The following is a 57,671-nucleotide window of genomic DNA, read 5'->3' as shown; positions in this document are numbered from 1 at the left end:
CCGGTTGTCGTCGAGCGCGGCGGCGGAGGCGGTGGGGTCGGCGGAGGTGAGGAACCCGCCGCGGCAGAGCGACGAGACGCGCAACCCTGACTCCCGTACGAGCTTCGCACTCTCGGCGAGGCCGTGCTCGGCGATCTGCTGCCGCCACAACCCGATCGCCGGTATCCCGGACCGTACGCATCCCGTGACCGCTTCCGTGACCCCCCAGTGGCGGGTCGTCCACTGGTTCAGGGAGAGCCGGGCCAGCCGCGGATCCCCCGGTCGCGGGGTCTCGATGGACGCCGGGCGCCCGGACGGCACGTCCACCGCGAACCCGCCGCTCATATCGCCACCCCGCCGACACGGGCAGAGCCCACGAACCCGCCGCCCATACCACCCCCACCGAAACCGGCAGAGCCCACGAACCCGCCGCTCATGCCGCCACCCCCGCCGTGGCCAGGAGGGCGCGCATGCGGGATTCGGCGAGGGCGGGGTCGGGGAAGAGACCGGCCTGGTCCGCCAGGCGGAAGACCTCGGCGAGGTGCACGATCGAACGGGACGACTGCGCTCCGGCGACCATGGCGAACGCGTCCTGGTGCCCGGCGAGCCATGCCAGGAACACGATGCCGGTCTTGTAGTTGTACGTAGGAGCCTCGAATATCTTGCGCGACAGCGGCACGGTCGGCTCCAGCAGGGTCCTGTAGCGAGCCACCTCGCCGGCGTCGAGTGCCTGCAAGGCGGCGGAGGCGACCGGGGCGATGGCGTCGAAGATGCCGAGCAACGCGTCGCTGCCCGATTCGATGAGCGGCGTGTAGTTGAAGTCGTCTCCGGTGTAGAGCCGCACTCCGGGCGGGAGCGCGGCGCGCAAACCGGCCTCGTGGTCGGCGTCGAGCAGAGACACCTTGACCCCGTCGACCCGGGCGGCGTTGTCGTTGATCAGGGTGAGCAGCGATTCGGTGGCCACCGAGATGTCGTCTGACCCCCAGTAGCCCGCCAGCGACGGGTCGAACATCTCGCCCAGCCAGTGCAGGATCACCGGCCGCTCCGCCTCCCGCAGCAGCGGCCGGTACACCGCGTGGTAGTCCTCCGGCGTACGGGCGATGGCCGCGAGCCGGCGGCTGGCCATGAGGATCACCCCGGCCCCGGCCGACTGGACCAGCTCCATCTGCTCGCTGTAGGCGCGCAGCACGTCGTCCCGCGTGGCGGCGTGCGGCGCGTGGTCGGTGCCGGCTCCGCAGGCGACCAGCTCGGCCGGATCGCCGAAGCCCGCCGCCTCGGCCGCCGTACGCCGGATCAGCTCCTGGGTCGCGGCCCAGTCGAGGCCCATGTTGCGCTGGGCGGTGTCCATGGCGTCGGCCACGCGGAAGCCGTACGACCACAGGTGGCGGCGGAACCGGAGCGTGGCCTCCCAGTCGACGGCCGCCGCCGCGCCCGGCGTGTTGTCCCCGAGCGGGTCGGCGACGACGTGCGCGGCCGCGTAGGCGACGCGGGACCGGGGCGGTCCGGGCGGGCGGGGCCAGTCGGCGGGGGCCCGCAGCTCGTACGCCGAGAGCTTCCCCTCGGCCGTGGGCAGAGTGATCACAGGCCGAGCTCCGGCAGTTCAACGCGGCGGCCCTCGGCCGAGGAGCGCAGCCCGGACTCGGCGAGCTGGACGCCCCGTGCGCCGGCGAGGAAGTCGTAGGGGAAGGAGGTGTCCTCCACGACGGCGCGCACGAACATCTCCCATTGCACCTTGAAGCCGTTGTCGAACTCCTCGTTGTCGGGGACCTCCTGCCAGTCGTCCCTGAACGAGTGGGTGACGGGAAGGTCGGGGTTCCAGACGGGCTTCGGCGTGGTCGCCCGGTGCTGGATGCGGCAGCCGCGCAGCCCGGCCACCGCGCTCCCGTGCGTCCCGTCGACCTGGAACTCCACCAGCTCGTCCCGGTTGACGCGGACGCACCAGGAGGAGTTGATCTGGGCCACCGCGCCGCCGGAGAGCTCGAAGATGCCGTAGGCCGCGTCGTCGGCCGTGGCCTCGTACGTGCCGCCGTCCTCGTCGACGCGCTCCGGGATGTGGGTGACCACCCGGGCGGTGACGGCCTCGACGCGGCCGAAGAGGTTCTCCAGCACGTACGACCAGTGGCAGAACATGTCGAGCGCGATGCCGCCGCCGTCCTCGGTGCGGTAGTTCCACGACGGCCGCTGCGCCGGCTGCCAGTCGCCTTCGAAGACCCAGTAGCCGAACTCGCCGCGTATGGACAGGATGCGGCCGAAGAAGCCGCCCTCCACCAAGCGCCTGAGCTTGAGCAGGCCCGGCAGGAACAGCTTGTCCTGCACGACGCCGTTCCTGACGCCGGCCTGGGCCGCCAGCCGCGCGAGCTGGACGGCCTCCTCCAGCGTCTCCGCGGTCGGCTTCTCGGTGTAGACGTGCTTGCCGGCCTCGATCGCCTGGGTGATGGCCTTGACCCGCGCCGGGGTGACCTGCGCGTCGAAGTAGATCTGGTTGCCGGAGTCGCTCAGGGCGCCCGCGAGGTCGGTGGTCCAGTGCTTGAGATTGTGCCGCTCGCAGATGTCGCGCAGCTTGGACTCGCTGCGGCCGACCAGGACCGGCTCCAGCAGGATCCGCCCGCCATCGGACAGGGCGACGCCGCCCTCTTCGTTGATGGCCAGGATCGAGCGGACCAGGTGCTGGCGGTAGCCCATGCGACCGGTGACACCGTTCAACACAACGCCTAGGGACCGTGTCGTCACCCAGGGCCTCCTTCTTGCTTCTCGGACAGGCGGGTAAGCGCTTTCTTCCCCCGCCGGCCTCGATGTGACCTGCGACCAGCGGGGTGAACTCCGTGCTGTGGACTTCGAGCCGGCCAGGGCCGTGGACGCGCCGGCTAGTCGGCCGGCGAGCCGGCGCCGAGCAGTTCCCTGATGCGGGTGGTGGCCCTGGCGAACTCGGGCCGCGCCATCGTCGCGGCGTAGTCGCGCTCGTCCGGGAGGTCCACCTCGATGAGCTCCGCGACCGTCCCCGGCCGGGCGGTCATCACCACGACCCGATTGGCGAGGTAGACCGATTCGGCGATGGAGTGGGTGACGAGAAGCACCGTTGTGCCGGTCTCCCGCCAGATGCGGTGCAGTTCGACGTTCATCTGCTCGCGCGTGAGGGCGTCCAGCGCGCCGAAGGGCTCGTCCATCAGCAGCACCGGCGGCGTGTGCAACAGCGCGCGGCAGAGCGCGACGCGCTGCTGCATGCCGCCCGACAGCTCGTGGGGAAGCGCGTCCTCGAAGCCGGTGAGGCCGGTCAGCTCGATCAGCTCGTCCGCCCTGCGGCGGGCCTGGGCGGACGGCATCCCGCGCATCTCCGCCTGCAGCAGGATGTTGCGCCGCGCCGACCTCCATTCGAGCAGCGCCGCGCGCTGGAACACGTACCCGATGTCGGGCCGGGGCCCGGTGACCAGGTCGCCGTGCAGGCGTACGGCTCCGGTGGACGGCCTGAGCAGGCCCGAGACCAGCTTGAGCAGGGTCGACTTGCCACAGCCCGACGGGCCGACGATGGAGACGAACTCGCCGGGCGCGACGTCCAGCGAGACCTCCCTCAGCGCGATCACCTCTCGCTTCCTGGCCTGGAACCGCACCGCGACGTCGCTGATCTCGACCACCGCCGCCGTCTCGCGCGTGCCGGTCCTGGTGGACGCCGGGGCCGTCGCGGTGTCCGCCACGGCCGCCTCCTCTCCGGCGTCCGCTGGGGGACGCCCGGTGTGCGGGTTGCCGGTCATGGGGTCATCCCTTCGGGGCGACACTCTGGTCCCAGTAGGTCGCCGGCGGCTCGGCCTTGGGGATCACACCGGTGCGGACGAACGTGTCGATCGTCGCCTTCCAGTCGGCCTCGGCGTTGATCCCCGGCACCTGACCCTTGGTCGCGTCCGTGTGCAGGAGAGTCAGCGTGGTCTTGAGCTGGTCGAGCAGCACGGTCTTGTCCGGAAGCTGCTCGGAGGCGCCCTGCATGGCGTCCACCGCCACGTCGGGCTGCTTCTCCGCGGCGGCCCATGCCTCGCTCGTCGCCGCGACCATGCGCTTCACCAGGTCGGCCTTGCTCTCCAGCGTCTTGGTGGAGGTCAGCAGGCCGTTGCTGAAGAAGTTCAGCCCGAACTCGGAGAAGCGCAGGTAGGACACCGGCTTGCCGGACTTGCTCTGCATCGTCGGCCCCTGGTCGGAGGCGTACCCGAGCAGGGCGTCGGCCTGGCCCGACATCACCGCCGCGATCTTGCCCGCGGGGTCGGTGTTCTGCAGGACGACATCGCCATCGCTCATCCCGTTCTGCTTGAGGAAGGCGGGGAAGGTCTTGGACAGCGCGTCACCGGCCGTGGCGGCGATCTTCAGGCCCTTGAGGTCGGCGGGCTTGGTGATGTTCTTGGACGTGAAGAACTGCACGGAAGCGGGCGTGGTCTGCAGGTAGACGCCGAGACTCTTGACCGGGACGCCCTGGCCGACCGCGGCCAGCAGCGCCGGGGTGTCGGCCCAGCCGAAGTCGGTCTGGCCCCCGCCGGTCGCCTGGATGGTCTTCACCGAGCCCTGGCCGGCCTGGATCGTCAGGTCGATGCCGTGCTTGGTGAAGATGCCCTGCTTCTTCCCGAGATAGAAGGGCGCGTGCTCGCCGTACGGATACCAGTTGAGGGTGAGGGTCACCGGTTCGGGCCCGCCGGGGGACGCGGCGGAGTCGCTGGGGGAACCGCCCCCGCACGCCGCGGTGAGCGCGACCAGCGGGAGGAGTGCGGCGGCGAGAGTACGGAGTCTCATGGCATTCCTTCTTCAGAGAGTGGTGGTGACGGCTTCGCCACGCCTGCTGGCATGCCAGGGCAGCATGAGGCGCTCACCGACCTCCACCAGGGTGAACAGGACCACCCCGATCAGTGACATCAGCAGGAGCCCGGCGAAGAGCATGGGGGTGTCGAGGTTGCCGTTGGCCTGCAAAATCACGTAGCCGAGACCCTCGTTGGCGCCGACGAACTCCCCGACCACGGCTCCGGTGACCGCCAGGGTGACGGCGACCTTCAGGCCGGAGAACAGGTGGGGCAGCGCTGTGGGGAAACGGATCTTGACGAACGTCTTGAGCGGGCTCGCGTTCATCGTCGCGGCGAGTTCGAGCATCTCAGGGTCGACCGACTTCAGGCCGGTCACCATGGAGATGACGACGGGGAAGAAGGCGATCAGCACCGCGACGACGACCTTGGGGGCGAGGCCGAAGCCGAGCCACACCACGAACAGCGGAGCGATCGCGATCTTGGGGATGACCTGGGCGAAGAGCAGGATGGGGTACAAGGTCTTCTCGACCGAGGCCGAGTAGACCATGATGACCGCCGCCAGCACGCCGACGATCACGGCGATCACGAAGCCCAGGATGGTCTCGTAGGTGGTGACCCAGGTGTGCTGCCACATGTAGGGCCACTTGTCGGCGAGCACTCCCAGCGTCATGCCGGGTGAAGGCACCAGGTACGCCTGCACGAGGTTGGTGGCCGTGATGGCCCACCACGCGGCGAAGCAGGCGGCGAGAAGTGCCACGGGCCGCCACGATCGCTCCACGGCGCGCAGCACCCGTTCCGGGCCGCGGCCGCTGTCGAGGCTCACGATGACCCCTCCCTCTCCTCTCGCCACGTCACCACGACGATGATCGTGAAGCGCTTTCTCGTAGATCGGAAAGCGCTATCGGAAAGCGCTTTCTGGGCGTACCATAAATTCCGTCTCGCAGGATGGTCAAGGGGGTTGATAACAACGTGCCCGAACAGCCGCAGGTGACCCTCGACGATGTCGCCCAGGCCGCGGGGGTCTCGCCGGCGACGGCGTCCCGGGTCCTCAACGGCGCGACCCAGGTCCGGGCCGATCTTCGAGATCGGGTCCTGGAGGCCGCCGGGAGGCTCGCCTACACGCCGAACCCCCACGCCCGTGCACTGGCCCGTGCCTCCAGCCCCGCCGTGGGCGTGATCTGCCACGACATCGGCGACCCGTACTTCGCCGGCATCGCCAGGGGCGTCATGCGCACCGCCGCGGAGGAGGGCCTTCAGGTCATCCTGGGCAGTACCTTCCGCGAGCGCGAGCGCGAGGTCGCCTACGTCTCCATGATGCGCGGCCAGCGCGTCCGGGCGATCCTGCTCATCGGCTCGGGGTTCGAGGACCGCCCCTGGCAGAAGGCGATGCAGGGCGAGCTCGCCCCGTACATCGCCGCCGGAGGCAGGGTGGCGGCGGTGAGCCGGCACCAGGGCCTGCGCGTGGACACCGTCCTTCCGGAGAACCGGGAAGGCGCCGCCGCCCTCGCCGGCGCCCTGCTCGCTCTCGGGCATCGCGACTTCGCCGTCCTCACCGGGCCCGCCTCGCTGACCACGGTGGTCGACCGCCTCGGCGGGTTCAAGAACGCGCTCGCCGAGGCCGGTGTCACCCTGGCCCCCGACCAGATCGTGGAAGGCGCCTTCACCCGCGACGGGGGCTACGAGGCCGCCACCGAACTGCTCCGCCGAGGGCTCCGGGCCACCTGCGTCTTCGCCCTGACCGACGTCATGGCGGTCGGCGCGCTGACGGCGCTGCGCGAGCACGGGCTGGCCGTGCCGGCCGACGTGTCCCTCGCGGGCTTCGACGACATCCCCATCGTCGTCGACCTGACCCCGCCGCTGACGACCTTCCGGCTGCCGCTGGAGGATCTCGGCAGGCGCGTCATGGCCATGGCGCTCCAACCGGCCAGGGCTCGCAGCCGCACCGATCGTGTCCTGGGCGAGGTCGTCCTGCGCGAGAGCACCGCGCCTCCCGCCCGGCCGGCCGGGTGGAGCCCCGCACCACCCGCTGAAAGGATCTCCCAGTGACCCTGGCCGCGCTCTCCATCGACCAGGTCGAAACGTTCGCCGTCGCCCTTCCGACGCTGCGCTCCTTCGGCGTGTCCGGCGGCTCGGTGGCCGTCGCCGGACGTCCGAGCATCCGCGTCCTGGTCAAGGTGAGCGCCGACGGCGTCCACGGGTGGGGTGAGGCCACGCCGATCCCCGCCTGGACGTACGAGACCACCGAGTCCATCGTGACGACCATCGACCGGTACCTGGCGCCTGCGGTCGTCGGCCGTCCCGCATGGGATCTCGACGGGGTGACCACGGCGTTCGACCGGGCCATCAACCGCGGTTTCTCCATCGGCGCGCCGCTCGCCAAGTCCGCCGTCGACATCGCCCTGCACGATCTGCTGGGCAGGGCCGCCGGGGTGCCTCTCGGCGTGCTGTGGGGGCAGCGTCGCGCGGAGGAGGTCCAGCTCGCCTGGATCGTGTCCGGGCAGACCGCCGAGGAGGTCGCCGACTGCGTGGCCGAGGGCAGGCAGGCGGGCTACCGGGCGTTCAAGGTCAAGATCGGGCTGCACTCCGAGGAGACCGACCTCGGGGTCGTGGCCGCCGTCCGTGCCGAGGCCCCGGAGGCGCCCCTGTGGGTCGACGCCAACCAGGCCTACACCTGCGACACCGCCCTGCGGCTGGCGGGAAGGTTGCTGGAGCTCGGGGTCACCGCGTTCGAGCAGCCGCTGCCCGCCAACGACGTCGCGGGCCTGCGGCGGCTGCGCGATGCCTCTCCCCTGCCTGTCGCGCTCGACGAGAGCCTGCGGCACCCGACCGATCTGGCGACCTTCGTGAAGCTCGGTGCGGTGGACGTGGCGATCGCCAAGGTGCAGCGCAGCGGCGGGCTCACGCTCTCACGTCGGCTGTGCCAGCTCGCGGAGGACTCCGGTGTCAGGCTGATGGGCTCCGGCCTCACCGACGGCGACCTCGGCCTCGCCGCCTCCCTCCACCTGTTCTCCGCGTACGGCATCACCGGGCCGGTCGACCTCAACGGGAGGCAGTTCATCGAGTCGGCCTACGCCACCGGCGCCACCGTCAAGGTCGCCGACGGGGTCGCCCACGTCCCCACCGGTCCGGGGCTCGGCGTGGAGGTCGACGAGGCCGTGGTCCGGCGCCTGGCGGTCGACGTCCTCACGGCGCGAAGCTGACCCAGGGCCCCCAGCGCCATCTGGTTTGCGGCCGCCTGGATCAACGGTATGGTTGTGGAACACCGACGCGGGGTGGAGCAGCTCGGTAGCTCGCTGGGCTCATAACCCAGAGGTCGCAGGTTCAAATCCTGCCCCCGCTACAAAGAAGGCCCTGGTCACCGGCTCCCGGAGACCAGGGCCTTGTTCGTTGGCGCCCATCGGCCCCGGCTCTCGCAGACCCGCTCACAGACGTGAGGGCCGGGGTGGGACCGGCACGCGGGACAGGTCCTCCGCGACCACGATCTCTCCGGTGAAGTGCCTGCGGGCCTGGGCACCGAAGGTCTCGGGGGCGGAGTAGCGCTGGGAGAAGTGGGTCAGGACGAGCCGGCGTACCCCGCACTCCTGGGCCACGCGGCCCGCCTCACCGGCGGTCAGGTGCCCGAAGTCGTGCGCCAGGCCCGCGTCCTCGTCCAGGAACGTCGACTCGATCACCAGCAGGTCAGCGCCGTCGGCCAGCGTGAACACGCCTTCGCAGAGGCGGGTGTCCATGACGAAGGCGAACCGCTGTCCCCGCCGATGCTCGCTGACCTGGTCCAGCGTGACCGTGCGCCCAGCGACCCGGATGGCGCCCTCGCGCTGGAGCTCGCCGACGCGCGGGCCCCTGACGCCATGGGCGGCGAGCCGGTCGGGCAGCATCCTGCGCCCGTCCGGCTCCACCAGCCGGTACCCGTAGGTCTGGATCGGATGATCCAGCGGATGCGCCTCGATCCGGCCGAAGCCACCCTCCGCGATCACTCCGGCCGCGTGCACCGGCTCGGGCACCAGCGTGGCCGTCTCGTGGAACGCGCTCGCGTGCCGCAGCCGCGCGAAGTACTCGGCGCCGGAGGCCGGGAAGTGGGCGTGCACCGGGTGGGGCACCCGGTCGAGGGACATTCGCTGGATCACCCCCGGCAGGCCGAGGCAGTGGTCGCCGTGGAAGTGGCTGATCAGGATCCGGTCCACGTCGGTGGCGGCGACCCCCGCCAGGATCATCTGCCGCTGGGTGCCCTCACCAGGGTCGAACAGCAGCCCCGCGCCGTCCCAGCGCAGGAGGTATCCGTTGTGGTTACGGCGCCGGGTGGGCGTCTGGCTGCCGGTACCCAGGACGACGAGCTCTCGCGCTGACACCCGCGCCACGATAGGCCAGGAGCCCCAGGCGACAAGGACTCCGAGGGGAAACCGGCCGAAAGTCGCTGGCGCGGTGTCATGAACGTTCACCGGGTCGGCCGCCGCAGACGGCGCCGGCATCGCCGTACCGCATCTCGCCGACCCGGCGCCGGATACAGACCACCACGGAGGCGGGAAGAGCGGCGACCCCGCGCCGGATACAGACCACCACGGAGGCGGGAAGAGCGCCGACCCGGCGCCGGATACAGACCACCACGGAGGCGGGAAGAGCGCCGACCCGGCGCCGGATACAAACCACCACGGAGGCGGAAAGAGCGGCGACCCCGCGAAGGGGAGTGGACACCGCGCTACAGGTGCTCGGTGAGGAAGGTGGTGGTCTCGGTGACGGCCTGGGTGACGTAGGGCTCGGTGTCGTACAGGTCGATGTGCAGTTTCGCGTCGAGCCAGACGAGCTTCCTGGGCTCGTCGAGGCGCTTGTACGCCTCCTCCGCGCCCTCCGGCGAGCAGAAGCGGTCGACGAGGCCGTGCACGATGAGGCCGGGCTTGGGCGACAGGAAGTCGGCTCCCATCATGTTGTCCATGGTGATCAGCTCGCGGATGGACGCCCGGGTGATCTCGTTGACCCACGACGGCGCGGCCGACCGGTCGGTGCCGTAGTAGGCGAACGGCTCGTCCCCGGGCATCGCGGCCTCGCCCGAGAGGGCCACCGCCGGGAGGTACTCCACCTCGCCGCCCTGGTCCTGCCGTTCGAGCACCTCGGAGAAGGACGCCAGCGCCTCCTGGTACCCCTGGTCGGACATGCCGGCGCGCATCGCGTACGGGTTGTTGTACGCGCCCGCGATCCCCACGAAGACCTTCACCCTGGGGTCGAAGGCGGCGAAGCGGAGCGCGTATCCCCCGCCGAGGCAGATGCCGACGGCGCCGACGCGCTCGCCGTCCACCGACGGCAGGCCGCGCAGGTACGACACGGCGGCACGAAGGTCCTGGAGTTTGCCCTGCGGGTCCTCGTGCCGCCGGGGCAGGCCGCCGGACTCGCCGAAGTTGCGGTGGTCGAACGCGAGCGTGACGTACCCCGCCTCGGCGAGCCGCGCCGCGTACAGGCCGGTGACCTGCTCTTTCACCCCGGTGAACGGTCCGGTGAACACCAGCGCCGGGTGAGGGCCCTCGCCCTCTGGCACCCTGAGGTCGCCGACGAGCGTGACGTCGCCGGCGGTGAACTCCACTCGATCAGCCATGCCGCAAGTCAACCGCATCGGCCGCCGGCCTGTTCCCCTCCGGCCCAGGAAGAGGACTCCCCGGCCGGAGGACGGGCACGGCAAGGACTACTGCTCGAACCACCGGCTCAGCCACTCGACCACGGCCCCCACGAAGACCAGCTTGTTGACCGTCCTCACGGTCTCGTGGCCCTCGTCGTCGAACAGCAGGTACCGGCACGGGATGCCCCGCGCCGTGGCCGCCGCGACGACCTGCTCGGCCTCGTACACCGGCACGTTGGTGTCCTGCGCCCCGTGGACGACCAGCAGGGGCGCGGTCAGCCGGTCGAAGGAGTGGAGGGGCGACAGCGCGTGCAGCAGTTCGCGGTCGGCCACCGGATCGCCGTACTCGGAGACGGCCGCGGCCGCGATCCACGGCTCGGTGCGAGCGTAGAAGGTGGCGAAGTCGGCCATCCCGCACACGTCGACCCCGGCGCGGAACAGCTCGGGGTAGGTCACCAGGGCGGCGAGGGTGAGGTAGCCCCCGTAGGAGCGGCCCATGCAGGCGACCTTGCCCGGGTCGGCGACCCCCGTCCGCACGACGTGCTCCACGCAGTCGGCCACGTCGTCGATGGCGTGGAAGCGCAGGGCGTGGTTGTCGGCGTCCTGGAAGGCGCGCCCGAACCCGGAGGACCCGCGGACGTTCGGCGCGAGCACGCTGATGCCCGCCGCCACGAGCCGCTGGAAGAGCGGGTTGAACGTGGGCCGTTCCTGGCTCTCGGGGCCGCCGTGCAGGTAGATGACGCAGGGGCCCCTGGACGGCCCCGCGCGGTACAGCCAGCCGGTCAGCTCCAGGCCGTCCCGGGCGGGGAAGCGGATCAGCTCGGCGTCGATGCCCTCGAGGAGAGGGGCGTCACCGATCACCCGGCGGTAGGTGCCGGTGGGGAGGTCGCAGAGCAGGACGTAGGAGGGCGTGTCCGGCCCTTCCGCGGTCATGACGGCCAGCGTGCCGTCGAGGGACAGCCGCACGGAGCCGACCACGTCCGCCGGCGGCGGCGGAAGCGGCCGGGTGACCCCCTCGATCAGGTCGGCCACTTCCAGCTCGGAGCGTCCGGCGACGTTCCAGACCAGCACGGCGACCGTGCCGTCCACGCTGACGGCGAACCGGTCGAGCTCGGCGTCCTGGCGCTCGGCGACGACCCGGGGAACCCCGCCCACCGGCATCGCGAGCAGCGCCATGCGGTCTCGGCCGGCGTTGGAGCGGATGTAGGCCACCTCGCCGTCGGGGGACAGCGTGCCGACGTCGGTCGTGGGCGGCAACAGCGGCCGCTCCTTGCCGAAGGGCAGGTCGGCGACCGACATCTCGCGCATGCCGCGGGGCCCATGGCGCAGCAGCACCCGGCTGTGGTCGCGGCTCACCGCGCTCGGCCACATCAGCGGGCCGACGGCGATGGTGTCGCGGTGCCCGAGACCGGCGTCGATGAGCACCGCCTCCGTCGAACCGGAGGGGGCCAGCTCGGCGACCAGCAGCGTCGACCCCTGGCCGGTCCACCGTACGAAGACGGCCGAGCCGCGCGCGGGGATGTCGGCCGGCCCGGCGAGCAGGCGGCGGTCGCCGCCGTCGGGCCGCACCGCCCACACCTGGGTGTGCTCTCCCCCGCCCGGGGAGATCAGGACGGCCAGCCACTCGCCGTCGGGCGACCACAGCACGTCGCCGACCGGTTCGGGGCCGGTGTCGACCACCCACGGCTCCGGGAGGCGGGCGGAAGGCGGCGCGAAGCCGCCCTGCAACATCGCGTCGGGCCCCACTCCGGCCTGATCGGGCAGCGGCTGGATCCAGGCGCGCGGCGAGCCGTCTCGGTCGCTGACGAACGCGACGGCCTTGTTGTCGGGTGACAGTGCGGGGAACCGGCAGGTCCACGAAGCGTCGACGGTCAGACTCCTTGGGCTTGCAACCACAACTCCAGGAGACCAAGTTGCCACAAAGCGTTGGCTCCCAGGGTCGTTCTGTGGTCATCCGGCGCGTCGAGCAGTTTGTCCACCATGGCCGGGCGGAACAGGCCACGCGATCGCGCGGCCGGGTCGGTGAGGGCGTCACGGACCATCTCCAGGAACGGCCCGTGGATGTGCCGGATCGCGGGGACGGGGAAGTATCCCTTGGGACGGTCGATGACCTCGTCCGGCACCAGCCCGCGGGCGGCGGCCTTGAGCACTCCCTTGCCGCCTGAGGCCAGCTTGAGCTCCGGCGGGCACATCGCGGCCAGCTCGACCAGCTCGTGGTCCAGGAACGGCGTGCGCGCCTCCAGCCCGAAGGCCATCGTCATGTTGTCGACCCGCTTGACCGGGTCGTCGACGAGCATGACGTTGGTGTCCAGGCGCAGCACGGCGTCGAGCGCGGTGTCGGCGCCGGGCATGGCGAGGTGGTCCCGGACGAACGCCGTGCTGACGTCGTCCTCGATCAGGTAGTCGGGTCCGAGGACCTCGGCCAGGTCCTGGTGGGTGCGGTCGAAGAAGACCTTCGCGTACGCGTCGGCGGCCTGCGCGAGCGGCACGTCCTCCAGGGGCGGGTACCAGTCGTAGCCCGCGAAGACCTCGTCGGCGCCCTGGCCGGACTGCACGACCTTGACGTGCCGGGACACCTCCTCCGACAGCAGGTGGAAGGCGACGCAGTCGTGGCTGACCATGGGCTCGCTCATGGCGGCGACGGCGTTGTGGAGGGAGGGCAGGAGCCGCCGGTCGTCGACGAGGATGCGGTGGTGGTCGGTGCCGAACCGCCGGGCGACCAGGTCGGAGTAGGAGAACTCGTCCCCCGACTCACCGCCCGCGGCGTGGAATCCGACGCTGAACGTCGCGAGGTCGCGCTGCCCCTCCTCGGCGAGCAGGGCGACGATCAGGCTGGAGTCGAGCCCGCCGGACAGCAGCACGCCCACCGGTACGTCCGCGACCCTGCGCCGCCGTACGGCCACCCGCAGCGCGTCCTGGACGGCCTGACGCCACTCGGCGGGGCCCATCTCGCCCATGCCCGCCTGGAGCACGTCCAGCTGGACCGCGCCGGATCCCGGCACACCGGGCTCCCGGGGGCGCGTGAAGGCGGGGTTCCAGTAGTGCTCGTCGTGCGACGTGCCGTCGGGCTCGATCGTCCGTACCGTGGCCGGCGGCAGCTTCTCCACGCCGGCCAGGATCGTCCGGGGCGAGGGCACCACCGAGTGGAACGTCATGTAGTGGTGCAGCGCGACCCGGTCGATGTCCGTACGCACCCCGCCGCCCGCGAGCAGCGCGGGCAGCGTCGAGGCGAACCGGAGCCGCGCCGCGTCCCGGGTGAGGTACAGCGGCTTGATGCCGAGCCGGTCCCGGCCCAGCACGAGCCGCCCGGTGTCCCGCTCCGCGATGGCGAAGGCGAACATCCCCTTGAAGTGGTCCACGCACCGGTGTCCCCAGTGGCGGTACGCCTTCAGCAGCACCTCGGTGTCGGAGGTGGAGAAGAACCGGTAGCCCTCCGCCAGCAGCACCTCGCGCAGTTCCCGGTAGTTGTAGAGGCAGCCGTTGAACACCCCGGCAAGGCCCGCCTCCGCGTCCACCATGGGCTGCGCGCCGCGGTCGGACAGGTCGATGATCCTCAGCCGCCGGTGGCCGAGCCCCACCGGGCCGAGCGCCCACAGGCCGGTGCCGTCCGGGCCGCGCGCGGCCATCGCCGCCGACATGCGCTCGATGGCGCCCACGTCCGCCGTACGGCCGTCGAAACGGATCTCCCCGCTGAGGCCGCACATCAGGCGTCCACCCGCATCAGCCAGGTGTCCTTGGCCCCGCCGCCCTGGGACGAGTTGACGATCATGCTGCCGGGCGGGGCGACCCGGGTCAGCGCCGCGGGCGGGACGAGCAGCTGCTTGCCCATGAGGACGAACGCTCGCAGGTCGACGACATTCGGGCGCATCCGCTCGCCGTCGAGGGTGGGATGCGTGGACAGGGAGACGGTCTCCTGGCCGACCCAGCGCTCCGGCTCGGCCATGATCTGCTCGCGGACCGCGTCGAGCTCCCGCGCCGAGGCGTCCCTGCCGATGGTCACCCCCTGCCCTCCGAAGCCGTCCACCGGTTTGACCACCAGCTCGTCGAGGCGGTCGAGCACGTGCTGCCGGTCCTCGGGGTCACGGCAGAGGTAGGTGGTGACGTTGGCAAGCAGGGGACGCTCTCCCAGGTAGTAGTCGATGAGGCGGGGCACGTAGCGGTACAAGGTCTTGTCGTCGGCGACGCCGTTGCCGGGCGCGTTGGCCAGGGTCAGCGTTCCGTGCTCGACGGCGTTGAGGAGGTCGGCCCCGATCGGGCCTGCCAGCAGGTCGTCCTCGTCGATCCTTCGGTACAGCACGTCGACGCGCCGCCCCGCGGCGTACACGACGCCGTCGCGGACCGTGATGTCGGCGGCCTCGGCGAGGATCACGCCCATCTCCTGGGCCAGCGTGCGGTGCTCGTAGTAGGCCGGGTCCTGCGCCCCGGAGGTGACCACGCCGAGGACCGGGTCGCTCGCGGGAGACGCCGCGAGCAGGGCGTCCCGCAGCAGGGCCGCGGTGCCCTCGGGGTCCAGGACACTGGAGCGGTCGAGCTCCGGAAGCACGTGTGCGGCCATCCGGCGGTTGCCCACCGCGTAGCCGATGCCGGACGGCACCCGCAGGTTGTCCTCCAGGACGACCCACCGCCCGGCGCCGTCGCGGGCCACGTCCAGGCCGGCGACCGAGCACCGGATCGACCCGGCGTGCACGCGCCATCCCGCGGGCCGGTAGCCGGGCGACTCGTCCACGACCCAGGCGGGAAGCACGTGGTCCTTGATGACCTCCCGCCGGCCGTACACGTCGCGCAGGAAGGCCTCCAGGGCGCGGACGCGCTGCGGCATCCCCTCCTGGATCTTCGCCCAGTCGTCGGCGGCGATCAGCCGCGGCACGAGGTCCACCGGCATCTTGGTGTAAAGGTCGGTCGCCTCCCGGTCGGAGGCCTCCCCCTCCAGCCCTTCCAGGGCCTTGACCTGGAACGTCATGCCGGACTCCCGCATGTAGCGGTTGCGCGCCGTCTCCCGTTCCCTCAGCTCCACCGGGCCGAGCCGGTCGAGCACCTTGAAGACCGGCTGGTACGGCTCGCGGACGGTGCCCTCGATGACGGCCTCGTCCTGGACGCCTTCGTAGCCCTTGAGCAGGGTGGTCTCCAGGCCCGGGTTGGGACCGCCGAACGCGGTCTCCCAGACGTCCGAGCGCGTCTCCTTGACCAGCAGGTCGACGATGTCGGACAGCGACCCGCCGCGCTCCAGCACGCGCCGCTGGCGCGCCGCCGAGCTGCCCGTGGCCAGCGCCTCCTCCGACAGCGTCGTGACCAGGTCCCAGTCGCCGGTCGCCTCCAGCTGGGGGCGCAGGCCGGCGAGCATGCGCCTGACCACCTCGGCCGCCGGCAGGGCGATGCCCTCCACCGGGTCGACGAGCATGCCTTCCAGCCCCGACCGCGCCGCGCGCCAGGTCGCCGCCCGGACGATCTCCAGGCGGATGTCCGGCTTCGGCCCCTCCTGCTCGATGGCGTGCAGCTCGCGCAGGACGATCGCGCGGAAGATGCCCGCCAGCAGGACGACCTTGCCCACGTTGGGGCAGGCGTCGCACATACGGAGCTCCACCGTGGACACGTGCGCGGAGGGACGGACGTCGAAGTAGATCATCCCCGGGTCGCTGATCACGCCTGACCGCACGAGGTCGGCCACCATCTGGTCGTACTCGGCGGCGGAGTTGAACCGGCGGACCGGGCCGGTGGTGGGCCAGCGCTGCCAGATGAGCGTGCGGTAGCTGGCGTAGCCGCTGTCGGTGCCCAGCCAGTACGGCGAGCTGGCGCTGAGGGCGAGAAGCGGTGGCAGCCACGGGGACACCCGATGCGCCACCTCGACCGCCAGATCGCGGTCGGCGACGTCGACATGCACCTGCGCACCGCAGATCAGCTGCTCGCGCGTGAGGAGCTGGTAGTCCTCCAGCATCTGCTCGTAGCGAGCGTCCGGCGAGATCCTCAGCGCCGCCGGGTCGACCAGCGGCACCCCACCCGCCGCCACGATGCCGAGGCCGAGGCCGTCCGCCGCCTCGATCACCGTCCGGCGCAGCGCCGTCAGGTCGTGCCCGAGATCCTCCAGCCGCACGTACGGGCGGCTGTTGGCCTCGACCACCGAACGCAGCAGCTCCTGCGTGAATCGCTCCTCCGGTAACCGCTGGAGAAGCTGGTCAGCCCGTGGTACGAGGTGGCGAGTTCGAAGATCCACGACGTGGAACTCTTCCTCGACGCCTACGGCGACCGATTCCGCGAGACCCGTCATCCCACCATCCTTCGTACGCCCATTACCGGGGGTGTTGTAGGGCCTTCTGCCCACAAAGCACCCAAATGCACGTCACGACTGGATTCTTCGCGTTGTGATTTCCTCGCCCCACACGGTCGTGGTCACTGAGCGTCACTGGATTGGTGACCAACGGCACGTGCCGCCGCCCGTCGGTGACGCTCAGGAATCGAAGCCCAGGCCCAGCCGGTCGAGGGTGCGCAGCCACAGGTTGCGGCGGCCCTGGTGGGCGTCCGCCTGGGCGATCGACCAGCGCGTGAGCTGGATGACGCCCGACCGGATCGGCTCGGGTGGGAAGGGAATCGGCTTCTCGCGCACCATCTGCAGCCGCGTCCGCTCGGTCCGCTCCCCCGACAGCAGGTCCAGCATCACGTTGGCCCCGAAGCGCGTCGCCCCGACGCCGAGGCCCGTGTAGCCGGCGGCGTACGCCAGCCGTCCCCGGTGGGCCGTGCCGAAGAACGCGCTGAAGCGGCTGCAGGTGTCGATCACGCCGCCCCAGCGGTGGGTGAACCGCAGGTCGGCGAGCTGCGGGAACGTCGTGGAGAAGTGGGCGGCCAGCGTCGCGAAGGTCGCGTCGCGCTGGTCGTACTGCTGCCTGACCCTCCCGCCGTTGTAGTACACCGCGTCGTACCCGCCCCACAGGATGCGGTTGTCCTCGGTGAGCCGGTAGTAGTGGAACCGGTTGGCCAGGTCGCCGATGCCCTGCCGGTTGTGCCAGCCGACCGACCGCAGCTGGGCGGGGCTGAGCGGCTCGGTCATCAGCGCGTAGTCGTACACCGGCACCAGGAAGTTCTTCAGCCGGCCGAGCAGCGGCGGGAACACCCCCGTCCCGAGGGCCACCCTGCCCGCGCGCACCTTGCCGTGCGGGGTCGTCAGGTCGATGGCCGTCCCGTCGTCGCGAAGGGAGCGGACCGGGCTGTGCTCGTGGATGCGCACGCCCAGCGACAGGCACGCCTCCCGCAGGCCCCAGGCGAGCCGCGCGGGGTCGACCATGGCGCAGCCGTCGCGGTCCCACTGCCCGCCGACGTAGGTCGGTGAGCTCACCTCGGCGCGTGTCTCGCCGGCGTCGAGGAGCCGCACGTCCATGCCGAGCTCGCGGGCGATGCCCGTGTCCTCGGCCATGGCGTCGAGCTGCCACTGCTCGGTGGCCACGTGCAGCTCTCCGGTGCGCTCGAAGGAGCAGCGGATGTCGTACCGGGCGACGGTCCGCTCGATCTCGTCGAGGTTCTCCCGCCCGAGCCGTACGAGCGTGGAGATCTCCTGGGGCCAGCGCACGAGGCCGTTGCCCAGCCCGTGGGTGAGGCTGGCGACGCAGAAGCCGCCGTTGCGCCCGGAGGCGGCCCAGCCGATGCGCCGGCCTTCGAGCAGCACGACGTCCAGCGAGGGGTCGCGTTCCTTGGCCATGAGGGCGGTCCACAGGCCGGAGAACCCGCCGCCGACCACGGCCAGGTCGGCGGTCGTGTCCCCGAAGAGCCGGCGCAGCGGCTCGGGTTTGTCCGGACTGTCCAACCAGTACGGCTTCCGCTCCGCGTCAGCCAGTGCTTTCAGCGGATCCACGAATTCCACGTCCTAACGAACTGCGTTGGTTCCGTGCCTGCCGGTGCCGAAATGCGCTCCGGGAGTCAGGCGCGGCGCCGGGAGGTCAGCGTGTTGACCACGGCGATCGCCACGCCGACCGCGAAGATCAGCGTGCCGAGGATGTTGACCTGCGGAGGCACCCCGATGCGGACGGCTCCGTAGATCCACAGCGGGAACGTGATGGTCGCGCCGCTGGTGAACTGACTGATGACGAAGTCGTCGATCGACAGGGCGAAGGCGAGCAGCGCGCCCGAGACCACGCCCGGCAGGATCATGGGGAACGTCACCCGCCAGAAGGTGATCCACGTCGAGGCGCCGAGGTCACGCGCCGCCTCCTCGATGGACCCGTCCAGGCCGACCACGCGCGCCCGTACGGTCACCGCGACGAACGACACCGAGAACAGCACGTGCGCGAGGACGATCGTCATGTACCCGGTCTGCACCCCGAGGCTGATGAACAGCGACAGCAGCGAGGCGCCCATGACCAGTTCCGGCGAGGAGATCGCCGCGAACATCACCAGGTTGGTCGCGGCCTGGCCGCGGAAGCGGTAGCGGCCGAGCGCGATGCCCATCAGCGTGCCGAGGACGGTGGTGATCAGCGTGGCGAGCAGGGCGATGCTGATCGAGTTGGTCACCGCGGCGGTGAGGTCGGGGTAGTCCCCGAGCCGTCCCCACCACTTGAACGTGAAGCCCTGCCAGCTGACGTTGGACTTGCTCCGGGTGTCGTTGAAGCCGAAGGCGATCATCACCGCGATCGGGGCGAACAGCCAGAGCAGGACCAGCCAGGTGTAGCCGAACAGCAGGCGGTCGCCCCACCTGACCCGCCTGCGGCGTCGCGGGCCGACGGCGGATGCCTCGGCCTCGGCCGGAAGCGCTGGGCTGAGTGGTCCGCTCATCGGGCCGCCGCCTCCAGGACGTTCTCGGTGCCGAGTGACTTGGCGTACACGAAGATGCCGATGAGCATCGCCGCCATCAGCGTGAAGGACAGCGCCGCGCCAGCCGGATAGTCGTTGTTCACGAGGTACTCCGTCTGGATGATGTTGCCGATCATCGTGTTCGCCGGCCCGCCGAGGATGGACGCGTTGACGTAGTCCGAGGTCATCGGGACGAAGGTCATCAGCACCCCCGCGAACACGCCCGGGAGCGAGAGCGGGAGCACGATCTTGGTGAACGCGTCGCGGCGGTTGGAGTACAGGTCGTAGGACGCCTCGATGACGCGGGGATCGACCCGCTCCAGCGCGACGTAGATCGGCAAGATCATGAACGGCAGGTAGTTGTAGGTGAGACCGCCCACGACCGCCACCGTCGTCTGCAGCACGTGGAAGTCGGCCGACAGCAGGCCCACGTCCTTCAGGGGCTGGAGCAGGATGCCGTCGTCGGCGAGCAGGAACTTCCACGACACGGTGCGCAGCACGAACGACACGAAGAAGGGCAGCAGCACCAGCAGAAGATATGTGGACTTGCGGGCTCCGCCCTTGAACGCGATCCAGTAGGCCACCGGATACGCCAGCGCGATCGTCAGCGCCGTCCCCGCCAGGCCGTAGGCGGCGGACCGCAGGAACTGCGTCTTGTACTCGACGAGCGCGTCGGTGAAGTTGGCCAGCCGGAAGGTCTGGACGAAGCCGTTCACCACGTCGCCCTCCTGGGTGGAGACCGAGGCCATGAAGACCAGCGGCACCACCAGGAAGATGACCAGCCAGAGCCCGCCGGGCAGGATCAGGAGATACGGCGCGAACTTGCGTCTCATCTCGCCCTAGCCCTGGGCGATCGGCTGGAAGATCCCCTCGAAGACCTTCTCCTCGGCGGGAGTCAGCGTCTTGTACGAGCGCAGCCGAGCCATGTCGGACTCGGAGGGATAGATCAGCGGGCTGCTCGCAAGGAGTTCGAGGCTCTTCTTGTCGTCGCCGGTCGCCTTGTCGGCCTTGGCCTTGATGATCTCCTGCGTTCCGGGGACCGGGGTGATGTAGTTGATGTACTCCGCCAGCGTCGCGGCGACCTCGGGCTGGTACGCGAAGTCGATCATGGCCAGCGCGTCGACCGGGTTCTGCGCGGTCTTGGGGATGCACAAGTTGTCGGTCCAGATGTTGCCACCCTCTTCGGGGACGACGAACCTCAGGTCCTGCCCCTCGGCGACCTGCTGGTAGATGTCACCGGACCAGGCCATGCACATCCAGATGTCCCCGCGGACCAGCGCGTCCACGTAGTCGTTCTCATAGTATTTCCGGACAATTCCGGCGTCGCGCTGCTCCTGGAGCTTCTTGCCGGCCGCTTCCCAGTCCGCCTGGGTCGACTTGTCCGGGTCGACGCCCAGCAGGAACATGCCGAAGTTCGCGAGCTCCTGGCTGTCGAGGAGCATCCCGACCTTGCCCTTGTACTTGGGGTTCCAGAGCTCCTTGATGCTCGTGATGTCCCCGTCGACGTACTTGGGGTTGTACGCGATCCCCGTCAAGCCCGACTGCCACGGGACGGTGAAGGTGTTGTCTGGGTCGTACGACGGGTTCTTGTACTTCGCCCCGGCGTTGGCGGCGAAGTTCGGCAGCTTGGAGTGGTCGAGCTGGACCAGGTACCCGAGGGCGATGGCCCGGCCGAGCTGGATGCCGTTGGTCATGACCATCAGGTCGTAGCCGATGTCCTGACCGGCGGCGAGCTGCGGCTGGATCTTGCCGAACCAGGTGGAGTTGTCCTGGATCGCCTCCTGGTAGGTGACCTTGACGCCGGTCTCCTGGGTGAACTTCTCCAGGGTCGGGTACTTCTTCCCGTCCTTGTCGATGTACAGGGGCCAGTTGGCGAAGCGCAGGACGCCGTTCTTCTTCTTGTCCGCCCAGTAACCGGCGGCGGCGCTCGGCTTCGGGGGGTCCACCCTCTTGCCCTGGACGCCACAGGCGGCCAGGGCGAGCGCGGCGGCGGACATGCCCGCCACGCGGAAGGCGTCACGACGGGTTATGCGGGAGCCCTCACGGCTGCGGCTCTGGGTCAAGCCACGCAGGAACGCCGGGTCATGGAGAGGGTTGATCATGAGGTGGTTCAACTTCCTATTGCGTACGAGTGTTGCGGCAGCCACGACAGCCAGACCGAGTCACCGCGCTCGGCCGTGATGCTGCTGTCCTTGGCGTTCTGCTCGAAGACTGTGAACTCGGCGCCACCCGCGAGGTTCACCGCGTAACTGTTGTAGGTGCCGAGGTAGACGACCTCGGCCACGGTGCCGCGTACAGCGCTGAGGTTCGCCCCCGGCTCCTCGTGCGTGATCCTGATCTTCTCCGGGCGTACGGTGACCTCCACCGAGCCGCCCTGGAGGGTGCCCGCCGCGACCGGCACGAGCACCCGGTCGAGCTCCCCGACACGAATGGTGGCCGTGCCTCCGTTGACCTCCTCCGCGATGCCGGTCAGCAGGTTGGAGGTGCCGATGAACCCCGCGACGAACTTGGTCGCGGGACGCTCGTAGATCTCCCTCGGCCCGGCGAGCTGCTCGACCCGGCCGTCGTTCATGACGGCGATACGGTCGCTCATGGTGAGCGCCTCGTTCTGGTCATGGGTGACGTAGACGAACGTGATGCCGACCTCGCGCTGGATTCTCTTCAGCTCGATCTGCATGGCCTGACGCAGCTTGAGGTCCAGCGCGCCGAGGGGCTCGTCAAGCAGCAGGGCGCGGGGGTTGTTGACCAGCGCCCGGGCCAGCGCGACCCGCTGCTGCTGGCCGCCCGACATCTCACGCGGGCGCCGCTTCTCGCGGCCGGTGAGATCGACGATCTCCAGCATCTCGCCGACGCGGCGCTTGATCTCCTGGTCGGGCACGCGCTTGCGCCGCAGGCCGAAGGCCACGTTCTCCCACACGTTCATGTGCGGGAAGAGGGCGTAGGACTGGAACACCATGTTCACGTCGCGCTTGTTCGGCGGTACGTCGGTGACGTCATGCCCGTGCAGCCAGACGGTCCCCCGGGTGGGGTCCTCGAACCCGGCGATCATCCGCATGGTGGTGGTCTTGCCGCAGCCGGAGGGACCGAGCATCGAGAAGAACTCACCCTCGGAGATCGAGAGGCTGACCCCCTTGACGGCCTGTACGACCTCACCGTGCGCTAGATATTCCTTGACGACCCCGTCGAGTTCGATGGCGGGCACCGGGGAGATGTCGGAGGCGGCCGCGGAGACCGCCTCCTTGCCCGCCTGGATTTCGATCATTCCAGGCTATCCCTCTTCTATGTCGACGGCTGACCGTCGATGTAGTGCATGTGCGCCGGCTCGGCCGTCATTCACCGATGTAGTGCATGACGTGCTTGACCCGGGTGTAGTCGTGCAGGCCGAAGACCGACAGGTCCTTGCCGTAGCCCGAGTGCTTGAAGCCGCCGTGCGGCATCTCCGAGACGAATGGGATATGGGTGTTCACCCAGACGACGCCGAAGTCCAGTCGCCGGGACATCCGCATCGCGCGGCCGTGGTCGGAGGTCCACACCGACGCCGACAACCCGAACATGACATCGTTGGCCTTGGTGAGGGCCTCGGCCTCGTCGGAGAAGGTCTGCACCGTGATGACCGGCCCGAAGACCTCGGTCTGGATCATCTCGTCGTCCTGCCGCAGGCCGTCCACGACGGTCGGCTCGAACAGGTACCCCTTCTCGCCGATCCGCCTGCCGCCGGTGACCACCTTCGCGTGGCCGGGCACGCGCTTGAGGAAGCCCTCGACGCGGGCGAGCTGGTTCTCGTTGTTGAGGGGGCCGTAGTAGGCGTCCTCGGCGTCCAGGCCACCGGTCTTGGTCGCCGCGGCCGCCTCGGCCAGCGCCGCCAGGAAGGGCTCGTGGATGCTCTCGTGGACGAGCACGCGGCAGGCGGCGGTGCAGTCCTGGCCGGCGTTGTAGAGGCCGGCGCCCGCGATGGCCTCGGCGACCGCGCCGATGTCCTTGACGTCGTCGAACACGACGACCGGCGCCTTGCCGCCCAGCTCCAGGTGGACCCGCTTGAGGTCGTCGGCCGCGGACTTGGCGACCTGCACGCCCGCGCCGACCGAGCCGGTGATGGCGACCATGGAGGCGGACGGGTGGCCCACGACCTTGGCGCCGGTCTCCCGGTCGCCGACGACGACGTTGAAGACACCGGCCGGCAGGATCTCGCCCATGATCTCGGCCAGCTTCACCGTGGAGACCGGGGTGGTGTCGGAGGGCTTGAGGACGACCGTGTTGCCCGCGGCCAGCGCCGGGGCGATCTTCCAGACGGCCATCATCATGGGGTAGTTCCAGGGGGTGACCTGCCCCACGACGCCGATCGGCTCGTGCCGGATCACCGAGGTGTGGTCGGCGAGGAACTCGCCGGAGGTCGGGCCTTCGAGCGTACGGGCCGCTCCCGCGAAGAAGCGGAAGTGGTCGGCGGCGGGCGGGATCTCGTCCTCCGCCATGCGGGCGCGGGGCTTGCCGGTGTTGAGGCACTCCGCCTCGACAAGCTCCTCGCCTCGTGCTTCGATGGCGTCAGCGATCTTCAACAGGTAGCCGGCGCGCTCGGCCGGCGTTGTCTGCCCCCACGATTCGAACGCGGAGATCGCCGCGGCGTAGGCTGCGTCGACGTCCTCCTGGCCGGAGACCGGCGCCTGGAGGTAGACCTCCCCGGTGCTCGGATCGATCACATCGGAGAACCGGCCGCTCTTGGCGTCGACAAGCTCACCGTTGATGAAGTTCTGCAGACGGGTGGTCAACGTTGACCTCCTCGGGAGGTGGCTAGTTGTGGCGACTCTGACAGAGACCAGAGCCAACAACAAGGGATTTCGTCGCGAATATATCAAATCGCTACGAATTCGCTTGACAGTGGACCATGAGCTGACAACATGTCGCACCAAGACGGCAACATGGCGGGGACGGCCCCGTAACGGGTTTGCGGTAGCAGGCGTGATGCCGCCAGGCTCGGGTGGGCAGCCGCAGGGTGCCACGCTCGCGGTGATCGACGGGGTGCCAGGGAGGACGTACCGAGATGACGACGCCGCCGAAGGCGCGACGGGAAAACAACCACGACGCCAGACCAGGTCCGGTGGTTCTGGACGAGATCTCCAAGCAAATCATCGAGGAGTTGCAGGCCGACGGGCGCAAGGCGTACGCGGCCATAGGCAAGGCCGTCGGGCTGTCCGAGGCGGCCGTGCGCCAGCGCGTGCAGCGACTGCTCGACGCCGGGGTCATGCAGATCGTCGCCGTGACCGATCCGCTCACGCTGGGCTTCCCACGGCAGGCGATGATCGGCATCAAGTGCGAGGGCGACCTTGAGACGGTCGCCGACAAACTGTCATCGATCGACGAGATCGACTACGTCGTCCTCACGGCGGGCTCGCTCGACATCATGGTGGAGGTCGTCTGCGAGGGCGACAACCACCTCCTGGAGATCCTCGGCAAGATCCGCGCCATCCCCACGGTCCGCGCCACCGAGACCTTCGTCTACCTCAAACTCCGCAAACAGACCTACTCCTGGGGCACCCGCTAACCCGCCCGGCCGGCGTCAGACCCGCTGTTCCTGGTCTTCCACTCGTGCGTCGCCGCGGTCGAGGACGTCGGCGATCTCCGCGAGGAAGGCGTCGACCTGGGCCACGGCGTAGCCCGACTTGAAGACCACGGTGGAGAACGTCGCCTTCCTCACCTGTTCGGCCGTGAGCGGGTGGCCGGTCGTACCGCGCAGGGTGGCCACGATGCGGTCGAGGAAGACGTCGACCTCGTCCTCGTTGTACCCGGCCCCGAGCCGTCCCGGGCGGAAGAGCACCCGCTCGACCCGCACCGCCTGCGTCTCCATCCAGGCCGCCGTCAGCGCCTCGGCCACCGCAGGTTCGTCGGCGGCGACAGAGGCGTCGGACCGGCCCAGACCCCCGGTGCCTTTCGCCGGTTCACCGGTAACACTCCTGGACTCCCAACGTTCCCCGCCCGGCCTCCCGGGACGCCCCCCGACCTCATTCCCCGGTCCTCCGATTGGCTTACCTGGTTCCCTGAGCGGCTTCCCGAGTCCTTCGACCGGATACCCCGGTTCCCCGAACGCCGTTCCAGGCTCCCCGAACGGCTTGCCCCGCTCACCGGTCGTGTACCCGGACACCCCGACCGGACTCCCCGGTCCTCCGATCGGCTTCGCCAGTTCGGGAAGGGTGGGCGCCTCGTCCTCCTCCATCAACTCCTCCGGCGACTCATGGGACGACTCCGCCGCGCTGCCCGCCTCCCCGCCTCCCGACCCCGCCGGAGACCCCCCCGGTCCGCCGAACGGCCGGATCTTCGCCCGCGATCCATTTCCCTCCACCGGTGCGCCATAGGCGGGTACTTCCGGTGAAGTCGCCCCGGTTATGGAATGGGCTCCCTCCCACGGCGCCTGAGCCTGTTCGTCCGGTAGCTCGTCCCCTGCCTGCGGGATGGCCCGGGCAGGACGGCCGCGGGTCTCCACCGCCACCACGAAGGCGTCCAGCGCGTAGTCGACCGCGACCTCGTTGTATCCGCCCAGTTTCGTGTTGAAGCGGGACATGCGGATCTCGTCGGCGGTGACCGGGGGGCCCTCCAGCAGACCTCGGCCCAATGTGGCCTCGATGCGCTGGATAAGGGCGTCGACCTGCTCGGGGTCGTATCCGGTCCGCACTCCCAGCACACGCGGAAAACGGTTCACGCCGTCGTCCCTCCGATCCGGTGCCACCTCTACACCAGGCTCCCCATTCTGATCGGACGCGGTGGCGAAATCCAGGCGCCGGCAGATCCGGCGAACCCGGGCACTCCCGGTAACCCACGGACCGGCCGCTGCCCCAGTCCTGGTGCCGGAGCATGGCCTCGCCCGCACCTCACTCCGTCGACCGGGGCAATCGAGCCCTGATGTCCTTCGCCTCGATGTCCTCGATCTTGATGTCGACGAAGCCGAGGCTGGCCATTCGCTCCCAGATTTCGATGGACGGAGCCTTCCCTCCCGTGGTCACTCTCAACTCGCCGCCCGGTCGCAGTACCCGGAGTATTTCCGCGAACGCTCCCCCGTCGTCACTCCAGAAGGCGATCCCGCCTCGGACTGCACTACCGACGCCCCCGAGGCCGGTGATCTCGCCCATCCGGGCCAGACCTCGGAACGCCTCATCACTCAGCTCCGTAAAGCGCCCCAACCGCTGAGCCAGTTCCCGCCCCGTCCACAGCACAGGGTCGGAGTCCTTGTAGAGCCTCAACCTCTGTGCGAGCTCGGCGGGAGATCCGGCCGACTCCGGAGCGAACCCTTCAGCCTGGGCACGTTGATAAAGTTTGACCAGCTCCGGCAGCCATTGAATATTGGTGACCCCCAACTCATCTCTCAGATAGTCGGGGGAATTAGCGTCCAACACGGCGTACGCCCCGATTGCCGCATCGTCAGGCGCCTCCCCCAACCGCTGCAAACCCCTGGTGTTATAACCTCTCCACAGCAGGGGGTCCAGTGTCATCGTAGGCACGAGCGTGTTGACCAGCTCGGTCCGATCCCGAGAAAGCTCGGGAGCCAATCCCAATTCCTGGGCCTGCTTAAACAGGCGCGTCAGCGAAGTAAGTTGGCGGCCAGCGGCAACCTTCCGAGTGCGCGTCGCCGCTCATCCCGTCAACGCCGGGCTGACTCTCCGGGTCCGCCGTCCCGGTGACCGACTGCGGGCACGCTGCTCGACGGAACCAAGGTGGCCTGCCGCGCAAGAAACCTCAAGATGGTGACGGCGGCGGCGAGACCGAGGAGGGACCGGTTGACGGAGGCCACCGGCCCCGACATCGCTTGGAGGTCACTCCGTCGACGCGGGCGTGCGAGCCGTGATGTCATACCCGTCATAGTTATTGATCTTGATATCGATGAAGCCGAGACGAGTGAGGTCCTCGCGGATAGCGTCGATCGGAGCCAGACTTCCCGTTAACAGTCTGAGTTCACCTCCTGGTCGCAGCACCCGTGCCACGGCCGCGAGCGCACCCCGATTGTCACCGGTGAACGCGGTGAATGGCACGCACTCGAAGTAGACTCGATCGATCGACGCGGTTCGCAGCGGAAGGTGGCCTACATCCCCCACGATATCGGGTTTTGCGTCCACGACGATGTTGATGGCTATTCCGCTTTTTGCGGGAAAGCCACCAACGCGCCCACCGCCGATGGTCAACTGGGCCTCTTCGCCAAAAGCATGGGGCAGCCATGGTGTCTCCCATGTTGGATTCATCTCTGCGTATCGCTTCAAGACATCGACAAGCTGTCGGCCGTCGCGGGCCGAGGCCGGGTTCAGGCCGGCTTCCTCGGCACGTCGGTAGAGCTCTACAACCGACCATTTCCCACCGATCAGTTCCAGTTCCTGAGCGATCCTCTCAATTGGATTGGCTCCCCCTCGGACGGAGGTTGGGACATCCATCCCGGTGATCTGGCCCATTCGAGCAAGACCGCGATATGCCTCATCGCTCAGCTCCGTATAACGACCTAGCAGGTGAGCGGTCTCTCGCCCCTTCCACAGCAGAGGGTCGGAGTCCCTATAGTCAAGCATGCTCGTCCAGAACGAGCCCTTCATGAACCCCTCAGCCTGAGCATGTTGATACATCTTGACCAATTCCGGCACCCATTGGTCAATTCCGATCTTCATCGCGATCTTTATGTGACTAAGTTCACTGGGCCGCCGGTAGTAGAAATCCTCATTCATCGTGGACATCTCGCCGAGCGCTCGGAACGCCGCATCGTCAGCCTCCCCGAGCGCCGTTGACAGTTTCGAGTTGTAACCCCTCCATAGCATTGGATCCTGTGCCATCGAACGTTTCAGCGTGTCGACCAGCTCTGCCCGGTTCCGAGACAACTCTGGAGCGAATCCATTCTCTTGCGCCTTCTCATACACGCGCTTGAGTGATTCAGGAATGTATGAGGCGGTCAGATCCAGCTCTGCCGCGAATTCCAAGAAGGCACGGCGGCGTGACTCTCCGTTCACCAGGGAAGGTTCGAGAATCTTGTACATCTGATCCGAGGAGGAAAGCCCCGCCATATCTGCGACCGACCGCCCATGCGGACGTGCCGATGATGGGAGATCGTGAGTCGCGAGCGCGTCGTCCGAACCTACAACGCGCTGCTCATGAATCAGGTCCGGCCCACCGGGTGAAGTGATGGCGGATTCAACGTCACCGGTTCTGAGGGGTCGAGAGCCCGCCGATGCGGCTTCTGCGATGTGCGCAGGGGCGCCTGCTTCATGAATGCCCGCCACATGTGCCGAAACGCCGGCATGGGGTATGTCGAGCGGCCGCGGCCGGTCTGCAAGGCCCGGGCGATGCGCCTTGAGCACCTCATGTGGCTGCTGATCATGGGTAGGACGCGGTGCCTCTCGTGGAGCCGGCTCAACGCTCCCCGGAGCGTGTCGAACCGGCGCCTGACCGGCAACAGCGCGCTCCTCTTGTAGAAACCCCTTCAGCGCCTCGGCCAACTCGGCCCGGTTGGCCGCCCGCAACGGATCGAAAGCCGGGACCCCACTTAGCTCCGCCCCCCTATAAACCCTGTGCAATTCGGTGAGGGTGTACGGCTCCTTGACGGTATGCGGACCGCCCTTGTCGATCCCCACCTCATCGGCGAACCGGTAAAGTTGATCAGCCATCCGGGAAGGGGAACCGTCAGTTGCGGGATCGAGAATCCTGCCCATATGGCCAAGCGCGTACGCCATACCGGTGGGCATGTCAAGCGGCCGCACATTCGCGTACCTCGCGACGCTTCTTCCCCATTCGGGGGCGATCTCATCATGTACGACACGATCAGGAAGCCTTGACCAGATTGGTGAATAGCGCGCCGCTCCTCCCAGGCCGGGATCGGTCACCCTCCTCGACTTGGAGCCTGCCTCCATCTGGGACGCTTTCTCGGCCTCTATCGCCCTGTCGAGCTTCAGATAGGTCTTGGTGAGCTCAGCTTCAATAGCACCCCGTTGCCGGTTCGTAAGATCTGGGGCCTGAAGTAGCCGCGCCACTTCTGCCTCCTGGCGCCGCAGGAACTCCTCCGTCCTGAGCCTTGCCTGCCTGGCGGCAACGTCGCCCTCATGCCATTCTCGGTACGATCGCAACCTGGCTGCAAGTTCTCCCACCGTCGGGACTCCCGACAGATCAAAGCGGATGTACCCGCTTTGCATGGCCTGGTCGTAGAGCTTCACCAGGTTCCGCACCGCATTGGCGGCACGGGTCTCGGCAGGGCCTAGTCCGACCTGCCGGTCCAGATCTCCGACCTGCCTGGCCAGATCAAGGACCAGCTCTCCCGGTGAGGTCGACCGGCTGTCCGGCGTCAGATGGTCCACGTGCATGACGATCCGGCCGAGAGTCTCACTCTCCCCGATCGTCAAGCCGGCGGTACCAGTGGCGGCCGCGATCGTCCTACCCGCTGAAACCGCCCCGGGATCGGCCCCAGCCCACGCAGGCGGCCCGGAACTCTCACCCGGTGAATGAGCCGGCGCGGGAGTCGGCGTCTCTGCTGGAGTCAGGTCAACGCCGGCAGGGACATGATGCGCCGAGGTCCGGCCGGCACCGGCTCGTTCCCATTCGAGATACCCCTTCAGCGCCTCGGTCAACTCGGCCCGGTTGCCGGCCCTCAGCGGATCGAAGGCCGGGACCCCACTCAGCTCCGCCCCCGTATAAACCCTGTGCAGTTCGGTGAGGGTGTACGGCTCCTTGACGGTATGCGGATCGCCCTTGTCGATCCCCACCTCATCGGCGAACCGATACAAGTTGTCGGCCATCCGGGCAACGGAGATGTCGCCCGAGGGATCGAGAATCATGCTCATATGGCCAAGCGAGTAATCCAGACCAGGGGGCCTATCAGGCGCCCACAAGTGCGCCTGATTCGCGATCCAGTCTCCCCTGGCCGGGACGATCTGATCGTGACCGATAAGACTAGAACGCTGGGACCATGGTGGCGAAACGCGAGCCTCTCCTCCCACGCCGGGATCAGCCGCCCTCCTCGACTTCGGGCCTGCCTCCCCCAGGAGCCGCTGCTCTTCACGCTGCGCCCTCTGCAGATCCAGGCGCTTCTCGACAATGTTCGTCTGAATCTCGCGCATTCGCGGAGACGTCGAGGGCACTCCGTCACGACTCGCCTGCGCCGATCGCGACTCCCAGTACGACACGTCCGTCTCCGCCCGACGCCTTGCCCACCCCGCGTCACTGCGCCCGGAACTCCACTCCTTGAACTCTTTCAGGGTGTGTGCCAGTTCCGCCCCCGTCGTCGCTCTCGACGGATCGAACCGGACGTACTCGCTGCGCTCGGCTTGATCGAACAGTGCCACCAGGTTCCGCACCGCATTGGCGGCAGGAGTGTCGCCAGGACGCAATCCGACGTCACCGGCCAACTTAAGGACCTGCTCCCCCGGCACGACGGACCGGCTTCCCGGCGTCAGATGTTCTACAGCCTGAGCGACCCGGCCGAGAGTCTCACTCTCCCCGATCGTCAAGCCGGCGGTACCAGTGGCGGCCGCGATCGTCCTACCCGCTGAAACCGCCCCGGGATCGGCCCCAGCCCACGCAGGCGGCCCGGAACTCTCACCCGGTGAATGAGCCGGCGCGGAATGCGCATTGATGATCTTGTCGATGGTGCCACCAGGGCCGGTGGACGCGGTCCCCGCCGGACCGGTCTCCGTGGTTCGCAGGGGAACGACCGGGTCGGACTTGATCGCCGCTGGATGCACAGGCGGATCCCCGGCGCCGGCCAGGGCGGTGCCCATACCGCCGAGCGTCCCAGCTGAGGAGTGGACGGTGGACTGGGCCAACGGCGGGCGGGATTCCCCGTGAGTGCCCGCTGCCGTGGAGGACGCGCCGGGACGACTGGACTGGGCGGCTCCTTCACTGCCCCCGACCAGCGAACCGGCATGTCCGGCGTCGGTGGACGCGAGTCCCGACAGTGCCGTGTGAGCCGGTGCCGCACCACCCTCGGTGGTGGACGCGAGTCCCGACAGTGCCGTGTGAGCCGGTGCCGCACCACCCTCGGTGGTGGACGTGTGGAGGGACGTTCCGGGTACGGCTTGGGCATCGCCATGGTGGGGGGTGGGCCCGACGCTTCCCACCACGCCGGATGTCAGTGCCTGGAGCAGGTGCGTGCCGTCGAGATCGCCGCTCAGGGCCAGCAGGGGCACCGCCGCCCCGACGTTGGACACCCCGCCGATGGCCGCCTGGCCCCAGATGCCCTGGGAGAATCCGGCCAGTCCAGCGTGCGGCAGTCGCGCGGCCGCGAAACCGAGCCCGCTGAACAGCGCCCCGCCCGCGAGACCGGTCGCCGTCGACATCCCGATCGAGGACCAGTCGAAATCACCGGTCTCCCGTATACCCCCCGGCGCCACCATCTGAGCGGCCTGCACCCCCAGGTCCATGCCCCCTGAGATCGCGCCGAACTTCAGCATGTTGATCAGCACTTGACGTTTCAACTGCTCCAGCGACAGCCGGGTCAGCAGAACCCGCGGCTGGATCACCGCCCAGCCAGCGGGGTTCCATATCAACGCCACGATCGCGATCGCCAGGGCGATCAGCGTGGCCCAGGTCATCCACTGGGTGTACTGCGTGCGCACCGCGTGCTCACGCAGGGCCTCGGCCTCCACGGCGATCGCCTGCTCGATCTGGGCGACGAACTCGGCGACCCCCACTGGCGCCGAACCCTGACCTCCCAGGCCCTTCCACAGTTCGGCGAACTGCTCCTGCGCAGCTCCCTGCCAGCCGACATCACCGAGCAAGGAGTCGACCCTCGCCACCTCCTGCTCCCGCACCCCCTTGAGCCACTCAGCGCACCCGGCGAGCGCCTCACTGGCCGCCACCAGCTCGTCCACCTCGGCATCGGGATAAATTCCCCCCGTGAGATACGGCACGAGCGACCGGAAAGGACCAGGAAGATCGTCAAGATCCATACCCATCCCCGCTCCTACCGGGGCTGGATCGTCGAGAGAGCTTCCGCCTGTTGGTAGTTGAGCTGGGCCTGCCGCAGTCGCTGCGTGTAATCCTCCTGCAGCCTTTCCCGCAGGAAGCCCAGCGCCGCGTCGATCGCCTCTAGACGAGCCTGGTGCTGCTCCATGTAGGCATGGCCGTAGTCGTCCTCGGTCACGACGACTGGAATCTCGCCCTTCACCGCCTGGAACTTCTCACGACCCTTGCCGATCAGCCCGCCCACCTCATGGACGGCATCGGCCAGGCCTCGGAGAAGCGCCTGATCGGCCACCAATTGATTCCGGTCCGGCATAAAGTCCCCCAACACCCCACCCGATGGACTCGGCAGCCTAGTCGATCTCGACCTACACGTACAGCGCACTCACGGCAAACACGACAACATTGCAAACGGAAGCGACATCGATTGGCTTTCCTCTCAAACCCGGACAGAGAGCTGTTATACCCCCAATCACCTCCCGCGCCCTTGGGGCCCGAGCCCGCCACTATCACCGCCCTCCGGTGCGGTACGCCTCCCCTGCGTCTGTCCGCCGTCTCCGCCGCGCTCTCCTGTCGCCGGGTACCGTTTGCACCGGTTGGGAGGACCGTGGCCGTTCCGTGGGTGCGGAGCTGGAATTCGGGTGCGTCATCCCTGGTCGATGCCTGCGGAGAATGGTGGGTCGATTACCGGGATGTGGGGGTCGAGCTGTTTCCGGTTCGGCGGCATTCTTGGTTCCGGCGCCTCTGCCTGGCGGACTTTCGCGGGAACGCGGGCAGAGGCGTCCGCTTGGTGTGACCTGGCCCTGCTCGTAGGGCCACGACTGGCTTTCTGCCGCCACACTTTCCCCGCTACGATGCGATGGCATCCGCTCTGGAATCTCTACCCGCGAGGAGACCAGGGACAATGGGGGAATTTGTCGGCTTAAATCCGCATGGGGTGCGGTTACTGATTACCGCTCTGGGAGAAACCGCCCAGCGCGCTGCGGCGTTGAAGCCCTATCTGTCGGCTTCGATCACCCAAGCCGGGGTCGACTGGCCCGCAGGCCCGGCCACCGAGGTCCTGGACCGCTGCCTCCAGTTCCTCACCGCCGCCCACGCCGACCTCTCCTGGCGCGCTCAGACCATCGAGCGCATCGAGAACGCGTCGTCCAAGGACGGAGTGAAGGGCGCGGAGTTCCCCTTCCCCAGCGCCGCGTCCGCCCACGCCGCCGGGATCATCGCGGGTGACCTCGTGAAAGCGGCCTGGGCCGCGTACCAGGCCGACCCCACCGTGACGAACCGGCGCGAGCTGCTGTCGGCCCTGGCCGACCGGCAGGGCAAAGCCAGTGATCCCGAGTACGCCGCGGGGTTGCTCAACCAGCTCGGCGCCTCGGCGTTCGCCGGCATCCTGCGCGCCGCGAGCCTCAACGACCAGAACAACCGCATCGGGTACGACCCCACCGACCTGGCCAGAGTGCGCAAGCAGCTGGGGCCGCTGGCCGAGGCGTTCGCCGCCGCCGACCCCACCGGCGCCGCCCCCGCCGATCTGCGCACCCGCCTGCTCGACAAGACCCCGCTCAGCGACCTGGCCGTGCTGCTGGCACTCGCACCGCAATCCACCTCGTTCATCGTGGCCGCCGGGACCAAGCTCGCCAAAGCCAGCGGCTCCAAGAGCCCTGACCTCAACTGGAACACCCACTGGCTCGTCAAGTCCCTGACCCATGACATCGCAGCCACCCAGCAACTCCTGGCCGACCCCGACACCGCCGAACTGCTGCTGCGCCCCGCGACCGTCAAAGGCACCGCCACGCCAGGCTTCGAAAAGATGCTGGCCGACGCCTTGAACAAGGCCCTCGCCCCCGAAGCCGGCGACGACACCCTCCGCCGCACCGCCTGGATCAACACCATCAAAGCCCTCGGCGACCCCGCCGCCTGGTCTTCACTGACGCCCTCGACCGACCAGAGAACCGGAATGCCGACCCCCTCACCCATCTCTCCGGTTCTAGCCGAACACATTCGTCAATACCTGCCGGACTTCGCGAGGATCTGGATGGCATCGGACCCCGAAAACGAGGCCGTCAAGCCGGCTGCTTGGAAGGACTTATCGGCTTCCGAGATCACGATGTTCTTGGGAAGTCTGTCTCGTGATCCTGCGGCATTGTCGGTGTTGGAGAAGAACTACACAGCCTTTGTCGGCAAGGTGGACCTGGGTGAGGGGCACCCGTTCGGCGACGCCGCTACCGAAGGTGAGCGGCAGAAGCAGCGGAACGTGTTCTTTGGCAGGGCAAGCGTCGCCGCCGCAGTAGCCTCGCTGCTGATAGGCGGACTTCACAAGGCTGACCTCAGCGAAGAGGAGGCCCGAGACACACAGATCCAGCTCATGCTCTTCCCACTGGACCTCGCCGTAGGCGCTTTCAGCGGTGGAGTAGGTGGCCATCTTGTTCTGGAAACGGCCATTGGAAAGGCAGCCGATCTCTATGTGAAGAACCCCGGGCAGGACCTTTTGAGCGAACTGTGGGACGGAGCACCTCCTGAGGAGGCCACCAGACTGACCAATGCCCTGGTCAATCGGCAGATGGCCGCTTTCGTCGCCTCTCGGCAGCAGCATGGCCTTAGTCCATTAAGCAAGAGTGATGTGAAATATACCAAGAACACTTTCCGAGGCTTACTGTTACCAGTAGTACTTGAAGCTCTCAAAGAACGGGGAGGGTAGTCATGGCAAGCGGTGGTGAGCTGCAACGTCAGGCCGAGGAAAGGGAGCTACTCGCGGCCCGATTTGATAAGTACGCTCAGGATCTAGGCACACTGTTCGACCAGATCAAGACTGGATCTGTGGAAGGGGGTCCAATCTGGACCGGGCCTGCGGCACAGCGCTTCGAGCGAGAGAGCAGCCTGCATCGATCGGATATAGATCGCCTCATAGAGCAATGCCTCTTGTCCGCACGCAATCTTCGATCCACCGCACAGCGGATGCGAAAGGAGGCCGAGCAGGTGACCGCATCACCCTGAATGTCAACTCATCGGAAGGCAATCTGTCTTGGCACTCACCTTGATATTAGGAACAGCAGCTTGCACGATCAGAGTAAATGTGATGCCGGGATCCTTCTTATGGAAAACTCCGATGCTCTGTCCCGGATCATTGACCGAACTGACACTACGATCAAGCTCATAGCCCAGAACGCGCAGTGAAGATCGCATAGGCTTGGCCGTTAAGTCGGCCAACTCTGCCGATGTCGTCCCATCGACCTTACCGAAATCACCGGTAGCCTGATATGTGCGGCGCGAAGTGCCTTCCGGACAACCGACAGGATCGTCACCACCCTCACCGCCTTGGTCGATGACTCTTTTGTTCTCCATAGACTGAGACGCCATGAGTTCCGTGCCATCCTGGACCATTACTCTCGTGGCTCCAAGAAGAGTGGGACTGCTTCTACTGCACGCAGCGGCCAGCAGAAGGACAAAAGCGCACACGGCGACACGTCGCATTCTGACGACTCTACTGGCCACTCGCTCCTCTTGAGGGTGACGCAATCTGAATGTGACCCCTCCCCGTCTCATCGACCGGGCATCGGGCCTGGTGTGAGACCGAGGCCGCGTAGTCCTTCATCGAGATCACGGACGTAAGCGTTGGTCGCCCAGGGCTGGAGACGGCGCCGAGTGGCATGAAGGCTTTGTCCAAGTCGGGCCGAGCTGTGCTGCTTCGCGATGCGGATAGTCGCCATGAGCTGGTCACAGGCCGCTGGGATTTCTCGCTTCAGTATGAGAGCTTGAGCGTATTCCAGCAAAACGAACGCGCGTTCCCGCACTACGTGATCAGGCAGGGATGCCAGCGTCTTCTGGCTTTCCGCGATCACCGCGTCAGGTTGGTTCAGCCTGGCGAGACAGAATCCAGTATTGCGTTGGACTCGCTCGGGCGAGAGCCAGCGAAGGTGCGGACGATCTTCGCCATTACGTGGTTGATCCACCAGCTTCATAGCCCGATCCATGGCATGCAAGCTTCCGGCGGAGTTACCGTCGACCGCCAGCGCGCGGGCCAGACTGGTTGCGGTGGCGGCCATTTGCAAGGAATCGGAGCATCTACGAGCCCAACCCTCAGCAGCGAAAGCGTGGGTTAACGCTATGGCTGGTTTTCCCTGATAACGCCAGGAGTGGGCCAGGAGCCCGTGGAGGTGCGCGATGAGCGTGGCGTCATCCAGCTCGTACGCCGCCCCCAAGCCTTCCTCGTAACGCTTCGAGGCACCGACGTAGTGACCAGAGTCGTAGTGCAGCCAGCCGCCCAGGTGGCTGAGGCTCCAGTAGGCGGTGATGAGGCGGTCGCGGAGGACCGGGGACAGTGAGTAGCTCTTGAGCAGGCGGGCTACCAGGTCGCGCTGGGTGTCGGCCATGTGGATAAGGGTCGCCGGGCCGTGTGTCTCGTCCAGCCGCCAACTGTGGGCGATCAGTTCCTCCAAGCTGGTGACGGTCGCGGCATCGACGCGGCCGGGGGTGCGCAACGCGTTGGCGAGCCGTAGCCCCTCGTCCGGGGAGAGGTGCCGTAGCAGGCCGAGGGCAGGCGGGCCGCCGAGGGCAAGGGCCAGCTCGAACAGCAACTCGCGTCGGCGCACGTCGGCCTCCTCGGCGCTGAGCACCCGGAGAACCTCAGCGCAGTTCGCGGGAGAGAGCCCGCAGGCTGCCTCCGGCATCTGTGCCGTCCACTTCGCGGCGGTCGCCTCCATGCTCGCACGAGACGCGCCGGCCGCCACGCGGCTGTGGTGGGTGGGCTGACAGGGGTCGAGGTGACGGTAGTCGGTGGCGTTGAGTGCCTGGCGGTCGAGCGGACTGTAGGTGGCATAGTCGTCGTCGCCGACCAGACGGCGGGCGGTGGTCTGGTAGATCCGGGCCAGCGTGGTCAGCGCGCGGACCGGCGGGCGGCGACCGGCCCCCGGATGGATCTCGTAGTCGTACAACCGGGCGTCACGCAGGCTGGCGGCTCCAGCCGGGTCCAGGTCGTTGAAGGCGTTGACCACATCGGACACCGTGCGGCCGTGCGCGAACCGGTAGAGCCGCAGCGGACTGACCTGATGATCCAGCGCCAGCACGTCGGCGATCTGGTCATAGGTGAACCCCTTGGCCCGCAGCACATCGCCGCGCCGCCGCGCGTTTAACAGGATGCGGTAACCCTCTCCGGTCATGATCGGCGCCTTCCGAGCTCATGCTTGTGACCTGGTCTCTCAACAGGCCAGGTAAATGGATTACAACAGAGAGTATAGGATCTGCTACTAACAGTATAAGAACTCGCTTGGTTGCAGTCCGGGCTGTCGTGGCGTTCCACGAACGTTCGCCGGTCGGTCGCCGTAAGGGTGGCGCCGGTGTCGCCGTACCTATGGCCGGCCGCTTCGGCGCCGGAGAACCATCCGCTGGGGCGGAGGAATCAGGGTCCGGGGGCATCCGCGGGGCGCGGGGACCAGCGTGCGGCCCTCGCGATCCACCGCGAAGCCCTGGGGCTGCTGGCAGGCGAGTTGGCCGCCGGCATCGACGAAAAGCTACCCATGGCCGAGCGGGCGGCAGCGGTGGCCGAGATCCTCAGCCGCTCGCTCTCCGGCAGGGTGGTGCTGTGCGACCTCTTCGGCGCACAGGGCAGCGTCCTGGAACACAACGTCTCCGTCGAGGTCGTAGCACGCTACAAGCGCGCCTCCCTGGAACGCCTGACAACCATGACCGCCCTGATCCAGAGGCACCTTCCGGAGCTGGGCAAGAACGCGACACTGTTCAGCCTGCAGACCATGGTCATGGCCGGCGCTCTGTCGGCGTACAGCACACCCCCACCCAGCCTGCAGGCGGCCTACCAGGCCGAACCCGAGCTGGCCCGCTTTCACTTGGAGCTGGAGGAATACCTGAAGCTGGCCCTGACCGCGACCCTCCTGGGCGTGCTACCCCGCCGCTGACCCGTACTTTCCTCCGGCACCCCCGCCGGGCTCCGTTGATCATCAAATCGGATCAGGCCGCACCCGGACGGCCGGCCAAGGCGACGGCTGTGCGTGACGGAGCGCGGCCGGTTGGTGGATCACGCCGGGTCGGGGTGCAGGATCCCTGCGGCGCTCTCCCCCGGTTATCGCAGGTCAGCATGCCTGCGGGGTGATCGGTTCCTGCTCATGCGCTGGGGGCTGCCGCCGGGAGCGAGAGAGGCGACAGTGCTGGACGGTGCGGGACCAGCCCGCCGCGCGATCCAGAGGAGGTGGCCCACGTGGCCGACCGAACCACCGAGAGCCAGGCCGCCTACGACGGGGTGGCGAACCCCGAGATGGATGCGGAACTCGTGATGAGGGCGGAACCCGTGACGGGTGCGGAATCCGAGATGGTGTGGCGCCGGACGTTTCCCGGTCTTCGCGAGCAGGCGTCCAGAGCGCGAGCCCTGGTGAGATGCCTCCTGGCCGACACCCACTGGGTGGACGACGCGGAGTTCGTCGCGGCCGAGCTGGTGAATAACGCCCTCCTGCACACGAGGTCCGGCGATCCAGGCGGGTACCTCGTCCTCGAACTGGTCCGCCGGCCGAGCGACATCCGCGTCGGGGTGTACGACCTGGGTGGTGACCGGTCGCCGGACCTCGCCGTGGCCATCAAGGACATACAGCCAGATACGCCGCGTACCTCTCCGGCGTCCGGCCGGGACGATCACGACCTCGATGGAGACCTGACGGAGAGCGGACGTGGGCTGCTCACCGTACGCCGGCTAGCCTGCCGGGTCGGCTGCCAGGGTGATCCGGCGGCCGGGCATCTGGTGTGGGCCCTGTTCACCGCCGCCGGGCGGCCGTCGTCATGACGACCGGGCCGAGGACGGCCGGGCTCGGCCGATACGAACACTGGGTGCGGGCGGGGCTGGGCCGCCTTCGGGCCGAATTCCCGCATCACGGCTTTCTGGTGATCAACCACGGGTGGTACGCCGTGCGCGGGCGCGGAGCGATCATCGTGTCGTCGGGTCCGGAGGAACTGCGCCGCGCCCTGGCGCACGCGGCGTCCCACACCGGCTGATCCGGTACAGAAACCATCGCGGACCGTCGGCCAGGGCGCAGATGTGCGATAAGCGCATTCACCGTCCCCTTAGCGGCCGGACGGTAGGCTGCCGAACCTATGCGGCTCGCGAACCTTTCCTTCCGCTACGCCCGTCGCACCCCCTGGGTCCTGCACGATGTGGATCTCGACCTGCCGCCGGGCACGGTCGCCGAGGTCACGGGTCGCAACGGCGCCGGCAAGTCCACGTTGCTCAGGATCCTGGCCGGGACGACGCACCCGAGCCGGGGTTCGGTCAGCGACCGGCCGCCCGTCGTCGGGTACGCCCCCGAGATCTTCCCCGTGGAGCAGCCGTTCACCGTGAGCACGTACCTCACCCGCATGGCGGCGGTGCGCGGGGTGTCCCCCTCGGCGATCGGGCCGTGGATCGAGCGGCTGGCGATGGACACCTTCCGCGACGTGCCGCTGAGCGAGCTGTCCAAGGGGAGCGCCCACAAGGTCGGGCTCGCCCAGGCGCTGCTCGCACCGCCCGGGCTGCTGATCCTCGACGAGCCCTTCTCCGGCCTGGACGCACAGACCCGTGCCGAGCTGCCCCAACTCATCGACGAGGTCGCCGGCGGCGGCGGCATCGTCGTGGTCAGCGACCACCAGGGCGGCCTGGCCGACCATCCCGGAGCCGTCCACCTCAAGGTCGAGAACGGCACGGTCCGCCCGGCCCAGCCCACAGGGCCACTGCACTCCACCGGCACCCACTCCAGCTTCGGCTCGAACTCCGGGATCCACTCCGACTCCGAATCCGACTCCGACTCCGAATCCGACTCCGAATCCGGCTCCGGCTCCGGCTCGAACTCCGGCTCCGGCTCCGGTGAGGGAGGGGAGCCCACGGACCGGCTTCCGGGGAAGGCGGTCATCGAGATCCTGGTGGACGCCGCCGACGCCGAGTCGGTGGCGCGCAGGCTCCAGGCCGAGGGCTACGCAGTCGTGATCCGGACGGAGGTCCGATGACCGCGCAGGGCGAGGAGCACGCGAGCACAATGGGCACCCCAGGCGGCGTCCGCCCGGCCAGGGGCGCGACGACGGCCGGGGACGACACCAGCGTGACCAGAGGTGCGATGAGACCTATAGCGGCACTCACCACCTTCAAGATCGCCGCTTACCTGCGGTCCCATCGCGTGATCCAGCCGTTCGTCGGGCTCCTGGCGATAATGATCATCCTGTACTCGGTGCGGGTGGCCGCCGGTCAGGAGCTCTCCTCATACGCCGACTCCGCGGCGCTGCTCGTCCCGGTGTTCGCGTGGGCCGCCCGCGGGCTGCTCGACACCGAGCCGGACGTGCAGCGGCTGATCTCGGCCACGGCGGCCGGACGTCCGGGGCGTGAGGTGGCGAGCGGCCTGGCCGCCGTGGTCACGGTCAACAGCGGGCTGGCGGCTTTCGCCCTTGTCGTACCGCTGGTCATCGGTTTCACCACGACGCCCGGCGGGACGGTCCTGGTCGCCGGGCTGGCCCTGCATCTGCTCTCGCTGCTCACCGGCACCGCCATCGGAGCGCTCACCAGCCGTCCGATCTTGCCGGATCCGGCCGTCTCCGTCCTCGCCATGCTCGGTGGCTACGCCGCCATACTGCTGGTCAGCCTGGCGCCGATCACCTGGCTGACCGTCCCGGTCATCAGCTGGATCCGCGCGGCGAACCAGCCGTACTTTCTCAGCCGGTCGCTCCCTGAGCTGTCGGCGATCACCGTCGTGTGGTGTGCCCTGGCCCTGACCGCCTACATCCGCCTCCGCCGCGTCCGGCCGTAGCCGCCCGGCAGAAGCGGACGCCCTATACCGGCATTCCGGCTGTACGCCTGCGCCTTTTGCTCAGGCGCACGTCGTACACGCAGGCCCCATCGGCCTGCGACCAATCATCTTCACCGCCAAATCCCCCACATCACCCTCATTACGGCATTTGCCGATAAATGCAGATATATTAATTCTCCCCTATTGATAAGCCCTTGCGGAGAGATCTCGATCCCGCTGACACTCGCACCGGCGATGAAATAACTTTGGCGCACGAATCCCGCTTTCTCGTCAGGCAGGAGCGCGCGCCATGAGCCCGAACGGCCGAATACTGATCATCATCACCATCGCGACGATCCTGTTCGCCGTCGGACGGCATTTCCAGCGGACCGTGGACACCTGGGCCGGACGAGGCAAGGCCATAAAGGCCGTGGCGGACGCGAAGGGGAAGGTCCCGGGCGCGAAGTCCGCCGCCTGGTCGGCCGTCCGGCGTATGGCGCTGATCGGCGCGGGCACTTTACTCCTGCTGGCATTGCTCGCCAACGCACTCCGATATATCTGACCCGAAAATTCTCTCTGAGCAACCACACCCGGCGCGCCCCGAGGCGACCGGTGGGACGCACTCGGCCGGTCGAACACTCCCCGACCGAAGGTCACCTCAAGGGGTCGGGTAGTCGTGGCCCTGGGCCGTCAACGCCCAGCGAGCAACGTGCGGCTTCGCGAGTGGAGGCTCTTGGCGACGGCCTCACGTATTCCGGGTGTGCCGGCCAGGAGGCCCTCACAGGATGCCCGGGCCTGGGGTATGCGCGCCACGAGTTCGGTGACGACATCGGCCAGCCCGGCGTCAGCGGCACCAAGGCGCCTCTCAAGCCGCTCGAAGGTGCGGATGGACACCGCGTCGAATCGCCTCAGGCCGGCGAACTTCAGCCCCAAGGTCTCCCCTTCCCCCATGTACGGAGCCGTACTCACCAGGTCGTACACCGGTGAAATCCAGAAGGTAGCGGAACGGCAGCAGGGTGAAGTGCGGGACACCCGCATCGTGCTGCAAGAACTGCACGGCCCGATGCAGAGCGTCCTCACCGGCCTGGTACGCGGCGTCGCGTTCCTCCCCAGGGAAGTCGCTGACCCCGCGACGGTTCCTGTCGTCGAACTCCAGCCGGATCTCGCGCTGCACGTCCGGGCCACGGCGGGCCAGGATCGCGTACAAGACGGTGTCGTTGTCGATCCGCCCGAACCAGAGGCGCTCGTCCAGGTGCGCGGAGATCGCGTCGATCGTCAGAGACCGGTCGTTGCCCTCCTCGTCGCCGGCATAGAGCGCCGAAAAGATCTCCGCCCTGCTGAGCCGCTTTCCGTAGTTGTTCATCCGGTCGAAGATGTCCTGGAGGACCTCGGCCTTCTCCTGCTCGACCTGATATGCGGGTATCGGATACTGCCGGAGGACCGTGGTCAGGTTGAACGCTTTGTCCTGAAGGTCAGATATTTCAGGGTGTGCGGCGAACCAGGTCAGCACCTTCCGCAAATCGAACAGCGTCGGAAGAGGGATCACATGGGGGACGTCCACTGATTGCCGAGGAACGAACCTTTCTTCGCGCAGGTCGTAGGCAAGCGCGAAACGCGACTCCCTTGCCCCCGTCCTCGTGCAGCGCGTTCGCGAGACTGACCACACGCTGCTGTCCATCGACCACCCAGAGCGACTGATCTAGACGGGGAGCGTCGATTTGGAGCGCTCCCAAGGTGAGCCGCTGTCTGGGTGCCCGCCGCACCCAGAGCAGCAAGCTTCCCACCGGATATCCCTTGACAATACTGTCGAAAGGCGGATCACATCCTCCCGCCCCCAACGGAAATCTCGCTGAAAGTGCGGCACGCGGACTTTCCCCTGCCACGCCATGGAGACCAGCCGTTCGACGTCATAGGTGGTCGCGCTGGGGCGTGTGTCCAGGCCGTTGCTCATCATTCCTCCGGTGTAAGGGGTACTCATCCTTGCAAAAGTCCCCGACCATTTCGACGCGATAGCGTCCCATGCTGCGAGAAGATCACGACCCAGGGCGTGCCCGGCAGCGGGCTACCGGATCGAGCGGTTCGCGGCCACTCCGTTGCGGGCCAGGGCGTCGGCGCGGTCGTTTTCCGGGTGGCCGGAGTGGCCTTTCACCCAGAACCATTCGACATCGTGGGCGGCCGTGGCCGCGTGCAGCCGTTGCCAGAGGTCGGCGTTCTTGACCGGCTGCTTCGCCGCCGTCTGCCAGCCGTTGCGCCGCCAGCCGTGCACCCACTTGGTGATGCCATTGCGCACGTACGTGCTGTCGGTGTGCAGGCGCACCGTGGCCGGCCGGGTCAGGGTCTCCAGCGCCATGATGGCGGCCATCAGCTCCATGCGGTTGTTGGTCGTCTGCGGCTCACCGCCATGGATCTCCTTTTCGCGTTCGCCGTAACGCAGCACGGCGCCCCAGCCGCCCGGACCGGGATTCCCGCTGCACGCCCCGTCGGTGTAGATGTCCACGACCGTTCCGGTCGCCCGCTCCTGTTCCATGACCACCGGTATACGCTCCTGCTCCATCGATCTCGCGGTCGGCCCGCACCAGTCCTACCACCCGTGAGCCCCGTCCAGATCCGGCCTCTCGAGCCGCGACGGCTCGCGGGGGGACCCGGTCGGCGTCCAGGCCGCCTTGACAGGTTCGGCGAAGCGTGATTTTTCAGGATGATTCCCATTCGTCGTCCTCGGGTGAAGCGTGGATCGTCGGGCGCATCGATTCGGGGGACTTCATAGCGGTGCCGTACGCGGGGCTGCGGGCCATCCAGCTCCTACAGCAGGACCTCTCGGTCGAGGAGACCGAGCGTCGTCTCCTGGAGGAGACCGGTGCGCGCCTTGACGTCCCGGGCTTTGTCGAAGGGCTGACCGCGGCGGGCCTGGTGGCGGCCGTGGACGGCGACCCGACCGGCTCCCGAGCCGCCGGCCGTCACCCTGCCTGCCCGCAGGGTGACCGACGCGGACGTGGTCACGCCGTGCCTGGACGCGCTCGTCCGGCTGTACGACCAGGGCGAGGACCTGGCCGCCTACCACGAACGTGAAGTCGTACCGCTGGACCCGCCAAAAGTCCGCTAGCGCGCGGACGGTTGTCGGGCCGCTCCAATATGGTGCGGCCATGGGGAATTTCGTACTGGTCGCAGGCGCGCGGCTCGGGGCATGGGCGTGGGACGAGGTGGTGCCGCATCTGCGCGCGGCCGGCCATGGCGCTCACCCGGTGACGCTGTCCGGTCTCGCCGAGCGGCGGGGTGTGCCGGCTGGGCAGCAGACCCATGTCCAGGACATCGTCGACGAGGTCGAAGGCAAGGATCTGCGCGATGTCGTCCTGGTGGGTCACAGCTACTCGGGCATCCCGGTCGGTCAGGCCGCGGAGCGGATCGGTGACCGGCTGGCCCACGTGGTCTTCGTCGATTCCAGCGTTCCGGCCGACGGCGAGGCCTTCGTCTCCGCCTGGCCGGACGGTGGGGCGATGGTGAAGGCGACGATCGCCGAGAACGGCGGATTCTGGCCGCTCGTGCCCGCGGCCCACTACGACGGCCATGGCCTCACCGACGAGCAGATCGCCCGGATCCTGGACGGCTCGACGCCGCACCCGGGTGCCACGCTGACCGAGCCCGCCGTGCTGGCACGGCCACTTGACGAACTCCCGGCGACGTACATCCAATGCCTGCCCGCCGGAGCCGAGCCCGACGACGACGTGGCCGACCTGCTGGCCGGCAAGCACTGGCGGCTGGTCCAGATGGACACCGGCCACTGGCCGATGTTCTCCCGGCCACGCGAACTGGCGCAGATCCTCCTCCAGGCAGCCGGGGAGTAGACCGCCTCAGGCGCCGCCGGTCGCGGGCTCGGGGGTGGCCGCGGCGAGTTGGCCGCAGGCGCCGTCGATCTCGCGCCCTCTGGTGTCCCGTACGGTGACGGCCACGCCGTGCGACTCCAGCCTCCGGACGAAGGCGCGCTCGTCCTCGGGGCGTGAGGCCGTCCACTTGGAGCCGGGGGTCGGGTTGAGCGGGATCAGGTTGACATGGACCAGCTTGCCCTTGAGCAGGCGGCCCAGCAGGTCGGCCCGCCACTCCTGGTCGTTGATGTCCTTGATCAAGGCGTACTCGATCGACACGCGGCGCCCGGTCTTGGCCACGTAGCCCCACGCGGCGTCCAGCACCTCGCCGACCTTCCATCGGGTGTTGACGGGCACCAGCGTGTCGCGCAGCTCGTCGTCGGGGGCGTGCAGGGACACCGCCAGCGTCACCGGCAACCCCTCGTTCGACAGCTTCTCCATCGCCGGGACCAGGCCCACCGTCGAGACCGTGACGCCTCGGGCGGAGATGCCCAGCCCGGCGGGGGCGGGATCGACGATGCGGCGCACCGCGCCGATCACGGCCTTGTAGTTGGCCAGCGGCTCGCCCATGCCCATGAAGACGATGTTGCTCACCCGTCCGGGGCCGCCGGGGACCTCGTCGCGGGCCAGCGCGCGAGCACCCGCGACGACCTGCTCGACGATCTCCGCCGTCGACATGTTGCGGGTCAGCCCCGCCTGTCCTGTGGCACAGAACGGGCAGTTCATGCCACATCCGGCCTGGGAGGAGACGCACATGGTCACACGCTCGGGGTAACGCATCAGCACCGACTCGACCAGCGCTCCGTCGAAGAGCCGCCACAGGGTCTTACGGGTCGCGCCATCGTCGCAGGTGATCTCCCTGACCGGGGTCAGCAGGCTGGGCATCAGCTGCGTCACCAGCTGGTCACGTGAGGTGGCCGGCAGGTCGGTCATGTGCTCGGGGTCGGTGGTCAACCGCTCGAAGTAGTGCCGCGAGAGCTGGTCGGCGCGAAAGGGCTTCTCGCCCAGTTCCGCGACAGCCGTACGGCGCTCCGCCATCGTGAGATCGGCCAGGTGGCGTGACGGCTTCGCCCGTCGTGGGGCGACAAAAGTTAGCTCGGCGGACATGTCCTTCTCTTAACGGTTTGCCGGAAGCTGTACTGGACAGCCAATCCGTGTGATCTATTGCGATCCTCGGCCGAACGGGGAGACGTCCACCGGAAAGGCGGATGAGCGTTGGGCACCACCGATGTCGTTCTCACCGACACCAGCCCCTACGGCAGTCGCGCGGTGACCGTCGAATACGACGGGGTGTCTTCGGTAGCTTACCTTCGCGACGCCGAGGGCGGGATCCACGGAGCCGTATGGCTCGCAAACCATGGACAGGCGCCCTCTTTCGTGGACATGGACCGGATCGGTGCCGGCCTGGCCCCCGTCATGCCCGTCGCGAACACCCGCGCCCCCGAGGGAACGCCGCCGTTCACAGCGGACGAGCTGGAGGTGCTGTGGTTCGAGGAGGGCGACGGAGCCGCCCTGTACCGCAACGGCGAGCTTCTGGCCGTCATTCCCGGCTGGTCGGATCTTGAGCGCGGGATGCCCGGTTACGCGAGGGACGCCGTCGGAGAGTCGCCCTACGCCTGGTCGCTGGACGAGGCGCTCGAAGGGCTCGCGCCACGGATCGCCAAGGCGCGCTCGTACTGGGAATGGCGGGACGGCGACGGCGCCTGGCCCTCGTTCCAGCAGTTCGTGATGAGCCACCTGGACGCCAGGGTCGGCCCCGCCGGGAGGTACTGGGACGTCGGCGGCGACCGGCTGCCCACCGTGGGGATCACCGAGCGCCCCCGAGACGGCTACACCATGCTCTCCACGGTCGGGATGAGCTGCCAGCGCATGCCCACGGTGGAGCAGTACATCGAACGGCCGGACACCTACACCCGCATCGAGCTCGCCATCGCCACCCGCGGGGAGGTGACGGAAGCGGCGCAGCTCTTCCTCTGGCTGGCGCGGTATCCCTGGCACTCGGTCACCTGGCTGGGGCACGGCCACACCGCCCGCTGGTACCGCGAACCGGACTCGTTCCCGCTCGGCCCGGCCTACCAGGGGGTGCTGATGCTGGACACAGTGCCCGGCTTACCCGACTTATCGGGATTCGCCTTTGGCGGCGACGAGGTCCGCTGGCTCTGGCTGGTGCCTATCACCGACCAGGAACTCCACCTGGCCGCCGACCAGGGCCACCAGGCCCTTCCCCTGTCCGGACGCATCCCCTAGATCACATGGGCACGAAGACGGCCAGCAGCAGCCAGACGGGGACCAGAGTGGCGAGCAGGGAGTCGAGCCGGTCCATCATGCCGCCGTGACCCGGGAGCAGGGTGCCCATGTCCTTGATGCCGAGATCGCGTTTGATGACCGACTCGACCAGGTCGCCCAGGGTGGCGCACGCGGCCACCACCACGCCGACGATGGCGCCCTGCCAGTATTGGCCGTCGAGCAGGACCCGGACCATCAGCGCGCCGCAGATCAGGCAGGCCAGGACCGACCCGGCGAACCCTTCCCACGTCTTCTTGGGACTGATCGCCGACATCTGGTGCCTGCCGAAGAGGATGCCCGCGAAGTAGCCGCCGATGTCGCTGCACACGGTCACCGCGATGAAGATGACCACCCGGTCGGCACCGTCGGGCTTGGCCAGCATCAGCGGGACGAATGAGGCGATCAGCGCGGGATAGACGGATGTCAGGACGCTCGCAGTGGCGTCACGGACGTACCCATCCTGTCCCTGGAACATGCGCCGGCTCAGCAGGGCCAGGACGGTGATCGTGAAGCTGCCGAGCAGCCAGATCGGACCACCCCAGTACGCTCCCGCGATCATGGCGACGAGCCCCGCCAGCACCAGCGGCGCCGGTACCCGCACGTCCCGTACGGCGAACGCGCGGGCCATCTCGACGACGCCCATCCCGACCGCCGCCAGGAGCACCACCAGGAAGAGGACCTTGAAGACGTAGAGCGAGCCGATGACCACGGCTCCCAGGGCAAGGCCTACAGCGATCGCCGCGGGAAGGTTACGGCCCGTACGAATACGCCCCGGCCTGCCCACCGCACCGACGGGACCCGCGGAAGGGCCCTCGCCACCTTCAGGGTGCCCTCCGCCTCCGGGAACCACGGACGGGCCCTGGCCGCCTTCGGGGTGCCGCTCCCGTTCGGGAACCGCGGGAGGGTGCTGGCCGCCTTCGGGGCGGTCCGCGGGGCTTCCCGGCGGACGCTCGTCAGACCGATGGCTGCCGGCCGGGCCGGTGCCGTCCGCCGCCGTTCCTTCCACAGTGATCCCACTCTCGTACCCGTCAACCACGCTCGGCGGCCCACTCTGCCAGTACCGCCGGGCGGCGGGGAGGGAGCGCGGTGGGCCGGAACGTGGCGAAGGCGCCCCCACTCGCGGCTAACACCGGAGTGGAAGCGCCCCCAACCTGACCTGCGACTGCTACCGCGCTCAGACTTCGAGCAGCTCGGATTCCTTGTGCTTCAGCAGCTCGTCGATCTTGGCGACGTGCTTCTGGGTGAGGTCGTCGAGCTCCTTCTCGGCCCTGCGGACCTCATCCTCACCGGCGTCACCGTCCTTGACCATCTTGTCGAGGGTCTCCTTGGCGTGGCGACGGATGTTGCGCACCGAGACCTTGCTGCTCTCGGCCTTGTTCCTCGCGACCTTGATGTACTCCTTGCGGCGATCCTCCGACAGCTCGGGGAACACCACACGGATGACCGCGCCGTCGTTGCCGGGGTTGACGCCCAGGTCGCTGTCACGGATCGCCTTCTCGATGGCGGTCATCGCACCCTTGTCGTAGGGCTGGAGGATCACCATGCGGGCCTCGGGAACATGGAACGAGGCGAGCTGCTGCACCGGTGTCGGCGACCCGTAGTAGTCGACGTTGATCTTGTTGAACATGGAAGGGCTTACCCTGCCGGTACGGATCGCCGCGAAGTCCTCCTTCGCGACACCGACCGCCTTGTCCATTTTCTCCTCGGCTTCGAAGAGGGTTTCCTCGATCACAGCGGCTCCCTATTTCCCTGCCGGACTCACCAGCGTGCCGATCTTTTCACCGCGGACCGCCCGCAGAATGTTCCCCTCGCCCATGAGGTCGAAGACCACGATGGGCAGGCCGTTGTCCATGCACAGACTGATCGCCGTGGCGTCCATGACCCCAAGGCCCCGCGTGAGGACCTCGCTGTACTCGAGCTGGTCGAAGCGGACGGCGTCAGAATTCTTCCTCGGGTCGGAGTCGTAGACCCCGTCGACCTGGGTGCCCTTCAGCAGCGCCTCCGCCCCGATCTCCAGCGCGCGCTGGGCGGCGCAGGTGTCGGTGGAGAAGAACGGCGATCCGAGCCCGGCGCCGAAGATGACCACGCGCCCCTTCTCCAGGTGGCGGATGGCACGGCGGGGCAGGAACGGCTCGGCGACCTGCTGCATCGTGATCGCGGTCTGGACACGCGTCTCGATGCCACGCTTCTCGAGGAAATCCTGCAGGGCGAGGCAGTTGATGACGGTGCCGAGCATGCCCATGTAGTCGGCGCGGGCGCGGTCCATGCCACGCTCCGACAGCGCGGCGCCGCGGAACATGTTGCCCCCGCCGACGACCACCGCGACCTGCACTCCCTCGCGCACGGCCTCGGCGACCGAGTCGGCGAGCTTGGCGACCACCACAGGGTCGATCCCCAGCGGCTCGGCGCCCGCGAACGCCTCGCCGGACAGCTTCAGCATGACGCGCTTCCACCGAAGCGGCCAGTTGTACGACGAAGCCGCCGACGTAGCGGGTTGTTGGTTCTCCTGCACGACGGCGGCCTCCTCGGTGATGTTTACGAAGCTGGTCAGACCCTCTTGGGGCTAAGCCTATGCCTGACCGACCTTGTAGCGAGCGAAGGCCAGAACCTTGACGCCCGCCTCGGAAGCGACTTTGCTGATCGTCTTTTTGGGGTCCTTGACGAAGGACTGCTCAAGCAGCGTGAAGTCCTTGTACCAGCCGTTGACGCGGCCGTCGACGATCTTGCCGATCGCGGCCTCCGGCTTGCCCTCCTCGCGGGTCATCTGCTCGAAGACCGTGCGCTCCTTCTCGACCACGTCGGCCGGGACGGAGTTGGGGCTGAGGTACTTGGGGGCCATCGCGGCGGTGTGCTGGGCGATGTCCTTGGCGACCTCGGCGTTCGGGGTGTCGAGCTGGATCAGGACGCCAACGGTCGGGGGAAGCTGGGGGTCGGTCTTGTGCATGTAGGAGGCGACGAAGCCACCCTCCAGCACCACGAACCGACGGACCTCGATCTTCTCGCCGAGCGCCGCGTTGGCCTCGTCGAGGTGCTCCTTGACGGTCTTGCCGTCGAGCTCGGACTCCAGCAGGCTCGGCACGTCAGAGGGCCGGGAGACGAGAACGTGGTCGACGACCCTGGCCGCGAGCTCCTGGAACCGCTCGCCCTTGGCGACGAAGTCGGTCTCGCAGTTGAGCTCGAGCAGGGCGCCGAGGGACTCGCCCTCGTGCTTGACGGCGATCAGGCCGTTGGAGGCGGTGCGCGCCTCGCGCTTGCCGACGTCCTTGGCGCCCTTGACGCGCAGGATGTCGACGGCCTTGTCGAAGTCGCCCTCCGACTCCTCGAGCGCCTTCTTGCAGTCCATCATGCCGGCGGCGGTCAGCTCACGAAGCCGCTTGACGTCGGCCATGTTCACGGAAGCCATTGTCTTTTCCTCGTCGAGTCGTCGTGGATCGGGTGGGCGCGCCCTGTCTGGCACGCCCACCCGGTAAGAGCCTTGCTAGCCGTACGGATGGTGACCGTACGGTCTGACGCGAGCCTCAGGCCTGCTTCTCGGTGTCCTCGGCGGCCTCGGCCTCGGCGGCGGGGGCCTCGGCGACGGTCTCCTGCGCGGGGGCTTCGGCGACCGCGTCGGCGGGGGCCTCCACGGCCGCGTCCTCGACCGGAGCCTCGGCGGCGGCCGGGGTCTCCTCGGCGGTGACCTCGGTCACGGCGGCTTCCGGAGCGGCTTCCTCGTCACGCGCCAGGAGCTCGCGCTCCCACTCGGCCAGCGGCTCGGCGACGGCGGTGCCGGAGGGCTTGTCGTCGCCGCGCGTCGCACCGGCGCGGGCCATCAGGCCGTCGGCGACCGCGTCGGCGACCACACGGGTGAGCAGGCTGACGGCGCGGATCGCGTCGTCGTTGCCCGGGATCGGGTAGTCGACCTCGTCGGGGTCACAGTTGGTGTCGAGGATCGCGACGACCGGGATGTTGAGCTTGCGGGCCTCGCTGATCCCGATGTGCTCCTTCTTGGTGTCCACGATCCACACCGCGCTGGGAACGCGGGCCATGTCGCGGATACCACCAAGGGTGCGCTCGAGCTTGTCCTTCTCGCGGCGGCGCATCAGGAGCTCCTTCTTGGTGAGCCCGGAGCCTGCCACGTTGTCGAAGTCGAGCTCCTCGAGCTCCTTCAGACGCTGAAGCCTCTTGTGCACGGTGGAGAAGTTGGTGAGCATGCCACCCAGCCAGCGCTGGTTGACGTACGGCATGCCGACGCGGGCGGCCTGCTCGGCGATGGCCTCTTGGGCCTGCTTCTTGGTGCCGATGAACAGGATGGTGCCGCCGTGGGCGACGGTCTCCTTGATGAAGTCGTAGGCGCGGTCGATGAAGGCCAGCGACTTCTGCAGGTCGATGATGTAGATGCCGTTGCGCTCGGTGAGGATGAAGCGCTTCATCTTCGGGTTCCAGCGACGGGTCTGATGCCCGAAGTGAACACCGCTTTCGAGCATCTGCCGCATGGTGACGACGGGGGCCATGAGTATGGTCCTCCTGGGTAGAGCGCCGTTGAAGACGCGTGCCTCGGTTGTATGCGGAAGCCTTCGGCTCCCGCCCTGACGCCCTGAGTCGTCCCATCCGGATCGAGATCCGGACCGAGAGGACGATTCGCCTGTGGGCGTGCGAAGTCGGCCCGTCTGACGAGCCATGAAAAGTGTACCCGGAACCGAGCGACTCCCAGCCCACCGGACAAGGTTCCTTACCACCCAAGTAAAGTCAGCTCAGCCCTCTACGACGTCAAATCACACAGACGGCCCGCACACCCACGACCTCCTAGGGCCGCGATCGGCACCGAACCAGCGCTCGGTCGCCCGGCCCACAACCATCCGGCTTGAGACCACGAAAACGGCCCGTGCGACCTCCTGGGGCCGCGATCGGCACCGATCCAGCGTTCGGTCGCCCGGCTCATAACCATCCGGCTTGAGACCACGGAAACGGCCCGTGCGCCTGTGACCTCCTAAGGCCGTGATCCGCTCTGGTTCCTCGGGAAGAGCTGGATGATCCCCTGGACCAGGCGGGCGTCCGGCGGCGTCTCCTCCTGTGGGCGCGACTTGGCGAGGTAGGGCTGCAGGATCTCGGTGACCTGCCGGCCCAGATCCGCCAGCTCCTCGGCGTTCACCCGAAGGAGCATCTGGTTCAGGGTCGCGGCCTGCCGTCGTACAAATGCTGACCGCGCCTGTCGCGCTGGTCACCGACGCGGCGTCGTTCCTGGTCTCGGCCGTATGCCTGCGTTCGATCCGCTCTCCGGAGAAGACCGATCCGTCGGATGCGCCCACCGGCCTCCTGATCGACATACGAGAAGGGATACGCGCGGTCGTGACCCACCGTGTACTACGGGTACTGATCGCGGCAGGAGTGGTGCTCAACTTCGCGTCAGCCGCCCAGACCGCGTTGTACGTCCTCTTCGCCGTCAAGACGCTCGGGCTGCCTGCCGGGGTTGTCGGGCTGCTGACGGCGTCGTTCGGCGCGGGCGGACTCCTCGGGGCTGCCGTGGCGCCCCGGCTCGCCCGTCGTTTCACCGAGAACCGGGTCATCCTCGGCGCCGTCATCGTCTTCCCGCTCGAATCCGCGGCGCTGGCCTTGGCGCACGGATCATCCTCGGTGCTGGTCCCATCGCTCATGGCCGCCTACGCGATCAGCGGTGTGGCGACCGTCGTCTTCAGCGTTTGCTACGGGGCCGTCCAGCTCCGGGAGTCCCCACCTGAAATGCTCGGCCGGGTCAACGCGATCATGACGGTCTCGACGCTAGGGATCATGACGCTCGGTGGCGTCGTGGGCGGCGTGCTGGGCGAGGTCATCGGCCTCCGCCCCACCCTGTGGACCTGCGCCCTCCTCACCCTCTCCGCCATCCCCCTCATCTGGCTCTCCCCCCTCCGCCGCCCGCTTCCCACCACGCCCTAGAAATCGGCGATGCCGTACGGCGGCCGATCTACCGAGCGCGGGTGGACACGGCAACGACGGCCTCCGCCCGGGAACGGCCATGCCGTACGGTGGCCGACCCTGCCGAGCTGGGTGCACACAGCACCGGACGCCCTCCGCCTGGGGACGGCGATGCCGAGCGGTGGCCGGCCGAGGCCGGTGGACACGGCACTGGACGACTCCCGTCTCATGAGCTCGGCTGGCCCCTAGACCCACTCCGGCGGATGTTCCCCCCGGTTCGGCGGTGGCGAGGGCCAGTACGGTCTCGCGTCATCTATCCGGCCGGGGGCTCTGACATAGGTGAGGTTCCCGAACGAGCTGCCCATCTGCTCCAGCAGATCGTCCACCTCGGGCTCTCCCTGGCCCATGGCCTCCAACCGTCCGAGCCCGTCCACCCAGAGCGCCGTACGGGCGAGAGCCACCTGCGCGTGCCACGAGCCACCCTCGGCCTCCCTACGGAGCAGCCCGGCGATCACTCCGAGTGCGGCGAGCCAGCCGGTGGCGTGGTCGAGGACCTGGGCCGGGAGCGGGACGGGCCGCTCTCCCCCGCCTCCCTCGTGGGCGATGCCACAGACCATCTGGACCAGGCTGTCGAATCCTCGGCGCTCCGCCCAGGGGCCGCGCGAACCGTACGCCGAGATGTCGACGCAGACGATGCCAGGCCTGATGGCCGCCAGTTCCGGGGGCCCGAACCCTAGCGCCGCCAGCGCCCCCGGCCGATACGACTGCACCACCACGTCAGCGCCCGCCACGAGCCTTGTGAAGGCGGCCGCTCCTTCCTCCGTACGCAGGTCAAGCTCGCACGACCGCTTCCCGAAGGCCGTACTGATCACCAGCCCCGGCACCTCCGGCAGGTGAGCGGCCCCGACGCGCAGCACCTCGGCCCCATAGGCGGCCAACGTCCGGGTGGCGACCGGCCCCGCGATCACACGCGTGAGATCCAGCACCCGAACCCCCGCCAGCGGCCGCTCCACTCCTCCACCACCACCCACGAATACATCTCCCAAACCACCAGCAGCCCCACCGGCCCTACTTCCCGGGCCACCGAGGATTTCTCCGGCACCACCGCCAGCCACTGCTGGACCACCATGAACGCGTCCGGAACCACCGCGAACTACCGCCGGACCACCCCCGACACCACCGCGAACCACAGCGGAACCACCGCGAACTACCGCCGGACCACCCCCGACACCACCGAGAACCACAGCGGGACACCCGCCTCCTGAACCGGTGTCGGTCGTGGCAGGGCCCAGTCGGTCGAGACCGATGAGGGGAAGTTCCGCGACCGCGCGGCCCTGCGGGTGCTCTTGCCACTCCGCGCGGCTCCGCATCGCGGCGGCGCACCCTCCTACGTCTGTGACGGCCTGCTCGATGTCCCGCGCGGTACGGCCGGCGCAGGCCTTGGCGACCTCGGCCCTTTCAGCGCTCGGATGAAGATGGAGCGCCCGGAGCACGGCGTCCCGATGGTGATCGAAGTTGCAGTGCAGCCGAACCCACCCATCAGCCGCCTGGTAGTCGCCCGACAGTGACGCCCACAGCACCGGCGCCTCACCATCGATACGGAAGTAACGCTCGTCCCTGAATGCGACGGCGGACTCACGGACGTCAACGGCGACCGTGGAGATGCCTCTTGAATCGGGCTCGGTGGACGGTGCCTCGGCAGATCGAGTGCGCCCCAGGATCGCGACGGCGGCTGTCACCGCTCCCACACATGCGGCGGCGGCCGTTCCGACCTTGAAGATCGACGGGAGCACCGGATCGTCCCCGGAGACCTGAACCGGAGGCAGATCAAGCCCTACCTCGGCTCCGAGCTTCTCAATGATCCGATCGATCATCTGGGCACCCTTCCTCACGTGCCATACGTAACCACGTGCCCCGCCACCCAGCGCACCTGACCCACCCCACGCCGAGCCTCACCTCGCCTATCACCCCACCCCGCCTGCTACCACCACACCCCGCCCGCCACGCGAAACCCGACCCACCACCTGACGAAGGCCCCCTGCTCAGCACACACGCTGCCTGCACCCGCACGAATCGATATCGCGGCGATGAGGCCTTCCGCGACCCGCAGGCCGTCACGGTGGAAGACCCGCTCGACCCCGAACGCGGCGGTACCGGTCACATCAGGAACATCACCTCCGAGATGGATCGATGACCAGCCCCTCACCGACCATCACCCCTGCCCGATGGACACGGCCAGCCACACGACGAACGTCACCTTCCGCGACCGAAGTGACCGCACCGACGGTGGACCTCACCTCCACGAACGTCACCTTCCCCGACCGAAGTGACCGCGTCGGCGGTGGAGCTCACCTCCGCGATGACCATGGCCTGCCGCCTGATGGCACCGGGCTTATGCACAGAGCGGCGCTCGGTAGCTCCCCTGCCCGTCGCTTCAGGCCAGTCTCCTTCTGTGCGACTGCTGAAGATCCGACTGACGGTGGTGTCTCTCCTCACCCTCGCCATGACGTCCACGACCCTGCCCACCAAGGGAATGGCAGCTCCAGACCCCACAACCCCGGCAACCCGCGCAAACGCTACAAATCAGGGAAGCCCCACAGACCCTGCGAATCCTGCAAACCGCGACCTGGATGAACCGGACCTCTCCCACCCCCAATCCACCTCCCCGCTCTCCCCTCCTCAGGCTGGTAGGGAAGCACCGGCTCCGGGGACTCCCCGATGGCGCCTACCGCTCGACCATTCGCCGAACGTCCTGCGCCGCTTCGCTCCGCCCGCTCAGCCATGGCTTCCCGGGCACCGAGGAGTCGACCTGGTCGCGCAGGCCGGCCAGGTCGTCAGAGCCGCCGGCTCGGGGATCGTGGGGTACGCTGGCCCGCTCGCGGGCCGGGGCGTGGTCATGATCGTGCACCCCGACGGGCTACGCACCACCTACCTGCCCGTTCACGCGTCGGTCCGACATGGCCAGGTGGTGAAACTCGGTGACGTCATCGGCGTGGTCGAAGAGAGGACCGGCCACTGTCCGGCATCGTGCCTCCACTGGGGACTGATCAAGGAGACCCGCTACCTTGACGCCCTGCTCCTCCTGGGCCTCGGCCAGGTACGCCTACTCCCAAGATGGCGATGACCGCCGAACCTGACTCCCTGACCCAATCAAAGCGACCCACCACCTAGACGCCCTGCTCCTCCTCGGACTCGGCCAAACGCCTGCTGGGTCTGACCGGCGGCTCAGGTGCCTTGCTCGTGTGGGCATGACGGCGGTACGCGCGAAACCAGCGCGCACCAGGGCACGTTCGGTCCCATCCGTGTGGCCCCGATGCTTAGCCGACTCAGCGGCTGTAGGCCCAGATCGCACCGCTGCCGCCAGAAGGTGCCGCGCCGACCGCCCAGACGGAACCCCCGCTCTCCAACTGGAGGGCGAGGTCACGGACGGACGCGTTCCGGATCGGGGGAGTCGGAAAAGCGCCCGGCTCGACACCATCGACGCCGATGTGCAGAAACTTGCTGCCTCCGCCCTTGGCGTTGTAGACGATCCAGGCCCCGCCTCTGCCGTCGGGCTCCGCCTGGGCGCGCGGCTGGATGCCCGGTTCACCACGAACCTCGAAGTTGAAGCTGCCCAGATAGCCGGTCAGCAGCAAAGTCTCACCGCAGAAGGAGCGCTTCGCACTGCCGCACGGCCAGGCGACCCAGCCGACGGCCATCACCCGGCCGGTCTCACCGTCGACCGCGACATCCGTCAGCTCCGAGATCTGGCCCGAGTGTGCGGACGGAATCGCTGGAAGTGCAACCGCGCGCCAGGCCGTGCCGGTCCAGCGGGCCAGAGCCGCCGTGCCCCGCACCGAGCCCGCCGCCCACTTCCCGTCGAGTCCTTTGACCACGATCGGTGTGTGGACCTTGCGCCACACCGACCCGGACAGGCGCCGGAGCGTGGACCGCGCCTTCCACCCGGCCTTACCGGCCGACGGGAACGTGCTTGAGTTCTCGATGACCCACAAGTTCTCGCCGATGGCGTACGCCCGATCCACCCGGCCGTGGCGCCATCGCTTGACCTGCCAGCGCTTGCCGTCCCACCGGGCGTATCGCGACGTGCCGAACGCCCAGACCCTGGTGTCGGACGCCGACGTCAGCCGCTTCACCCGGAAGCCCGGCCCGGTGACGCGCTTGAAGGCGGACCGGCCGCCCTTCAACAGAAGCGACTCGGCGCCGGTCGATCCGCGATCCGGGCGCCGTGTCCCGGCGACCCAGACCGCCCCACCCGGCGTCACCGTCACCGCGTCGTAGGAGTCTCGGCGGTCGTTATGGACGACACTCCACTGACCGGTCGGCGCCACGGCGTGGGCCGCGGCCGACCCCGTAATGACGAAAAAGGCGACGGCTGCAGCGGTGCCCCGAGACAATATTCCCATAAGGGTGAGACGCGCCGTTCGCAGGAAAAGTTGGCATGCCGGCGGGGCATAGGCTGGCGAGATCCGGACCTACCGCGCGCCATCGATCGCCACGCCATCCGCGCACTGTGGAGTACGGCAGGCCACCGGGTGATCGTCGACGCCACGCTGCGGACGGCCGCGCGATCACCCCGTCGCACGTCACCCTTCCCCTTCCTCGGTCACCATCACCCGTCGCGCGTCACCGGTCACCATCAGGTCACTCGTCACGCGTCACGCATCACCCGTCACCATCCCCCGTCACCATCAATCACCCGTCACCCCTCACCCCTCACCCGCCATCACCACCCCTCGCCATCCGTCACCGGTCACCGGTCACCCGTCACCGGTCACCCGTCACCCGTCACCCGTCACCCGTCACCCGTGTCAACGGACACGCCGATCTCCTGATGGGCGGCCAGATTTCTCCAGGCTGATGGCCA

General features: G+C 68.3%; 50 protein-coding genes, 1 tRNA gene and 1 pseudogene (1 of these 52 running past the window's edge). 16 read left to right on the top strand and 36 right to left on the bottom strand.

The window, feature by feature from the left end; genetic code table 11:
* The 6 genes from ABD810_RS31410 to ABD810_RS31385 all read right to left on the bottom strand — a co-directional run.
* Positions 1–324: the beginning of a sugar phosphate isomerase/epimerase family protein gene (locus ABD810_RS31410; protein WP_344948899.1), read on the bottom strand. 570 nt of this gene lie to the left of the window's left edge; the window shows 324 of its 894 coding nt (coding positions 1–324); it begins with the start codon at positions 322–324; its stop codon lies off the left edge, out of view.
* Between the two features lie 88 nt (positions 325–412).
* Positions 413–1,561 carry a dihydrodipicolinate synthase family protein gene (locus ABD810_RS31405; protein ID WP_425566986.1) on the bottom strand — a complete coding sequence of 383 codons (1,149 nt, stop codon included), beginning with the start codon at positions 1,559–1,561 and terminating at the stop codon, positions 413–415.
* A complete protein-coding gene (locus tag ABD810_RS31400; protein ID WP_344948895.1) occupies positions 1,558–2,709 on the bottom strand; it encodes a Gfo/Idh/MocA family protein in 1,152 nt (383 codons plus the stop codon). The genes ABD810_RS31405 and ABD810_RS31400 overlap by 4 nt, the downstream gene beginning before the upstream one ends.
* Before the next feature lie 134 nt (positions 2,710–2,843).
* On the bottom strand, positions 2,844–3,725 hold the full coding sequence (locus ABD810_RS31395; RefSeq protein ID WP_344948890.1) for an ABC transporter ATP-binding protein: 882 nt from the start codon (positions 3,723–3,725) through the stop codon (positions 2,844–2,846).
* A gap of 4 nt (positions 3,726–3,729) precedes the next feature.
* The gene (locus ABD810_RS31390; protein ID WP_344948885.1) at positions 3,730–4,746 is read right to left on the bottom strand and encodes an ABC transporter substrate-binding protein; all 1,017 of its coding nucleotides are present in this window, start codon (positions 4,744–4,746) and stop codon (positions 3,730–3,732) included.
* A gap of 12 nt (positions 4,747–4,758) precedes the next feature.
* Positions 4,759–5,574, bottom strand: coding sequence for an ABC transporter permease (locus ABD810_RS31385; RefSeq protein WP_344948882.1), 816 nt, complete (start codon positions 5,572–5,574; stop codon positions 4,759–4,761).
* A 146-nt stretch (positions 5,575–5,720) separates the two neighbouring features.
* Here ABD810_RS31385 and ABD810_RS31380 point away from each other — a divergent pair, with 146 nt between their 5' ends.
* The 3 genes from ABD810_RS31380 to ABD810_RS31370 all read left to right on the top strand — a co-directional run bounded on the left by ABD810_RS31380 (position 5,721) and on the right by ABD810_RS31370 (position 8,091).
* On the top strand, positions 5,721–6,797 hold the full coding sequence (locus ABD810_RS31380) for a LacI family DNA-binding transcriptional regulator (protein ID WP_344948877.1): 1,077 nt from the start codon (positions 5,721–5,723) through the stop codon (positions 6,795–6,797).
* Positions 6,794–7,951 (top strand): mandelate racemase/muconate lactonizing enzyme family protein, encoded by a 1,158-nt coding sequence (locus tag ABD810_RS31375; protein ID WP_344948871.1) that lies wholly within the window; start codon positions 6,794–6,796, stop codon positions 7,949–7,951. The genes ABD810_RS31380 and ABD810_RS31375 overlap by 4 nt, the downstream gene beginning before the upstream one ends.
* A gap of 66 nt (positions 7,952–8,017) precedes the next feature.
* Positions 8,018–8,091, top strand: a tRNA-Met gene (locus ABD810_RS31370).
* 82 nt (positions 8,092–8,173) lie between these two features.
* Here the strand turns inward: ABD810_RS31370 and ABD810_RS31365 are convergent.
* The 11 genes from ABD810_RS31365 to ABD810_RS31315 form a co-directional block, all read right to left on the bottom strand.
* On the bottom strand, positions 8,174–9,097 hold the full coding sequence (locus tag ABD810_RS31365; protein WP_344948864.1) for a ribonuclease Z: 924 nt from the start codon (positions 9,095–9,097) through the stop codon (positions 8,174–8,176).
* Positions 9,098–9,444: 347 nt separating this feature from the next.
* Positions 9,445–10,332, bottom strand: coding sequence for an alpha/beta hydrolase (locus tag ABD810_RS31360; RefSeq protein WP_344948861.1), 888 nt, complete (start codon positions 10,330–10,332; stop codon positions 9,445–9,447).
* An 87-nt stretch (positions 10,333–10,419) separates the two neighbouring features.
* Entirely contained in the window at positions 10,420–12,249 is a 1,830-nt protein-coding gene (locus ABD810_RS31355; RefSeq protein ID WP_344948858.1) for a S9 family peptidase, read from the bottom strand.
* Positions 12,225–14,057 (bottom strand): N-acetylglutaminylglutamine amidotransferase, encoded by a 1,833-nt coding sequence (locus ABD810_RS31350; RefSeq protein WP_344948855.1) that lies wholly within the window; start codon positions 14,055–14,057, stop codon positions 12,225–12,227. The genes ABD810_RS31355 and ABD810_RS31350 overlap by 25 nt, the downstream gene beginning before the upstream one ends.
* The gene (locus ABD810_RS31345) at positions 14,057–16,615 is read right to left on the bottom strand and encodes a glutamate--cysteine ligase (protein ID WP_344948852.1); all 2,559 of its coding nucleotides are present in this window, start codon (positions 16,613–16,615) and stop codon (positions 14,057–14,059) included. The genes ABD810_RS31350 and ABD810_RS31345 overlap by 1 nt, the downstream gene beginning before the upstream one ends.
* Before the next feature lie 180 nt (positions 16,616–16,795).
* Positions 16,796–18,190 carry an NAD(P)/FAD-dependent oxidoreductase gene (locus ABD810_RS31340; protein WP_344948849.1) on the bottom strand — a complete coding sequence of 465 codons (1,395 nt, stop codon included), beginning with the start codon at positions 18,188–18,190 and terminating at the stop codon, positions 16,796–16,798.
* A gap of 65 nt (positions 18,191–18,255) precedes the next feature.
* Positions 18,256–19,107, bottom strand: a complete 852-nt coding sequence (locus ABD810_RS31335; protein WP_344948845.1) for an ABC transporter permease — start codon at positions 19,105–19,107, stop codon at positions 18,256–18,258.
* Complete coding sequence (locus ABD810_RS31330) at positions 19,104–19,958, bottom strand: ABC transporter permease (protein ID WP_344948841.1); 855 nt, start codon at positions 19,956–19,958, stop codon at positions 19,104–19,106. Before ABD810_RS31330 ends, ABD810_RS31335 begins: the two co-directional genes overlap by 4 nt.
* Before the next feature lie 6 nt (positions 19,959–19,964).
* A complete protein-coding gene (locus ABD810_RS31325; protein ID WP_344948838.1) occupies positions 19,965–21,227 on the bottom strand; it encodes an ABC transporter substrate-binding protein in 1,263 nt (420 codons plus the stop codon).
* Positions 21,228–21,235: 8 nt separating this feature from the next.
* Positions 21,236–22,387 carry an ABC transporter ATP-binding protein gene (locus ABD810_RS31320; protein WP_344948834.1) on the bottom strand — a complete coding sequence of 384 codons (1,152 nt, stop codon included), beginning with the start codon at positions 22,385–22,387 and terminating at the stop codon, positions 21,236–21,238.
* A gap of 67 nt (positions 22,388–22,454) precedes the next feature.
* Positions 22,455–23,888, bottom strand: a complete 1,434-nt coding sequence (locus ABD810_RS31315) for a gamma-aminobutyraldehyde dehydrogenase (RefSeq protein WP_344948829.1) — start codon at positions 23,886–23,888, stop codon at positions 22,455–22,457.
* Positions 23,889–24,160: 272 nt separating this feature from the next.
* Here ABD810_RS31315 and ABD810_RS31310 point away from each other — a divergent pair, with 272 nt between their 5' ends.
* Complete coding sequence (locus ABD810_RS31310) at positions 24,161–24,661, top strand: Lrp/AsnC family transcriptional regulator (protein ID WP_344948825.1); 501 nt, start codon at positions 24,161–24,163, stop codon at positions 24,659–24,661.
* Between the two features lie 15 nt (positions 24,662–24,676).
* On the opposite strand, the gene ABD810_RS31305 is transcribed toward ABD810_RS31310, so the two are convergent.
* The 4 genes from ABD810_RS31305 to ABD810_RS31290 all read right to left on the bottom strand — a co-directional run bounded on the left by ABD810_RS31305 (position 24,677) and on the right by ABD810_RS31290 (position 32,326).
* Positions 24,677–25,813, bottom strand: coding sequence for a DivIVA domain-containing protein (locus ABD810_RS31305; RefSeq protein WP_344948821.1), 1,137 nt, complete (start codon positions 25,811–25,813; stop codon positions 24,677–24,679).
* Between the two features lie 169 nt (positions 25,814–25,982).
* Positions 25,983–26,657 (bottom strand): class I SAM-dependent methyltransferase, encoded by a 675-nt coding sequence (locus ABD810_RS31300; protein ID WP_344948815.1) that lies wholly within the window; start codon positions 26,655–26,657, stop codon positions 25,983–25,985.
* Positions 26,658–26,921: 264 nt separating this feature from the next.
* On the bottom strand, positions 26,922–32,024 hold the full coding sequence (locus ABD810_RS31295) for a hypothetical protein (protein WP_344948810.1): 5,103 nt from the start codon (positions 32,022–32,024) through the stop codon (positions 26,922–26,924).
* Between the two features lie 8 nt (positions 32,025–32,032).
* The gene (locus ABD810_RS31290) at positions 32,033–32,326 is read right to left on the bottom strand and encodes a hypothetical protein (RefSeq protein ID WP_344948805.1); all 294 of its coding nucleotides are present in this window, start codon (positions 32,324–32,326) and stop codon (positions 32,033–32,035) included.
* 609 nt (positions 32,327–32,935) lie between these two features.
* Here ABD810_RS31290 and ABD810_RS31285 point away from each other — a divergent pair.
* A complete protein-coding gene (locus ABD810_RS31285; RefSeq protein WP_344948800.1) occupies positions 32,936–34,723 on the top strand; it encodes a S8/S53 family peptidase in 1,788 nt (595 codons plus the stop codon).
* 299 nt (positions 34,724–35,022) lie between these two features.
* Here the strand turns inward: ABD810_RS31285 and ABD810_RS31280 are convergent, their stop codons facing one another.
* Both ABD810_RS31280 and ABD810_RS31275 read right to left on the bottom strand, forming a co-directional pair.
* Positions 35,023–35,367: a hypothetical protein gene (locus ABD810_RS31280; RefSeq protein WP_344948798.1), complete on the bottom strand. Its 345-nt coding sequence runs from the start codon at positions 35,365–35,367 to the stop codon at positions 35,023–35,025.
* Positions 35,368–35,564: 197 nt separating this feature from the next.
* The gene (locus ABD810_RS31275; RefSeq protein WP_344948795.1) at positions 35,565–37,181 is read right to left on the bottom strand and encodes an NsdA family TPR-like regulatory protein; all 1,617 of its coding nucleotides are present in this window, start codon (positions 37,179–37,181) and stop codon (positions 35,565–35,567) included.
* A gap of 177 nt (positions 37,182–37,358) precedes the next feature.
* Between ABD810_RS31275 and ABD810_RS31270 the strand changes: the two genes are divergently transcribed.
* The 6 genes from ABD810_RS31270 to ABD810_RS31245 all read left to right on the top strand — a co-directional run bounded on the left by ABD810_RS31270 (position 37,359) and on the right by ABD810_RS31245 (position 41,334).
* Entirely contained in the window at positions 37,359–37,934 is a 576-nt protein-coding gene (locus ABD810_RS31270; RefSeq protein WP_344948792.1) for a hypothetical protein, read from the top strand.
* Between the two features lie 299 nt (positions 37,935–38,233).
* Positions 38,234–38,809 (top strand): ATP-binding protein, encoded by a 576-nt coding sequence (locus ABD810_RS31265; protein ID WP_344948789.1) that lies wholly within the window; start codon positions 38,234–38,236, stop codon positions 38,807–38,809.
* Positions 38,806–39,018 carry a hypothetical protein gene (locus tag ABD810_RS31260; protein WP_344948786.1) on the top strand — a complete coding sequence of 71 codons (213 nt, stop codon included), beginning with the start codon at positions 38,806–38,808 and terminating at the stop codon, positions 39,016–39,018. Before ABD810_RS31265 ends, ABD810_RS31260 begins: the two co-directional genes overlap by 4 nt.
* A 99-nt stretch (positions 39,019–39,117) precedes the next feature.
* The gene (locus ABD810_RS31255; RefSeq protein ID WP_344948783.1) at positions 39,118–40,002 is read left to right on the top strand and encodes an ABC transporter ATP-binding protein; all 885 of its coding nucleotides are present in this window, start codon (positions 39,118–39,120) and stop codon (positions 40,000–40,002) included.
* Complete coding sequence (locus ABD810_RS31250; protein ID WP_344948780.1) at positions 39,999–40,793, top strand: hypothetical protein; 795 nt, start codon at positions 39,999–40,001, stop codon at positions 40,791–40,793. Before ABD810_RS31255 ends, ABD810_RS31250 begins: the two co-directional genes overlap by 4 nt.
* Positions 40,794–41,082: 289 nt before the next feature.
* Complete coding sequence (locus ABD810_RS31245; RefSeq protein WP_344948776.1) at positions 41,083–41,334, top strand: hypothetical protein; 252 nt, start codon at positions 41,083–41,085, stop codon at positions 41,332–41,334.
* A 303-nt stretch (positions 41,335–41,637) separates the two neighbouring features.
* On the opposite strand, the gene ABD810_RS31240 is transcribed toward ABD810_RS31245, so the two are convergent.
* The 4 genes and pseudogenes from ABD810_RS31240 to ABD810_RS31230 form a co-directional block, all read right to left on the bottom strand.
* On the bottom strand, positions 41,638–42,450 hold the full coding sequence (locus ABD810_RS31240; protein WP_344948772.1) for a hypothetical protein: 813 nt from the start codon (positions 42,448–42,450) through the stop codon (positions 41,638–41,640).
* A 16-nt stretch (positions 42,451–42,466) separates the two neighbouring features.
* A pseudogene (locus ABD810_RS41165) lies at positions 42,467–42,535 on the bottom strand (hypothetical protein); the annotation flags it as partial.
* Positions 42,536–42,834: 299 nt separating this feature from the next.
* Positions 42,835–43,326: a ribonuclease HI gene (gene rnhA / locus ABD810_RS31235; RefSeq protein WP_344948768.1), complete on the bottom strand. Its 492-nt coding sequence runs from the start codon at positions 43,324–43,326 to the stop codon at positions 42,835–42,837.
* Positions 43,327–43,571: 245 nt separating this feature from the next.
* A complete protein-coding gene (locus ABD810_RS31230) occupies positions 43,572–43,769 on the bottom strand; it encodes a hypothetical protein (protein WP_344948763.1) in 198 nt (65 codons plus the stop codon).
* Between the two features lie 143 nt (positions 43,770–43,912).
* Between ABD810_RS31230 and ABD810_RS31225 the strand changes: the two genes are divergently transcribed.
* Complete coding sequence (locus ABD810_RS31225; RefSeq protein WP_344948758.1) at positions 43,913–44,611, top strand: alpha/beta fold hydrolase; 699 nt, start codon at positions 43,913–43,915, stop codon at positions 44,609–44,611.
* Between the two features lie 6 nt (positions 44,612–44,617).
* On the opposite strand, the gene rlmN is transcribed toward ABD810_RS31225, so the two are convergent.
* Entirely contained in the window at positions 44,618–45,736 is a 1,119-nt protein-coding gene (gene rlmN, locus ABD810_RS31220; protein ID WP_344948753.1) for a dual-specificity RNA methyltransferase RlmN, read from the bottom strand.
* A gap of 108 nt (positions 45,737–45,844) precedes the next feature.
* Here rlmN and ABD810_RS31215 point away from each other — a divergent pair, with 108 nt between their 5' ends.
* On the top strand, positions 45,845–46,876 hold the full coding sequence (locus tag ABD810_RS31215; protein WP_344948749.1) for a suppressor of fused domain protein: 1,032 nt from the start codon (positions 45,845–45,847) through the stop codon (positions 46,874–46,876).
* A 1-nt stretch (position 46,877) separates the two neighbouring features.
* Here ABD810_RS31215 and ABD810_RS31210 read toward each other — a convergent pair whose 3' ends face one another.
* The 6 genes from ABD810_RS31210 to ABD810_RS31185 all read right to left on the bottom strand — a co-directional run bounded on the left by ABD810_RS31210 (position 46,878) and on the right by ABD810_RS31185 (position 52,058).
* A complete protein-coding gene (locus ABD810_RS31210) occupies positions 46,878–47,699 on the bottom strand; it encodes a phosphatidate cytidylyltransferase (protein WP_344948981.1) in 822 nt (273 codons plus the stop codon).
* A gap of 390 nt (positions 47,700–48,089) precedes the next feature.
* Positions 48,090–48,647, bottom strand: coding sequence for a ribosome recycling factor (gene frr / locus ABD810_RS31205; protein ID WP_344948743.1), 558 nt, complete (start codon positions 48,645–48,647; stop codon positions 48,090–48,092).
* 9 nt (positions 48,648–48,656) lie between these two features.
* On the bottom strand, positions 48,657–49,355 hold the full coding sequence (gene pyrH, locus ABD810_RS31200) for a UMP kinase (RefSeq protein ID WP_344948739.1): 699 nt from the start codon (positions 49,353–49,355) through the stop codon (positions 48,657–48,659).
* 129 nt (positions 49,356–49,484) lie between these two features.
* Positions 49,485–50,318 (bottom strand): translation elongation factor Ts, encoded by an 834-nt coding sequence (gene tsf, locus ABD810_RS31195; RefSeq protein ID WP_344948735.1) that lies wholly within the window; start codon positions 50,316–50,318, stop codon positions 49,485–49,487.
* A 115-nt stretch (positions 50,319–50,433) separates the two neighbouring features.
* Entirely contained in the window at positions 50,434–51,408 is a 975-nt protein-coding gene (gene rpsB, locus ABD810_RS31190; protein ID WP_344948731.1) for a 30S ribosomal protein S2, read from the bottom strand.
* A gap of 476 nt (positions 51,409–51,884) precedes the next feature.
* Positions 51,885–52,058, bottom strand: coding sequence for a hypothetical protein (locus ABD810_RS31185; RefSeq protein ID WP_344948725.1), 174 nt, complete (start codon positions 52,056–52,058; stop codon positions 51,885–51,887).
* A gap of 32 nt (positions 52,059–52,090) precedes the next feature.
* On the opposite strand from ABD810_RS31185, the gene ABD810_RS31180 reads away from it, so the two are divergent.
* On the top strand, positions 52,091–52,828 hold the full coding sequence (locus tag ABD810_RS31180; RefSeq protein WP_344948722.1) for an MFS transporter: 738 nt from the start codon (positions 52,091–52,093) through the stop codon (positions 52,826–52,828).
* A gap of 224 nt (positions 52,829–53,052) precedes the next feature.
* Here ABD810_RS31180 and ABD810_RS31175 read toward each other — a convergent pair whose 3' ends face one another.
* Positions 53,053–53,820, bottom strand: a complete 768-nt coding sequence (locus ABD810_RS31175) for a CoA transferase (protein WP_344948719.1) — start codon at positions 53,818–53,820, stop codon at positions 53,053–53,055.
* Between the two features lie 114 nt (positions 53,821–53,934).
* On the opposite strand from ABD810_RS31175, the gene ABD810_RS31170 reads away from it, so the two are divergent.
* Both ABD810_RS31170 and ABD810_RS31165 read left to right on the top strand, forming a co-directional pair.
* On the top strand, positions 53,935–54,072 hold the full coding sequence (locus ABD810_RS31170) for a hypothetical protein (protein ID WP_344948716.1): 138 nt from the start codon (positions 53,935–53,937) through the stop codon (positions 54,070–54,072).
* A 1,094-nt stretch (positions 54,073–55,166) separates the two neighbouring features.
* Positions 55,167–55,931, top strand: a complete 765-nt coding sequence (locus ABD810_RS31165) for a M23 family metallopeptidase (protein ID WP_344948977.1) — start codon at positions 55,167–55,169, stop codon at positions 55,929–55,931.
* A 202-nt stretch (positions 55,932–56,133) separates the two neighbouring features.
* Here the strand turns inward: ABD810_RS31165 and ABD810_RS31160 are convergent, their stop codons facing one another.
* On the bottom strand, positions 56,134–57,135 hold the full coding sequence (locus ABD810_RS31160) for a hypothetical protein (protein ID WP_344948714.1): 1,002 nt from the start codon (positions 57,133–57,135) through the stop codon (positions 56,134–56,136).
* Between the last annotated feature and the right edge of the window lie 536 nt (positions 57,136–57,671).

The sequence above is a fragment of the Sphaerisporangium flaviroseum genome, from assembly GCF_039537005.1.
Classification (GTDB): Bacteria; Actinomycetota; Actinomycetes; order Streptosporangiales; family Streptosporangiaceae; genus Sphaerisporangium; species Sphaerisporangium flaviroseum.
This window is presented reverse-complemented; position numbering and strand designations above follow the sequence as displayed.

What these genes read in the sequence shown, in the direction of transcription:
- ABD810_RS31395 (WP_344948890.1), bottom strand. Translation starts at nt 3,725, where the DNA reads ATGACCGGCAACCCGCACACCGGGCGTCCCCCAGCGGACGCCGGAGAG.
- ABD810_RS31390 (WP_344948885.1), bottom strand. Translation starts at nt 4,746, where the DNA reads ATGAGACTCCGTACTCTCGCCGCCGCACTCCTCCCGCTGGTCGCGCTC.
- ABD810_RS31360 (WP_344948861.1), bottom strand. Translation starts at nt 10,332, where the DNA reads ATGGCTGATCGAGTGGAGTTCACCGCCGGCGACGTCACGCTCGTCGGC.
- ABD810_RS31350 (WP_344948855.1), bottom strand. Translation starts at nt 14,057, where the DNA reads ATGTGCGGCCTCAGCGGGGAGATCCGTTTCGACGGCCGTACGGCGGAC.
- ABD810_RS31345 (WP_344948852.1), bottom strand. Translation starts at nt 16,615, where the DNA reads ATGACGGGTCTCGCGGAATCGGTCGCCGTAGGCGTCGAGGAAGAGTTC.
- ABD810_RS31335 (WP_344948845.1), bottom strand. Translation starts at nt 19,107, where the DNA reads ATGAGCGGACCACTCAGCCCAGCGCTTCCGGCCGAGGCCGAGGCATCC.
- ABD810_RS31330 (WP_344948841.1), bottom strand. Translation starts at nt 19,958, where the DNA reads ATGAGACGCAAGTTCGCGCCGTATCTCCTGATCCTGCCCGGCGGGCTC.
- ABD810_RS31325 (WP_344948838.1), bottom strand. Translation starts at nt 21,227, where the DNA reads ATGATCAACCCTCTCCATGACCCGGCGTTCCTGCGTGGCTTGACCCAG.
- ABD810_RS31320 (WP_344948834.1), bottom strand. Translation starts at nt 22,387, where the DNA reads ATGATCGAAATCCAGGCGGGCAAGGAGGCGGTCTCCGCGGCCGCCTCC.
- ABD810_RS31310 (WP_344948825.1), top strand. Translation starts at nt 24,161, where the DNA reads ATGACGACGCCGCCGAAGGCGCGACGGGAAAACAACCACGACGCCAGA.
- ABD810_RS31295 (WP_344948810.1), bottom strand. Translation starts at nt 32,024, where the DNA reads ATGGGTATGGATCTTGACGATCTTCCTGGTCCTTTCCGGTCGCTCGTG.
- ABD810_RS31285 (WP_344948800.1), top strand. Translation starts at nt 32,936, where the DNA reads ATGGGGGAATTTGTCGGCTTAAATCCGCATGGGGTGCGGTTACTGATT.
- ABD810_RS31280 (WP_344948798.1), bottom strand. Translation starts at nt 35,367, where the DNA reads ATGGAGAACAAAAGAGTCATCGACCAAGGCGGTGAGGGTGGTGACGAT.
- ABD810_RS31275 (WP_344948795.1), bottom strand. Translation starts at nt 37,181, where the DNA reads ATGACCGGAGAGGGTTACCGCATCCTGTTAAACGCGCGGCGGCGCGGC.
- ABD810_RS31260 (WP_344948786.1), top strand. Translation starts at nt 38,806, where the DNA reads ATGACGACCGGGCCGAGGACGGCCGGGCTCGGCCGATACGAACACTGG.
- ABD810_RS31255 (WP_344948783.1), top strand. Translation starts at nt 39,118, where the DNA reads ATGCGGCTCGCGAACCTTTCCTTCCGCTACGCCCGTCGCACCCCCTGG.
- ABD810_RS31250 (WP_344948780.1), top strand. Translation starts at nt 39,999, where the DNA reads ATGACCGCGCAGGGCGAGGAGCACGCGAGCACAATGGGCACCCCAGGC.
- ABD810_RS31245 (WP_344948776.1), top strand. Translation starts at nt 41,083, where the DNA reads ATGAGCCCGAACGGCCGAATACTGATCATCATCACCATCGCGACGATC.
- ABD810_RS31240 (WP_344948772.1), bottom strand. Translation starts at nt 42,450, where the DNA reads ATGGACAGCAGCGTGTGGTCAGTCTCGCGAACGCGCTGCACGAGGACG.
- rnhA (WP_344948768.1), bottom strand. Translation starts at nt 43,326, where the DNA reads ATGGAGCAGGAGCGTATACCGGTGGTCATGGAACAGGAGCGGGCGACC.
- ABD810_RS31225 (WP_344948758.1), top strand. Translation starts at nt 43,913, where the DNA reads ATGGGGAATTTCGTACTGGTCGCAGGCGCGCGGCTCGGGGCATGGGCG.
- rlmN (WP_344948753.1), bottom strand. Translation starts at nt 45,736, where the DNA reads ATGTCCGCCGAGCTAACTTTTGTCGCCCCACGACGGGCGAAGCCGTCA.
- pyrH (WP_344948739.1), bottom strand. Translation starts at nt 49,355, where the DNA reads ATGCTGAAGCTGTCCGGCGAGGCGTTCGCGGGCGCCGAGCCGCTGGGG.
- tsf (WP_344948735.1), bottom strand. Translation starts at nt 50,318, where the DNA reads ATGGCTTCCGTGAACATGGCCGACGTCAAGCGGCTTCGTGAGCTGACC.
- rpsB (WP_344948731.1), bottom strand. Translation starts at nt 51,408, where the DNA reads ATGGCCCCCGTCGTCACCATGCGGCAGATGCTCGAAAGCGGTGTTCAC.
- ABD810_RS31185 (WP_344948725.1), bottom strand. Translation starts at nt 52,058, where the DNA reads ATGCTCCTTCGGGTGAACGCCGAGGAGCTGGCGGATCTGGGCCGGCAG.
- ABD810_RS31180 (WP_344948722.1), top strand. Translation starts at nt 52,091, where the DNA reads ATGCTGACCGCGCCTGTCGCGCTGGTCACCGACGCGGCGTCGTTCCTG.
- ABD810_RS31170 (WP_344948716.1), top strand. Translation starts at nt 53,935, where the DNA reads ATGAACGCGTCCGGAACCACCGCGAACTACCGCCGGACCACCCCCGAC.
- ABD810_RS31165 (WP_344948977.1), top strand. Translation starts at nt 55,167, where the DNA reads ATGACCATGGCCTGCCGCCTGATGGCACCGGGCTTATGCACAGAGCGG.